The following is a 52,190-nucleotide window of genomic DNA, read 5'->3' as shown; positions in this document are numbered from 1 at the left end:
AGGCCGGGCGGCCAGTCCTTTCAAGCCGCACCACCAAGGCCGGCTAAACCGATGCAGCCTCACCCGGCCCACCCGGGTCACAGCACAACGTAACAACACGAAGTAACTGCACCTACGAACTTAAGGAATTCCGGTGATGGCTAAAGAGGATGTCGCCGCCGTAGCGGCTCCAGAAGAATGGCAGTCGACCGCGTGCATTCTCTGCGAATGCAACTGCGGCATCGTCGTCCAACTGGACGGCCGCAAGCTGGCAAAGATCCGCGGCGACAAGGAACACCCCGCGTCGCAGGGGTACACCTGCAACAAGGCGCTACGACTGGACCACTACCAGAACAATCGCGGTCGGCTGACCTCTCCGATGCGTCGACGCCCCGACGGCAGCTACGAGGAAATCGACTGGGAGACAGCCATCGTCGAGATTGCGGCGGGCTTCAAACGCGTCGCCCAGACCTATGGCGGCGACAAGATCTTCTACTACGGCGGCGGCGGACAGGGCAACCATCTCGGCGGTGCATACAGCAGCGCCTTCCTCAAGGCACTCGGCTCGCACTACCGCTCCAATGCGCTCGCGCAGGAGAAGACCGGTGAAGCCTGGGTCGACGCCCACCTCTACGGCGGGCACACGCGAGGGGAATTCGAGCACGCCGAGGTGTCGGTGTTCATCGGCAAGAACCCGTGGATGTCGCAGAGTTTCCCGCGGGCACGCACGGTGCTCAACGAGATCGCCAAGGACCCGCAGCGCGCGATGATCGTCATCGATCCGGTGATCACCGACACCGCCAAGATGGCCGACATTCACCTGCGCGTGCGGCCGGGCACGGACGCCTGGGCGCTGGCGGCGCTGGCCGCTGTCGTGGTGCAGGAAGATCTCTGCGACAACGCATTTCTTGCTGAACATGTCACGGGTGTGGAATCTGTTGTCGAGGTACTTCGCACCGTCGACGTCGGTGATTATGCGCTGCGGTGCGGCCTCGACGATGAGCTGATCCGGACAGCGGCGCGACGCATCGGCGCGGCGGCAAGCGTGTCGGTGTTCGAGGATCTGGGCGTCCAGCAGGCTCCCAACAGCACGCTGTGCTCCTACCTGAACAAGCTGCTCTGGATCCTGACCGGAAACTTCGCGAAACGCGGCGGGCAGCATCTCCATTCGGCGTTCGGACCACTGTTCCGCCACACTCCCGATGTGGGCCGCACGCCGGTCACCGGTGCCCCCATCGTCGGTGGGCTGATCCCGAGCAACGTCATCCCCTCCGAAATGCTGGGCGATCATCCGGACAGGTTCCGCGCGATGATCGTCGAAAGCAGCAATCCCCGCGCATTCACTGGCGGACTCCAATGCGTGTCGCGAGGCGTTCGGCTCGCTGGAGCTGATGGTGGTGATCGATGTTGCAATGACGGAAACCGCGCGGTTGGCCCACTACGTGCTGCCCGCCGCATCGCAGTACGAGAAGACCGAGGCGACGTTCTTCAACCTCGAATTCCCGCACAACACCTTCCATTTGCGGCATCGCTTGATGGAGCCGCTCGCCGGAACCCTCCCCGAGCCCGAGATCTGGGCGCGACTGGTGCGGGCACTCGGCGTGGTCGATGACGCCGACCTGGAACCGTTGCGGCGCGCCGCAGGCGAGAATCGCGAGTCGTTCACAGCGGCGTTCCTGCAGGCCGTCAGCGCCAGCCCGATGCTCGGCAAAGTGCTCCCCTTTGTCCTGTACGAAACGCTGGGGCCCACTCTGCCCGAGGGCCTTTCCGGAGCAGCCGCATTGTGGGGCCTCGCCCAGAAGGCGGCCATGTCCTATCCCGACGCGGTGCGCCGCGCCGGTTACGCCGACGGCAATGCCTTGTTCGACGCGATCCTGTCCAGCCGTTCGGGTATCACATTCACTGTCCATGAGTACGAGGACGACTTCGCATTGATCACACACGCCGATCACAAGATCGCGCTCGACATGCCGGTGATGCTGGACGAGATTCGCGCACTGGCCGACGCCACACCGCAATTCACGACGCCCGATTTCCCGATTGTGCTGTCTGCGGGTGAACGCCGCGCCTACACGGCCAACGACATCTTCCGTGACCCGGCCTGGCGCAAGCGCGACGCCGACGGTGCACTGCGGGTCAGTCTCGAGGACGCCGAAGCGCTCGGGCTTGTCCACGGCGGGCGGGCTCGCATCACGACCGCGGCAGGCAGCGCGGAGGCGAGCGTCGAGATCAGTGAGGCGATGCTGCCCGGTCACGCGTCACTACCCAATGGCTTCGGCCTCGATTTCACCGATGACGAAGGCCAAGCGCACGTTCCCGGCGTGGCGCCGAACGCGCTGACGTCCAGCGACTGGCGCGACGCGTATGCCGGCACGCCCTGGCACAAGCATGTACCCGCCCGTATCGAAGCGGTACCCACCAGGATCGAAGCGGTGAGCACCGCTTAGTCGGCCAGCAGACGCCCCGTAGCTCGTTCAAGCACCTGCCGCCTGCCCAGGCCGGGATGGTCGGCGGCGATGAAGTGGTTGGCGATCGCGAGGGAGAAAGCGAGCATGGCGCGCGCCTCCACATCGCCGGCATCATCGCTGAAGGTGCCGATCAGTGCGCGCAGGTACTCCATGCGCCGGTTGTCGACCCGGCGCAGGCGTCTGGCCGCCGACTTGTCCCGTCGTGCCCAGTCACGCACCGCGAGGTCAACGGGCAGTAGCTCTTTGGAGAAGGTGAGGAGACCCGCCTTGCGCACCTTCTCCCTGGCGTCTCCGCCTTCGGCCTCCACCCGGTCGAGCACCTCGTCGGTGCTGCGGCGCTCCCACTCTTCGAGCAGCGCGTCGAGAAAGACTCCCCTGCTCTCGAAGTGGTGGTAGAAGCCGCCGCGAGTGACTTCGAGAGCCTTCGCGAGAAGGTCCACCCGCACCGCGTCGGGTCCACCCGTCGCGAGCGCTTCCAAGCCGGCGTCGATCCACGTACCGCGCGGTGTGCGGGTCTGGGCAACCATGGTCCTCCAACCGAATCGACGGGTCTTGACTCCCGAGGTCAACCAAGCATACAGTACTGTATGCTTGGTTCCACGCCCCTCGACAAGAGCGAACACACTAAGTGGCCGTGGCGAATCCACGACCTCACCAAGGAATTTCAGGTTCTCGACGTCTGGGTGTTGCCGACACCCGGCGGCGAAGACGACTTCACACAACTGGTCGACTTATGGTCGACGTTCGATCCGGGACACTCCTCTCCCGTAGTGCGCGCGCTGTTCGCCATTCGGTGGACCCTCGGTCGGGTACTCGGCCTCGACCGACCCGACGCGGGTCTGGGCGCACGCGTCGAGACGCTGCGAGACCGGCTTCCAGACGACCTGCGCCACACCCGAAACGATCGCCCGAGAGACGGGTCTCCATTCAGCCCGCTGTACCTGGCCGACAATGAGTTCGCGATGGAGATCGCCAACCAAACGGTGCACGGGGTTTTGCACGTCGGCTGGGTGCCCGACGGCTGTGGAGGATCTGAAGGATTTCATGGACAGATGGCGGTTCTCGTCCGACCGAACGGCGCATTCGGTGTCGCCTACATGGCGGCAATCGCTCCGTTTCGCCATCTGATCGTCTACCCACTGATGATGCGCGACATCGGTCGAGCATGGCGGGAGCGCCGCAGCGGGTCCGTCCCCTCCCAGCGTGGACTCCAGTGATGCGCGCGGAGGCCGCCGAAACCGGTGTCCGTCAGATCGCGCCACTTCCCGGCGTCCGATCGGCGAGCACGCTAGGTCGCGTCGATTACGAAGATGCGTTCGTCGTCGATGTCGGCGAAACGTCCGCTCTGACGGCCGAGCAGTGGATGCGCATGATCCTGGAAGGCGCGTCGGCGGCGGTGCGGCTGCAGCTGCTGTCGGGCTGGTCAGCACTCGGCCTCCGGGTGAGCCTGTCAGGAACAGACCGCTCGGTGCTCGGCTGGCAAATCCGCACGGCAGACCCGACCTTCGTACTGCTGGGCGCCGAGTCGCGGGTCGGCATGCCCGGGGAACTGTTTTTGAGGCGTGAGGCGGACCGGTTGCTATTCGCCACCTTCGTGCGCCACGACAACGCGGTCGTCCGCGCGCTGTGGGCGCGCGTGGTGCCCACCCATGTACGGATGGTGCAAGAACTACTGGCGCGGGCGGGCAGAGACGTCCGCTCCTGACCGCTACGGCGTCGGCGGCGGTGCAGGCGCAGGTGCGGCAGGAGGCACCGGAGCGGCCGGTGGCAGTATCGGATCACCAGGAGGCGGCGGGGCCGCAGGCATCTGCTGCTGCGGATTCGCCGCGAGTCCCGGCGGCGGCGTGGCATCGGCGTTCAGAGGCCGCTGCGTCAGCAGAAGCAGCGCGTCCTTACCGCTGACCTCTTGCGTTTGGACGGCGTGCCAGAGTTCGCGCAGATAGGAGCCACCATTGCTCTGCTGTGGGCCGACCGGGGTGATGCTGGTGCCGGGCGGCAGGTTTTCCGGGCTCGCGAGATGCGGGACGTCTTCTGCGGGAGTCGCGGGAACGGGTGCGGATGCAACCACAGCGGGAGCAGCGGGGACGGGCATGGCCGGCGCGGAACCCGGGACGGCGGGCGCGTTCAACGCCGGCGGCGGAGGCGGAGGCGGAGCGGCCGGATCGGCATGGGCCACCGTCGCCCCCGAAAGCAGCGCGGCGAGCGCTCCCAGGCCGGCGGCGGCGACCGTCGCCGCCTTCACCTCAATGCCGACGATATCGATTACCACTTAAGCCCCCTTCCGCATGTTGACCCGAACCCGGTCTACTGAGTGCTTCAGATTGATCGTCAAAATTGTTACACCTGAGGCCCAAGTGAACAACCGGTCAAGAACTGGACGGCAACGGGAACACGTTCTACTTCGGAGTATCTGTAACCGCCCGCAGAGGGCCCCATCTGTGGTGTAGCAATGAATTACCGCCACTACGCAACGTCATACAAGGGGTGCATTGATGCCAACGCCGAATCTTCCGCCCGGATTCGACTTCACCGATCCCGACATCTATGCGGAGCGGCTGCCGATCGACGAGCTCGCCCATATGCGGAAGGTGGCGCCGATCTGGTGGCAGGAACAGGAGCGGGGCAACCTCGCCTTCGGCGACAACGGCTACTGGGTGGTGACCAAGCACAAGGACGTCAAGGAGGTGTCGCGGCGCAGCGACGTGTTCTCCAGTAACAAGAAGACCGCGCTGCCGCGCTACCGCGATGAGGCCGATCCGGCATCACTGGAGGCGGGCAAGGTGGTGCTGCTCAACCAGGACGCCCCGCATCACACCCACCTGCGCAAGATCATCTCGCGCGCATTCACCCCGCGGGCGATCGAGTCATTGCGCGAGGAGCTTCGCCTGCGGGCTCGCGACATCGCCAAGCGGGCCGCGGCCGAGGGATCCGGCGATTTCGTCGAGCAGGTGTCCTGCGAGCTTCCGCTGCAGGCGATCGCCGGGCTGATGGGTGTGCCGCAAGAAGACCGCATGAAGCTGTTCGAGTGGTCGAACCAGATGGTCGGCGACCAGGACCCTGAGTACGGCAGGAACGACCCGACGGCCGCATCCGTCGAATTGATCATGTACGGCATGCAGATGGCCGCTGAGCGCGGCAAGACCCCGGGGGACGACCTCGTTACCAAGCTGGTGCAGGCAGATGTCGAGGGCCACAAGCTCACCGACGACGAGTTCGGCTTCTTCGTGATCCTGCTGGCCGTTGCGGGCAACGAGACCACCCGCAACTCGATCACCCAGGGCATGATGGCGTTCACCGAATTCCCCGACCAGTGGGAGCTTTTCAAGCGCGAACGGCCCGCGACGACCGCGGACGAAATCGTTCGCTGGGCAACGCCGGTCACCTCCTTCCAGCGCACCGCGCTCGAGGACACCGAACTCAGCGGCGTCGAGATCAAGAAGGACGACCGGGTGGTGATCTTCTACCGGTCGGCCAACTTCGACGAAGAAGTGTTCGACGATCCCTATAGCTTCAATATCTTGCGAGATCCCAACCCGCACGTGGGTTTTGGCGGCACCGGAGCCCACTACTGCATCGGCGCGAACCTGGCCAGGATGACGATCGATCTGATTTTCAACGCGATCGCCGACGAGATGCCGAACCTCAGGCCGATTTCCGCGCCCGAGAGGCTACGGTCGGGCTGGCTCAACGGCATCAAGCATTGGCAGGTCGACTACACCGGCGCGGGCGTTACCTGACCGGATAGTCGACCAACGAACGCCAATAGTCCTCGGGGATATCGACATTCGACCGCATGGCTATCGCGAGACCGGTCGCCATGGCGATACCGAGCAGACCGAGCCACAGGCCCGCAAGCCCGATGATGACCCACGCGACGGTGGTGACAGTCGGCCACGGCGACACCAACACCAGCAATGGCGCGAAGAAGAATCCGGTACCGATGTACCACGACGAGCCGGCCCGGTCGGAGATCAGCACGAAGTGCAGCCACCGCGGTATCGGCCGGTCGGCGGGTGCTGTGGTCCGCATGGTCGCTCTCCTTTGCTCGACTGTCTGCACCCACCGTGCCGCGGCAAGGTAAGTGCCGCAATTACCTGTCGAGTAATGGCCCCGAGAGCAGAGCTGCGCGACACTGAGCCGGTGACCACAGCCCATGTGCAGTCTCCGCCCTTCGGCACGATGATGCGCGACTGGCGACAACGTCGTCGGCTGAGCCAACTCGACCTGGCGATCGAGGCAGACGTGTCCGCCCGCCACGTGAGCTTCATCGAGACCGGCCGGTCGAGCCCGAGTCGGGCCATGGTGTTGCGGCTCGCCGAGGTACTCGGTGTCCCTCTTCGCGAACAGAACCAGTTGTTGATGGCCGCCGGGCTCGCCCCGGTGTACGGCGAGCGGTCGCTGGCGGATCCCGACATGGCCGCGGTGCGCGACGGCGTCGAGCATGTGCTGAGCGCGTACGACCCGTATCCCTGTGTCGTGGTGGATCGGGGTTGGCAGATCGTGCACGCCAACGGCGGCGCCGGAGTGCTCTTGGAGGGCGTAGCGCCGAGACTTCTCGAGCGGCCGAATGCACTTCGCATTTCGTTGCATCCGGAGGGTCTGGCACCACGGATTCGTAATCTCGCGCAGTGGCGACACCATGTCGTCGAGAGACTGCGTCGAGAGGCGGCGGTGAGCGGGTCGGACGAACTGTCAGCCTTGTTGGCCGAGATCGAGTCGTTTCCAGGCGGATTCGACCCGACACGCGATCTCGGCGGCGTTGCGGTTCCGCTGGAGCTCTATACCCCGAAGGGGCAACTGCTGACGTTCCTGTCAACCGTGACGACCTTCGGGACAGCGCTCGACCTCACCGCCGCCGAGCTGTCCATCGAGGCGTTTCTCCCCGCTGACGAGGCGACCGCCGCCGCGCTCCGGTGAAATACACATGGCGGGCCGTCAACAGCAATAGAGTGACCCGACATGGACAATCGATTCGTCGCGGCAGTCGCCGTTGCGCTCGCCGCCGCCGCCGCAGGTTGCTCAACGCCGCCCGCCGCTCTCGGTGGCACGACCGCGAAGGTGACCATCGACGGCAAGAGCACCGGTGATGCCCACGCCGTGGTGTGCTCGCAGACCGGTTGGATGTGGAACATCAAGACCCCCGGCGAACCGACGACGTTGACTGCGTTCTTGAACACCGACGGCGAGGTCTCGGTGCAATCGGTCGACTTCCGCGATTTCGGCGGCTTCACGGGCACCTTCTGGCAGGGCCGGGTCGGTGAAGCCGAAGTGACCGGCCAGGGCGGGAAATTCACGATCAGCGGCTCGGCCGACGGTTCGTTCACCGACAACCCGAGCAATGCCGTGACGGCGACGTTCCGCATCGAAGCCAGCTGCTGAGCAGTGGCGCACCCCTTCCGTGCGGCGATCGAAGCCCGGGACCTCGACGCCGCCGTCGCGCTCCTTCGCGACGATGTCGTCTTTCGCAGTCCGGTCGTCTTCACGCCCTACCAGGGCCGAGCGGCGCTGCGGCAGATCCTTGCGGCGGTCATGGATGTTTTCCAGGACTTCCGATACGTGCGTGAGATCGGCGCCGACGGTGCACGTGACCATGCGTTGGTTTTCGAAGCCAGACTGGGCGACAAACAGCTCCAGGGTTGCGACTTCATCTCCTTCGATGACGACGGTGCGATCGCGGAGTTCACCGTCATGGTGCGCCCGATGCAGGCCATGCTTGCGCTGGCCGAAGCGATGAAAGAGCGCCTCGCCGCAGGCTGAGCAACTGGTCTGACCACTTGACCTCTGGCCAGTCGCCTGGCACTGTGGGCGGCATGGCCCTTCAACCGGTGAACCGCCGCTCGGTGCCCGAAGACGTCTTCGAGCAGATCGTCGCCGAGGTACTCAGCGGCGAGATGCAGCCCGGCCAATCGCTGCCCAGCGAGCGCAGACTCGCCGAGGTACTCGGTGTATCGCGGCCCGCTGTGCGCGAAGCCCTCAAACGCCTTATCTCTGCAGGTCTGGTCGAGGTGCGCCAGGGCGACGCCACCACGGTGCGCGATTTCCGTCGGCACGCCGGACTCGACCTGCTCCCCCGCCTGCTCATCCGCGCCGGCGAACTCGACGTGTCCGTTGTCCGCAGCATCCTGGAGACCCGCCTGCACAACGGACCCAAGGTTGCCGAACTCGCCGCGCGGCGTCGCGCCCCCGAACTGGCCGCAATCCTCGATGACGCACTGCGCGCCCTGTCCGACGAAAGCGATCCCGTCGAACAGCAACGTTGCGCCCTGACGTTCTGGGACCACATCGTCGACGGCGCCGACTCCATTGCGTTTCGGCTGATGTACAACACGCTGCGCGCGACCTACGAGCCGGCGCTGCCCGCCCTTGCCTCGGTGATGGCCGACGAGGTCGGCCGCCCGCAGGCATACCGTGAACTCGCCGATGCGGTCACCACGGGCGACCCCGAGCGGGCCAGGCAGGCAGCCCACAACCTGCTCGAACCCGCGACCACAGCACTCCTTACCGCCCTCGATGACCTGAAGGACCAGTCGTGACCAACGCCACCGCACGTACCGTACGCAAAAGGATGACACTGGCCGACGCCGCGCGGGAATTCGCTAAACACCCCTCCCCCTGGATGATTGGCACCGTCCTCGTCGCGGCCGTCATCGCGCGGATCATCGTCGGCGACTGGCAGATCACCGACGCGTTCGTACCGCTGGCGATTCTGACGCTCTTTCCGTTCTTCGAATGGATGATCCACGTGTTCGTCCTGCACTGGCGCCCGAAGAGGATCGGCCGCCTCACGATCGACCCATTGCTTTCCAGGGAGCACCGAGCCCACCACGTCGACCCTCGCAGCATCCTCTTGATCTTCATACCGTGGAAATCGCTTGCGACGTGGGTGCTTCCGCTCGTGGTCGGAATCGCGCTGCTGACGTTCCCACGGCTTCCGATGGGCCTGACCTTCCTGGTCTGCATTGCGGTGGCCGGGATCGGATACGAGTGGACCCACTACCTGATCCATACCGATTACAAGCCCAAAACCAGTGTCTATCGGGCGATTTGGCGCAATCATCGCAACCACCACTACAAGAACGAGCACTACTGGTTCACGGTCACCAGTTCCGGCACTGCAGATCGCGTGTTGCAGACGTATCCGGATCCGACTGTGGTCGAGAACTCCCCGACCGCAAAGAACCTGCACGCCGATTTATCGGCCTAGCGCGGCGCTAGGCCTGGACGATCACCGGATCGCCGATCCGAACCATGTTGTAGTACCAATCCGCGTTGTCCGGACTGAGGTTGATGCACCCGTGGCTGACGTTCTCATATCCCTGTGAACCGGTCGACCAGGGTGCGCCATGCACGTACACACCGCCCCAGGTGACGCGAACGGCGTCGTAAACGGTGAGCTTGTAGCCTTCCGGGTCGTCCAGTGGGATTCCGATCGTTCGCGAATCCATGATCACGACCGACTGCTTCTCGAGCGCGGTGAAATTTCCGATCGGCGTCGCGAACCCGTACTTGCCCATCGATGCCGGCATTTCACGCATGACCTCACCGTCCACGCTGACGGTGAAGGTGTGGGCACTGATGTCTGCCACTCCGACCGTGGCGCTGCCGGTCTGGAAGTTTGCTTTAACGCCACCGGCGGACAAAGCGATGGTGCTGTGTGCGGGCCAAAATTCGCTCGGATTCCATTGCAAGACATTGTCGTTGAGCCAGGTGAAGTTGCCCGCCGGCTTTTCCGGTGAGGTGATATCGATGCTGTTCTCCGCAGCGGCACGGTCGGTGATCCGTCCCGCGAACGTCACTGTGATCGGATGCGCCACGCCGACTGTCGCCCCGTTCGGCGAGATGCCCACCACGCCCGTCGGAGCGGTGACACCCGCAGAGACAGTCGCGATGGACCCTGACAGCGCGGCCACCATGACGCCGACCACGGCTACGAAACGAAGTTTCAGCACACTTTTATCCTAGTTCGTCTTGAGGAGTTAGCAGGTTAGCTGCAAGTCCCATGCGCCACCGCGGGTCGTCGCCACTGTTGGTAATAGTCACGACCGATCATCGAATCCGCGGTTGAGAACGTTTCAGACGGCGTCGATTCGCGCCGGGGTCGCCAGCCGGTTCACGGCCAGCAACGCATAGCCGACGGCGAGCACACAGCCGCCCAGCACACAAATATTGAGCAACACCATGGCCACCCCGACACTGCCCGGATCCAGAAAATAGTACGGCGCCCGACGCCCGGCCTGGTTGAGCACCACCACGGCCAGGACCACATATATGGCGGGGTACACCAACCAGGCCAGCGGATGCCACCAGTGCACTCGTCCCCATCCACGCCCGACGAGAAGCCAGTCGCTGAGCGCCAGGACAGGAACGACGACGTGAAGCAGGACATTCGCGGGCGTGTAACCCATGCTGCGGCCCGTCAACAACAGATTCCAGATGACGCCTGCAAGGACGACGTACAGGACGACCGCTCCGCGGAGTCCGACGCGCGCATCGGCGCGGGGCGAGACGAGAGTCCACAGGTAGTACGCCGCGGCCAGCAGGTTCGCCTGATAGGTGAAGGTGATCAGCCGCCACATCACCCCGGATCGCGAGGAGATTTCGACGGCGATCAGCGCGGTCAGCACCGCCGCGACGATGGCGGAGCGCAATGCAAGGCGCAGAACCGCGGAACCGGTGGCCTGCGACGTCACGGAGGCGGTGGAAGGGGGGGCGCTCCCGGTGCCGGCACCGGGGCCTCAGGCGCAGGCGGTGCCGCTTCAGGGGCCGCTGCGGCCGCGTTCGGTGGCGGTAGCGGTGCGCCCGGCGCGGCAGGCATCGGCGCTTGTGGTGGCACCTCGTCGTTATCGCCGATGTTCGACAGCCGGTCTCTGATCCTGGTCAACAGGCCCGGTCGCTGCTCCGGTACCGGGGTCGGCTGCGCGGGCACCAGCCCCGGCGCCGGTGGGATGGCTCCGGGCGGCAGCGCTTCGATCGGGGCGACCGGAGCGGGCAGCACCTCGGCGGCGGGAGGCAGCGCGTCGACGGGAACGACCGGTGGCGCCTCGGGGATGTCGACGGTGGCTTCCGGCTGGGGCATGACCTCGACGGGCGGGGCCGCAGGCGATTCCGCGATCGGGGCCGGGATGGCTGCGGGCCTGGGGGCGGGCGGCAGCGCGGCGCGCACAGCCGCCGACGCCACGTCAGGGGACGCTTTCGCCGCCGGACGTGACTCTGACGACACGACGTTCCGCTGGGGCGCCACCTCCAGGCTGACGGCGACCGACACCGATACGACGAACGTCACCGCACCTGCGACGAGCATGGCCAGCGGAGCGGTTTGAGTCAGGGGCCGACGGCGCTCACGCGGTGTCGGCTCGGGAGCTCGCCCGATCTGCAGGTAATCGCTGTTGTGCGCCGACGCGAGCGCTGCGCCCCTGGCGAGCGCGAGCTCGGACTCGGCCGGGGCGAACACGGGCACCGACAAGATGCTCTCGAGCCGGGGCATGACACCGTGGAGTTCGCTGCCGGAGCCGACCATGACCAACGCCTCGGGCCGCCAGTCGGCTCTGGCGAAGACGGCGCGCAACCAGCGAAGCAGCGACTCTTCGGTATCGATCCCGTTGTTGACGGCCGTCTGCACGGCACCCTCGCCGGAATGCACGATGAGCATGATCACCGTCTCGGGTTCGATCACGCACACCGCGGTGACGTCGTATCCGATGACCTCGGCGATGCCCCACGCCAGGGCCTCCGTCGCCTCGGGAAGTCGAACCGGAACGACATTGTCGAAACCGCGTTCGTTCAAGGATTTCAACAGCAACGCGGCCTCGGTGTCAGCGCCGTCGCTCCATGTCACGCCGATCGAATGCAGTCGCTGGCCGCGGGTGGCCGCGATCGCCTCGGTCCGCAGCACCGCAGCGGCCGCCTGCTCCGAGGTGTGGAACGGCGTCGCATGCCGTCCGGAAACGATCTCGAAGGCCTCGCGGTCAACCGTGGACCCGTCGGCATCTTGCCCCTCGACGAGGACGAGACCGACGGCGGACGGCGTCACCGATAAGCCGAGTACGGCTTCCATACCACCCTTCCGGACGTCCATCTGTTCGGGGTGACCTTACCCGCGCCCTCGTGAGCTGGCTCACCGGGCGCCGTTCCGACAGCTGCCACGACCGAATCGAAATGTGCTGTGTTGCAGAAAGCTACTGCAGGGTCTCCAACGGTGTCTTTGCCGGCGATGCGGGGGAGATTCGATCGGTCGCCGGAAATCGGCGCCGAGTGGAAGGGTGATCCTCATGGGAGCTGTGGAACATACCGCGGGAGATATCGAAGGCGGCCCGGCCGGACGCACAGTGTTCGGCCATCCGATCGGACTGACCAATCTGTTCGGTGTCGAACTCTGGGAGCGCTTCTCGTTCTACGGGATGCTCACGATCCTCGCGTATTACCTCTATTTCTCGCTCACCGACGGCGGCCTGGGAATGGAGAAGACCACCGCAACCGGCATCGTCGGCGCCTACGGCGGTCTGGTCTATCTGTCGACGGTCCTCGGCGGCTGGATCGCCGACCGGGTGCTCGGCATGGAGCGCACCGTCTTCTACGGCGGCGTGGTGGTCATGTGCGGCCACGTCGCGCTCGCCGTCGTGCCGGGCCTTGCCGGTGTCGGCGTGGGTCTGGTGTTGGTGGCACTGGGCTCGGGCGCCTTGAAGGCCAATGCGTCGTCGCTACTCGGCACCCTCTACGAGAAGGACGACCCGCGCGCCGACGGCGGCTTCACCCTGTTCTACCTCGGCATCAACCTGGGCGCGTTCGTCGGACCGCTCATCACCGGCCTGCTGCAGACCCGGCTCGGATTCCACTGGGGCTTCGGCGCCGCAGCCGTCGGGATGGCGCTGGGACTCACGCAATATGTCATTTTCCGGCGCAACCTCGGCGACCACGGCCGCACCGTGCCTAACCCCTTACCCCGCAGCGGTATTGGTTGGGCAGTTGGCGTAGGCATTCTCACCGTTGCGGTGATCGTGGCGGCGTTCGCCACGGGTTTGGTGAAGTTGTCCAATCTGTCTCAGGTGACGACGGGAGTCATTGTCGCGGCGGCGATCGCCTACTTCGTCGTGATGCTGACGAGTGCAAAAGTGGTGCCGATCGAGCGGACCAGGCTGCGGGCGTTCATTCCGCTCTTCATTGCCAATGCTGTGTTCTGGTCGCTGTTCCAGCAGATCTTCACCGTGCTCGCGATCTACTCTGACGAGCGGATGAACTGGTCGATCTTTGGCTGGACCGCCCCGTCGAGCTGGATCGGGTCCATCGAACCGGTGTGGATCATCCTGCTCTCTCCGTTGTTCGCGATCATGTGGACACGCCTCGGTCAACGCGCACCCACCACCCCACGAAAGTTCGCCTATGGCGTCATCGGCATGGGAGTGGCGTTTCTGCTGTTCCTACCGATGTCGGGCTCAACGGGCCGCGCGGTCCCCGCGCTGTGGGTGCTCGCCATCATGGCAGTGTTCGCGATTTCCGAATTGCTGCTGTCCCCGATCGGGCTCTCGGTCACCACAAAGCTTGCCCCCGAAGCGTTCCGGGCGCAGATGATGGCGTTGTACTTCTTCTCCGTCGGCATCGGCACGTCGATGTCGGGTGTGTTGTCGGGTTACTACGACCCGGCACACGAATTCGCCTACTTCGGCATCCTCGGCGTGGTCGCCGTCGTCGCGGGTGTAATCGTATTCGCGTTGTCCCCCTGGATAAGTCGCCTGATGGAGGGCGTGCACTAACGCCGCTATCCCGCCAGCATGTCCGTCAGCGCGGTCGGGTCGATGTTCCCGCCGGACAGGACCATCACTGTGCGCCCAGGAGGTGTCCCGCCCTGACGGTAGGCCGCCAGTGCGACAGCGCCACTGGGTTCACTGACCAGGTGCGCCTTCACCGCGAGTTCACGCACCGCACTGCGGATCTCGCTCTCTGACACGGTGATCACGCCGTCGAGGAACTTCTGAAGATGGGCGAACGTCAACGCCGAGGGCTGTGACCGAAGACCGTCGGCGATCGTGCGGTTCCGGTCCTCGATCGGCCAGTCGACGCGGTGGCCCAGCACGAGTCCCTCCGCGGTGTCGGCGGCCAGCTCGGGTTCCACTCCGAAGACCTGCGCCTGCGGGCACAGCGCCTTGATCGCGGCGCCGATCCCGGAAGCCAGTCCGCCACCGCTGACTGGGACGAGCACGTTCTCGACCGAGGGCAGGTCCTCGGCGATCTCGAGGCCGATCGTGCCCTGCCCGGCGATGATGGCGGGGTGGTCGAACGGCGGGACCAGCACACCGCCCGTTCGTTCCAGTACTTCTGCGGCCACCCGCTCGCGTTCGCCGGCTTTGCACAGCACCACCTCGGCACCGTGGTTACGGGTCGCCTCCACCTTGATGCCCGGCGTCTCCTCCGGCATCACGATGTGCGCGGGAATTCGATACACCGCGGCGGCGTACGCCACTGCCTGGGCGTGGTTGCCGCTGGAGTAGGCCACCACACCTCGGGTGCGGACCGACTCGTCGCGGTTGGCGATGGCGCCGATGGCGTTGAACGCTCCGCGCACCTTGAAGGCACCGATGGGCTGGAGGTTCTCCGGCTTGATCCACAGTGGCCGGTCCCCGTCGGCCCACAGCGCCGGCAGCAACGGCGTGCGCACCGCGAACGCGCGAATTCGCTCCGCCGCCGCCCTGATGTCATCGATAGTCACCATGTCCACGAGCCCAGTCTTCCCGAGTGCCGCCAACGGACACACTCGCGGTCGAGAACCGTTGCTGACCGCAATTGGCCGCAGTCCGGTCGAGCGTGCTCGCTAGGGTGATGCGGTGACCTCGTTCTCGCTGCCGATCACACCGCGTTACGCCGAGATCGATCAACAGGGTGTCGTGTTCAACGGCCACTACCTCACCTGGTTCGACGAAGCCTGCACCGGCTTCCTCGACTATCTCGACGTCACCTATCCAGGTTTGATCGCGAACGGATTCGACATCCAGGTGGTGCACAGCGAGATCGACTTCAAGGGGCCCGTCAGGTGGCGTGACTGCGTGCGCGTCGAGGTCTGTTGCGAGAGAATCGGATCCACCAGCTTTGCGCTGGGCTTCAATGTGTTGTGCAGCCGGGACGGCGACCCCGCCGCCGAAGAGCGATCCGCGGTGCGGGGCCACAACGTCTACGTGGTCGTCTCCACCGAGGACTGGGCCAAACGCCCGATCCCGCCGGCACTGCGCGAAGCGCTCACTTCGGTTGAGCGTCAAGCCCATAACGCATCCGATTGAGTCCTGGCGACGGTACGGTCGAGGGATGGGCCACGGTCACGATCACGAACATCAGCGCGAACTTCCGCCGGGGATGATCGAGCAGCTCGAGCTGGCGTACGCAGGCGTGACATCTTTCGGCCACCGGCCCTTCCTCACCGAGGTCGAACAGTTGGAGTCGTGGCGACCCGACGTGGCGATCGTCGGGGCACCCTTCGATGTCGGGACCACGAACCGGCCGGGTGCCCGCTTCGGCCCCCGCGCGATTCGTGCCACCGCCTACGAGCCGGGCACCTATCACCTGGATCTGGGCCTCGAGATCTTCGACTGGCTCGAAGTCGTCGACTTCGGCGACGCGTACTGCCCGCACGGGCAGACCGAGGTCTCACACAACAACATTCGCGAGCGCGTACACGCCATCGCGTCGCGCGGCATCGTGCCGGTGATCCTGGGTGGCGACCACTCGATCACCTGGCCCGCCGCGACCGCCGTAGCCGACGTTCATGGCTACGGCAACGTGGGCATCGTGCACTTCGACGCACACGCCGACACCGCCGATGAAATCGAAGGCAACCTCGCCAGCCATGGCACGCCGATGCGCCGGCTCATCGAGTCCGGCGCCGTGCCCGGTAGCCATTTCGTTCAGGTGGGCCTCCGCGGCTATTGGCCGCCGCAGGACACATTCGAGTGGATGCAAGAGCAACGCATGACGTGGCACACCATGCAGGAGATCTGGGAGCGGGGCTTCAAGGAAGTCATGCGCGACGCGGTGAATGAGGCCCTGGCCAAGGCCGAGAAGCTCTATGTCTCCGTCGACATCGATGTGCTTGACCCCGCACACGCGCCCGGCACCGGCACACCCGAGCCGGGCGGCATCACCACTGCGGATCTCTTGCGGCTGGTGCGCCAACTCTGCCGCGAGCACGACGTCGTCGGCGTCGACGTGGTCGAGGTCGCGCCCGCCTACGACCACGCGGAGCTGACCGTCAACGCCGCGCACCGCGTGGTTTTCGAAGCGCTCGGCGGCATGGCCGCACGCCGCCGAGATGCCGCACCGGATGCTGCGCCGCCAGGGCCGCCCGCCCGGTAGCGGATGGATCGGGGTGTCGCGCCTCACTTTGTGATCTCGGCCCGACCGGCTGTTGCCGAGCCGAGGCCGGGAGGACAATAGATCTATGTCCGGAACGCTGTTCTTCGATGGCAACTGTGGAATGTGCACGCGATCGCGGAACTTCCTGCTGAAACTCAACCGGACCGGTGGTCTGCTCACGGAGCCTCTGCAGACACCCGGGACCGCCGAACGCCTCGGAATTTCCGACGCGAGCCTGATGGACGCGGTGCGCTGGCTGGATGCAACCGGCAGCGTGTACGCAGGCGCGGAGGCCGCCAACGCCGCGGTGTCGGCGGCGCTCGGCACGCGAGTTCCACTGCTGATCTACCGCATCCCGGGTATTCGTGCACTTGAAGATGCGGTGTACCGCTGGGTGGCCGACCATCGCTACCGCTTTCCCGGCACCACCCCTTACTGCGAGTCCCATCCAGTCTCCTGCTGACCTCGGCATGGACATCGCGGTCCGGCCCGCGGTCACCGATGACCTCGATGCGATCGCCGAGATCTACGCCCATCACGTGCTGACCGGGGTCGCAACCTTCGAGCTGACTCCCCCGGACGCCGATGAGTGGCGCAGGCGGTTCGACACCGTTGCCGAACGTGAATTGCCCTTTCTCACTGCGACCTTGGACGGCCAGGTGGCAGGTTATGGCTATTGCGGACCGTGGAAGACGCGCCCGGCCTATCGCCACACGGCAGAAGATTCGGTCTACCTCGCGCCCAGCGCGCTGGGGCTGGGCATCGGTGGCAGGCTGCTCGACGGACTGCTCTCCGAATGTGCCGGCGCAGGTGTTCGTCAGGTGATTGCGGTCATCGTGGACTCAAATGGCGCGGCTTCCCTTGCGCTGCACAGGAATCGCGGGTTCATCGAAGTCGGCCGCCTCACCGCGGTGGGATACAAGCACGGCCGGTGGCTCGACACCCTCCTTCTGCAGCGCAGCCTCACAGACTGACTTCCGTCCACGCCGGGTCGTCGTTTCGATGGTCGGAGATGTTCCGACACTCGCCGTACAGACGCATGGTGGCATTGCCCGGAACGTCGAGGTTACGTTGCAGCACGGCCGTTACGCCGCCACCGGTGAGTTTCCGGCCGAAGTGCTCGGCCTTCGTGGGGGCATCCGTCCAGCCATCGGCGATCATCGCCGAGGCGACCTCGTTGAGATACCGCACCCAATCTCTCTGCAGCAGAGTAAAACTCATATAAAGAGCCGCTTGATAGGGAGGTCCGCTCTCCGTTTCGCACGGTACGAATGAGTAGCTGCCGGCGGCATCCCGCAACCGCGCCGCAGCGACGATCTTCCTGGCCGAACCGACGACCTGCTCGACCGCCTGCTCATCGGTCAGGGCCACACCGACCTGGTCGGCCGCGCCGGCTTCCTGCCGATCGACCACGACGAGCACCACCCCGAGAACCAACGACAACACGAGGGCGGCCCACAACAATCTTCTCGTCGGTGGCGTCCGGATCCAGTCATCCATCAGGCAAGCTATCCGCGACCGGCGATCCCGCTGATCAGCCGCCCGCACACGGCGTCCATCTCGTGACGCGCCTGTTCACGGTCAGCGGCACGGGACACGAACAGGGCCGCCTCGTCGAGCGCACCGAGCAGCACATGCGCGGTCGGACGTAACGGTTGCTCGGGGACGGCGCCTTCGGCGATCGCATGGGCGAGCATCGTCTCGATCACGCCGAGCCCGTACTTGACTCCCACGGCCCGCCAGCGGTCCCAGCCGAGTACCGCCGGGGCGTCGATCAGGACGATCCGTTGCACATCGGGCGCCGAGCACCCGTCGAGAAACAAGCGTGCCCCGACCCTCATCGCCTCCAGCGGATCAAGCGGCTGGCGCTCCATGATCTGACGGGCGATGTCCTCGACCAGTTGCCGCTCGACCTGCTCGTAGACCTCAGCGAACAGTGCCGCCTTATCGTCGAACTGGTGATATAGCGCGCCGCGCGTGACACCGGCGGCAGCGACGATCGCCTGGGTGGAAACGTCATTGAAACCCTTGTCAGCAAACAGCTTTCGGCCGGCGCCGACCAGCAGCGCGCGCGTGATGGCCGTCCGTTCCGCCTGCGTGCGCCGGGACGCCGCCGACGCCGCGGTCCGCTCGTTGACTTTCATACAGTCTGCACGTAACTTCCATACCAAGTGTTTGTAAGTTAGAGAAGGATAGCGAACATGCCGCAGATCGCACTGGAACAAGCCACCATCTCGTACCGCGTGTTGGGTCCGGAGGACTCGGCGCACCCGCCCGTGGTGTTCGTACACGGAATCCTGGTCGACAGCAGGCTCTGGGACCAGGTGGCCGAGGGTCTGGCCAGTCGCGGGTACCGCTGTTACCTGCCGAACTGGCCGTTGGGCTCGCACACGATTCCGGTGCACGACGGCGCCGAGTTGTCGCCGCGCGCGGTCGCAACGATGATTCGCGATTTCGTCGTCGAACTGGGCCTTTCCGACGTGACGCTCGTCGGCAATGACACCGGCGGCGGCCTGTGCCAATTGGTCATCGATGCGTACCCCGACGTCGTCGGCCGGCTGGTCCTGACCAACTGCGACGCATTCGACAAGTTCCCGCCGTTCCCGTTCAATGTCGTCTTCGCGCTGCTGCGCGGACCGGTATCCATCAAGGTGCTGTTCGAGCAGATGAGACTCAAGGCGCTGCGCCACTCTCCGCTCGGCTTCGGCCTGCTGGTCAACCCGGATGCCCAACTGACGGCCTCATGGCTGGAGCCTGGCCGCACCGACGTCCGGATCCGACGTGACCTTGCCCGACTGCTGCGGGCGGTCGCCGAGACCGATCTGACCGACGTGGCGACGCGGCTGCCCCGGTTCACCAAACCGGTCACCATCGTCTGGGGTCAGCGTGACCGCGCGTTCACCCCGTCGCTCGGCCGCCGACTCGCGGCGCTGTTTCCACACTCGACGCTGATCGAGGTACCAGAGGCGAGGACGTTCGTCTCCCTCGACAATCCCCCCGCCGTCATCGACGCGATCACCACGGTCGGAGCGGGTAGGCTCTCCTAGCTCTTGACCAGGGTGAACTGGCAGATGTCTGTGTAGCCCTCGCGGAAGAGATCGGCGCAGCCGGTGAGGTACTTCATATAGCGGTCGTAGACCTCTTGGGACTGCACCGCAATGGCCTCGTCCTTGCGGGACTCGAGCGCCTCCGCCCAGATGTCCAGCGTCCGGGCGTAGTGCAGGCGCAGCCGTTGGGCGCGCGTGAGCCGGAAGCCGGCCTCGGCCGCGTGACTCTCGAGCTGGGAAGGCTTCGGCAAATCACCGCCGGGGAAGATCTCGTCCATGATGAATTTCGAGAATCGAACGATTCGCATGGTCAGTTTCAGGCCCTTGGCCGTGAACTCCTCGTCTTCGGGCTTGATGATGGTGTGCACCATCATCACGCCGTCAGCGGGTAGCACGGCGTAGGCCTTCTTGAAGAAGTCGTCGTAGCGGTTGCGTCCGAAGTGCTCGAAGGCGCCGATCGACACGATGCGGTCAACCGGTTCGTCGAACTGCTCCCACCCCTGCAGCAGCACCCGTTTGGTGCGCGTGCTGGGCGACGCGGCGAATACCTTCTCGACGTGCGCCTTCTGGTTCTCGCTCAACGTCAGGCCGATGACGTTGACGTCGTACTTCTCCAGCGCGCGGTTGAGCGTTGCGCCCCAGCCACAGCCGATGTCGAGAAGCGTCATCCCGGGCTTCAGATCCAACTTGGAAAGCGACAGATCGATCTTGGCGATCTGAGCCTCTTCAAGCGTCATGTCCTCACGCTCGAAATACGCGCAGCTGTACGTCTGCGTGGGGTCCAGGAAAAGCCGGAAGAACTCGTCGGACAGGTCGTAGTGCGCCTGCACGTTCTCGAAGTGCGGCTTAAGGCCCCGGTGGTCGCTGGTCGTTTCTGGCAAGTTCTAGCCTCTGACGTTTTGGTTCTCGGAATATTTGCGAAGGCTCCGCGTCGGTGCGGGCGCCTCCCCCGTCATCTGCGCAGTTTACGCACATTACATGAGACAACCCCTAACAGCCTCATCAGCGGATCCCGTCTCTCGCGTCGCGGCGTCCGCTGACGCTAGCGAATATTCTTGGTTCCGACATCACCGCTGATATCCAGCCTCGCAGATAACGTAAGTTCGATCCCTTCTATACCCACATCCACGCTTTTCATGCTGCACGTTGCGAACTCCGTGTTCGGTTTCTGCGGGGCCAGCAGGGTATTCGAACCGGCGCACAGCAACGCGATGTCAGCAACTCGTCATAACTCCCAAAACGTCAGCCGAGAACCCGCGCCGCGCCGACGTCGTATTCCGCCACCGATGCGCTGAGAATGGCCGCGCCCTGTTCGCCCCCGACGCCGCTGCCGCGAAACGCCTCGACCGCGGCCGCCGATTCCCAGCGTTCGAGGATGTTGATTCGTCCCGCGTCGATGAGGTCGGCCGACAACGCAAAATCGAGGCAACCATCGGCGTCTCGGGCCTCACGGACCACGTCCACACACCCAAGGAGGTAGTCCTCGCGCTGCGAGGGGTCGACAATGAGATGACCGGCGACGATGACCACGAGAGAACCTCCTCTATGCGTCCGATACTGGCATCGGACCTGTCATGCAGACTTCGGCGGCCCTCAGTTCTGCCGCGGGAGAAGCTCGACCACGAATCGGTCGATGAATTCCGTGGTGCGGGGCGACCCTGCCTGGCGGATGACGAACTTACTCAGCCCGGCTTCGAGGTAGGCGTCGAGTTGTCGGTGGAGGCGTGACCAGCTGTCGGCGATGAATTCCGTCGGCTCCACATCGGGTCTGCGGCGACGGATCGCAACGGCGACGTCGTCGGGCAACGCGCCCTCGCTGACCGCGAGATTGATGCCGAAATGGTCCTCATCGATTGCGCGCCCGGCCCGCTCTGCCTCCCGTTGGATCTGTACGCGACCGTCACGAGCTTCGGCAGGAGTCAGGAAGCTGCCCAGCCACCCGTCACCCAGCCGACCGATTCGCCGGAAGCCCGCGGGGGCCGAGCCGCCGAGCCAGATGTCCAGCGGCTTGAGCGGGCGGGGCGCGACGGCGACGGAGCTCGCGGAGAAGAAGTCGCCTGCGAAGGTGATGTCGTCCTGTTCCAGAACGGATCTCAGCAATCGCAGCGATTCGTCGAATACGGCCGCCCGTTCGCCCTCGGGGACCACGAAGATCTCTCGTTCGGCCGCAATGGCGGACCGCAGGCCGAACACCGGCAAGACCCGCTTCGGTGCAAGGGCCGCCAAGGACGCCAGCTGCTTCGCGACCAGCACCGGGTGCCGGCCAGGGAGCACCGCGACCGACGTCCCGACCTTGAGGTTGTCGGTCCGCGCCAGCGCATGCGCCATGCCGATGAACGGATCAACGGCCTTGCTGTAGACGAGTTCGGAGAACCACAGCGAGTCGACGCCGGTCGCCTCCAGGTGATCGACGATGGCCGGCAACTCGTCCGGCGCCGTTTCCGCGCCCAATCCGACACCGAAGCGAATCTTCACACCGCGCCTCCTGAACTCCGCACGCAATGCTACGGACCGCGTGGTCATCGTCCTTGTTGCCGAGCCCTTGCTACCGTTGCAAAGCGCATGACAGCCAAGGCGTTTACCGAAACAGGAGTAACCATGGACGGATCGGTGACGGTGTCTATGCAGGCGCCCGCGGACAAGATCTGGAACCTCATCGCCGACGTACGCAACACGGGCCGCTTCTCACCGGAGGTGATGGAGGCGGAGTGGCTCGGCGGAGCCACCGGTCCGGCTCTGGGCGCCCGCTTCCGAGGTCACGTCAAGCGCAACGAAATCGGTCCGGTGTACTGGACGACCTGCGAGGTGACCGCGTGCGAGCCGGACCGCGAATTCGGCTTCGCCGTGCTGCTCAACGGTAAGGCCGTGAACAACTGGCACTATCGTCTCACTCCGGTTGACGGCGGAACCGATGTCACTGAATCCTTCCGGCTCGACGACTCGCTCACCATGAAGCTCTTCTCGGTGTTCGGCGGGCAACTGCGTCGCCGACGCAACATCCGCGACATGCGCAAGACGCTGGAGCGCATCAAGACGGTCGTCGAGGGGTCAGACGCCGCCTGACCATTAAAGACCGCGCAAGCGGCGTACCCGATCGCTGACAGCCCGCCTCGAGACGGCGGCTTCGCGGGCCAGAGCCTCGAATGCATGCGGGCAACCCGGGTACACATGCAACTCCGTCGGGACGCCTGCATCGGCGAGCCGCCGGGCGAAAGCGATGTCCTCATTGCGGAACACATCGAGGTCACCGACGTCGATGTAGGTGTCGGGTAAGCCGGTGAGATCGTCGGCGCGTGCCGGTGCGGCGTAGGCGGACACGTCGTCACCACCGGCGTTCTCGCCCAGCAGCGCTCCCCATCCGGTGACGTTGTCGTCGTAGGTCCACGTCAGGAACGGTTGGACCTGTGGATCGGGGTCTGCAGGCCGGTCGTCGAGCATCGGATAGATCAGCACCTGCTGGGCCACCGCCGGACCACCGCGATCTCGCGCGATCAGGCTGACCCCCGCCGCGAGGCCGCCGCCTGCGCTGTCGCCCATCACCGCGACGCGGGCCGGATCGACTCCAAGGTCCCGCGCGTGCTCGGCAAGCCAGACCAGCGCGCCGTAACAGTCCTCGACGGGAGTCGGATCCGGATGCTCGGGCGCCACGCGGTAGTCGACCATCAGCATCGGCACGCCCGACGCGGCCACATACTCCCGCACCGCGAGGTCGTACAAGGCGCCGACGTGCTCGAGGCCGAAGATCATGCCGCCGCCGTGCAGGTAGAGCGCGGCGCTGCCAGGTCCGTCGACTCCGGACGGGTGATACCAGGTGAGGTCCAGCGCCGCGCCGTCCGTGGCGGTCATGGAGTGCTGTGCGGTGTCGACACCGGCGGTGGGGGCCCGCCGGGAGGCGACAAGATCGAACATCCGGTGACCGCTGACGCGGCGCGCTTCGACGTCGCCGACGGGTGCAGGTTCCGACTCGCCGACGGCCGCCAACAAGGGCGCCATCTCGGCGAGCACCTGCTGGTCGATACCGAGTGTCATGGCTGCGACAGTAACGTGGATGTACGTGACGACGACGGAAACCGGGACAGCTTCGGATCGAAAAATCGCACCGTTCGCCACAACGGTGGTGTTGCCGATCGCAGGCATTGTGGCTGTGTTGCATTGTGCTGCAGGTGCTTTCGGTGGCGGCTACTGGTTCGACGAGGTGTACATGCTGGCCATCGGCCGCAATCACCTCGACTGGGGGTCCGCCGATCAGCCACCGGTGACCCCGCTGCTGGCCGCCCTGATGGACGCCGTCGCACCCGGTTCGATGCTCGCGTTGCGCATTCCCGCCGCACTGGCGACCGCCGGGGCGGTCGTTGTCGCCGGCCTCATTGCCCGCGAGATCGGATGTGACCGCCGCGCACAGGGTTTCACCGCAGCCGCGCAGGCGACAGCGCTGTGGACCACGCTCGCCGGCCATTGGCTGACCCCCTACACGCTCGAACCGGTCCAGTGGCTGCTGCTGATCTGGCTACTGGTCCGCTGGCTGCGGCTGCGACAGGACCGGCTGCTACTGGCGTTCGGTGCCGTCGCCGGGGTCGCCGCGCTGACCAAATTCCAGGTGCTGCTGTTGTGCGCCGTGTTGCTGGTCGCGGTGGCGGCCGTCGGTTCGCGCGACATTTTGCGACGGCCGCTGCTGTGGGTGGGCGTAGCGATCGCCGTGCTCCTCGCCGCGCCGATCATGGTGTGGCAGTACGCCAACGGATGGCCGCAGCTGCACATGGCGTCGGTCGTGGTGGGTGAGGCCGAGGCGTTGTATGGCGGACGGCCGGGTATCGCCGCCCAGCTCATTGCCTACGCCGGCGCGGCCGGGGTGATGCTTGTGCTCTACGGGTTGTGGCGGGTCTTCCGCGATCCCACGTTGCGCGATTACCGGTTCCTCGGCGTGACGTTCGTCGTGCTCTATGTGTTCTTCGTGGCCACCGCGGGCAGGCCGTATTACCTGGCCGGGTTGTATGCGCCGCTGGCCGCGGTGGGCGCCCTCGCATTGCAGCGCCGACGTGAGAAGGGCGTGACCCGCACGCGCTGGCTGTTCTGGCCGACCATCGCGATGAGCGTGGTGCTGGCCCTTGGCATGTTGGTGCTGTCGGTGGTGCTCGTGCGAGACGACGTCGGCCAGAGAATCGCCAAGCGCACCGCGGACGCCTACCACGCACTGCCCGACACGCAACGGCAGCGGACCGTGGTGATCGGTCAGTCGTACATCGTCGCGGCCTACATCGACGGGTATTCCAACGAATATTCGTTGCCCAAGGCGTTCAGCGCCAATCGGAGCTACGGCTACTTCCCACCGCCACCGGCCGACGCCGATACCGCCCTCTACGTGGGCGGCGACGCCGATGACATCCGGCCGTACTTCACCGCCGTCCGTCGGGTCGGCGATATCGGCGAGGACATGGGCGTGTATTTGCTGACGGGACAACGAGAGTCGTGGAACGAGATCTGGGCGCGGACGCGCACTTTGAAGGTGTCCTGAAATCCCCTCCCCGGCGCGGCCACCTTTGGTAGAACAGGTTCTAGTTCTGTAACGCGAGCCGAGGGAGTCTCAAAATGGGTCAATGGTCACGCGAGGAACTCGAGGAGGCCTGGCGCCGCTATCAGGAATCCGTCGTCAACGTCGGCAAAACGTGGGACTGGTCCAGCTACGCCGACCATTTCACCGAGGATGCGCGCTACGTCGAACACGCCCTTGGCAACATGGAAGGCCGCGAGAACATCCGCGAGTGGATCGTCTCGACGATGAACACCTTCCCCGGCAGCGAGATGCCGACCTACCCGGTCGAGTGGTACTCGATCGACACCGACAAGGGCTGGGTCATCTTCAAGAACATCAACACCATGCGGGATCCCGGCGACGGCAGCGTCCACGGAGCCGGCGTCATCACCGTGCTGGAGTACGCCGGTGATGACAAATGGAGTTACGAGGAAGACGCCTACAACCCGATGAACTTCATGCTGATGATCCAGCAGTACATCCAGCGCAGCCATGAACTCGGCACCATCTCCGACGACGCCCGCGCCTTCGCCAAGAACATGAACTGGGAGCTGGTCTGATGGGGTCCTCCACGAGCAAATGGTCACGCGACGAGATCGAAGAGACGTTTGAGCGCCACCAGCAGCTGGTGGTCGAGATCGGCAAGTCGTGGGAATGGGCGCGGTACGGCGAGCTGTTCACCGAGGACGCGACCTATGTCGAACACCTCTACGGCAAGATGGCGGGCCGCGACAAAATCAGCGAGTGGATCGCGTCGACGATGGACACGTTCCCGGGCAGCGAGATGCCGTTCTACCCGGTCACCTGGTCTTCGATCGACGTGGAGAAGGGTTGGGTCTTCAGCGAGATCATGAACCGGATGAAGGATCCAGGGGACGGCACCATCTTCGAGGCGCCGTGCATCACGATCTTGCGGTACGGCGGCAATGGGATGTGGAGCAACGAGGAAGACGCCTACAACCCGACGAATTTTCTGCCGATGGTCCAGGGCTACATCCAGCGCAGCCACGAGCTGGGAACGATCTCCGACGACGCGCGGACTTTCGCCAAGAACATGAACTGGGCACTGAACTAACGGATCACGAAGTCCTCGGGATCGGGTTCGCGGGTCCAGTCCCAGTAGTCGACGAGGCGCCACGGGCTCAGCGTGTGAATTTCGCCGAAGCTGTTCTTGAAGAACGAGTGCTTGATCGTCGGCTGTGACCACACCATTTTGCGCATCTCGTCCTGGCTGCGCTCATGCCAGTCCGTTGTCTTCTCGACCGTCGGCTCCATCGTGGCGTGTCCACCCGCGATCAGCAGCTCCAGACACTGCGTGATGTAACGCATCTGGCACTCGGAATGGAAGATCAGGCTGCCGCCGCTTGCCAGCCAGGTGCCGGGGCCATTCATGCAGAAGAAGTTCGGATAGTCGGGAATCGTGATGCCCAGATATGCCGACGGCCGCTCTCCCCACTTCTCGGAAAGGATTTCGCCGTTGCGGCCGCGAATGGTCATGGGCCACAATATCTTCGTGTGCTCGAAACCGGTGGCGTACACGATGACGTCGGCCGGATAACGGGTGCCATCGTCCGTCACGACCGCGTCCGCTTCGATGTGGTCGATACCGGTGCGCACCAGTTCGACATTGTCTCGGGTCAGCGTTTTCAGCCAGCTGCCGTTGTCCTGCAGCGTGCGCTTGCCGGTGGCCGGATAGTCGGGCACCACCTTGGCGGCCAGGTCCGGATCGTCGCCGACCTGACTGGTAATCCACTCGGTGAACATGATCCGCGTGATCTCGTTGATCTCGCTGACGGCCGTCTGTTGGTCCGGATAGTCGGGGTCGACGCGGGCCGCGTCCAGCCCCTTGTCGCAGCCCGGCCAGAAGATCAGGAAGCGGTACCAGCGACCGTAGAACGGAAGATGGCGGAGCGCCCATTGCACGCCGGGCCCCACCGTCTCGTGATAGTTCGGATTCGGGAACATCCACTGCGCGGTGCGCTGAAATACGGTTAGACGGTTGACATCCGGAGCGATCGTCGGGGCGATCTGAAATCCACTGGCGCCCGCACCGATCATCGCGATGTTCTTGCCGCGCAGATCCACCGAGTGGTCCCACTGGCTGGAATGGAACGCAGGCCCGGCGAAGTCCTGCTGCCCGTCGATGTGAGGCAGGTGGGGCCGGTCGAGTTGCCCGACGGCGCTGATCACCGCGCGCGCCGTGAGTTCCGTCGTCTCGCCGTTGCGGTCGCGTACGCGAACCGTCCACGTTGCATCGGCGTCGCTCCACGACGCCTCGGTCACCTCTGTCTGGAAGCGGACGTGCGGCGTGATGTCGTATTTCTCCATCACGCCCTGAAAATAGGCTTGCAGTTCAGGCTGTTCGGCGAAGAAGTGCGTCCAGTGATCGGTCGGCTCGAAGCTGTAGCAATAGAAGTGATTACCCACGTCCACCCGCGCACCTGGGTAGGTGTTCTGGTACCACGTGCCGCCGACGCCCCCGTTCTTCTCCACGATGGTGAACGGAATGCCGGCCTCCTTGAGCCGGATCCCGGCCAGCAGGCCGGATTCACCGCATCCGATCACGACGACTCCGAAATCCCCGCGGGTGGACTCTGCTGCCGCATCGGACGCCCTGGCATCGCGTCCGTCGAGTTCCATCTCCTCGAGCACCATCGGGACGTATTCGGCCGGTACCGGTTCGCACACCAGCCACTGCATCATCTCGTGCAGCAACTCGGCGCTGACGGGCTCGGGTTCCGGGCATCCACGATCTCGGTAGTCCGCGATGACCTCGAGCGCGATCTTGCGGACCGCGGCCTTGTCCTCTTCGGACATGTAGCCCTGCACTTCATTGAGAAACAGGCCCGCAGGCTTCAACTCGCCGCGGATGAGCTCGGGGTCGCCGGACATGTGCACCAGCGACAACATCAGGGTCGGGATGCTGACGTCGAGCAACACCTCGGCTATCTCGTCGTCCGTCGCCGTAAATGGTTGTCCGGCATGTGGGTTACGCACCCAAGAGTGCTATCACGCCAAAACGGCAATTGGAACATGTTTCAGAAATACGTGACGACGGCCCGACCTGAACCTACTCTCGACGAGTGGGCATTGCGACGCGCGTGAACGGTACCGCTCCCCCGGACGTACCGCTGTCCGACATCGACCTCGGCGACTGGAAGTTCTGGGTCCTCGACGACGATATGCGCGACGGGGCGTTCACCACGCTGCGTCGCGAGGCGCCCGTCTCCTTCCATCTGCCGCTGGAGACACCCGGCGTCGAGGCCGGACCCGGTCATTGGGCGGTGACCCGCTTCGACGACGTCCACTTCGCCAGCCGCCATCCCCACATCTTCAGCTCCAGCCCCGGCATCACCATCAACGACGCCAACCCCGACGTGTCCGAATTCTTCGGCTCGATGATCGCCATGGACGACCCGAAGCACCTGCGCCTACGCAACATCGTCAGCAGGGCATTCACCCCGCGCGTTGTTGCCAACACCGAAACATCGGTGCGGGAGCGGGCGCGCCGCCTCGTGGAGAAGATGATCGCCGAGCATCCCGATGGCACAGGCGAGGTCGTGACCGAGCTTGCCGGCCCGCTGCCTCTGCAGGTGATCTGCGACATGATGGGCCTGCCGGAGGACGATCACGAGCAGATCTTCCACTGGACAAACGTGATTCTCGGTTTCGGGGACAAGGACATCGCCCAGGACTACGAGGAATTCGTCAAGGTCGCGATGGACATCGGCGCGTATGCCACCGGACATGCCGAGGACCGCCGGGCCAACCCGCAGGAAGACCTGACGACCGCGCTGGTGCAGGCCGAGGTCGATGGCGAGCGGCTGACATCTGCCGAGATCGCGTCGTTCTTCATCCTGCTCGTGGTCGCGGGCAACGAGACCACCCGGAACGCGATCAGCCACGGCGTCCTGGCGCTGACCCGGTATCCGGACGAGCGCGCGAAATGGTGGGCCGACTACGAAGCGCTTGCACCGACCGCCGTCGAGGAGATCGTCCGGTGGGCGTCTCCGGTCATCTACATGCGGCGCACCCTGACCGAAGACTGCGAGTTGAGCGGCACCAAGATGTCGGCCGGCGACAAGGTCTCCCTGTGGTACTGCTCGGCCAACCGCGATGAGGAGAAGTTCGCCGATCCGTGGATGTTCGACGTCCACCGCGCTCCCAATCCCCACGCCGGCTTCGGCGGCGGCGGTGCGCACTTCTGCCTGGGCGCGAACCTCGCGCGCCGCGAGATCAGCGTCGTCTTCGAGGAACTGCACCGCCAGATACCCGATATCGCTGCAACGGAGGAGCCTCGGCGACTGTTGTCGCCGTTCATCCACGGGATCAAGCGGCTGCCGGTGTCCTGGACACCACCGAGCTGAGGTCCTCGCCGGCTTCGCACGGTTTGTATGCCAGGCGTCCGGGCACCCATCAAACATGCAATCGCAACAATGAGCGAATTTCACCCAAGGACGGGATCGCGGCGATCCTTCGCTATGCCCTCCCCTGATTGGCGCCTGCCCTGATCAGCGGGCTCCGACCAAGTTGGCGAGCGCCGCGATCGGGGTGTCGTCGAGGTGTTGGCACAAATCGCACGCGTCCTCGAAAACCTGGTGGGCCCCAGCCTCTTCGAGTTCACACTTCGACACCCCTCCACTCAGCACGGCGACGGTGACGACGCCTGCTCGCTTGCATGCCTCCACGTCCCACACCGCATCGCCGACGAACACGGCGTGCGTGGCATCGACACCCGCGCGGTCCAGTGCGACGTTGACGATGTCGGGTTTGGGCTTGGCGGTGTCCACGTCTTCCGATGAGGTCGTCGCCGAAACGAGATGGTCGCACTCCAGGACGCCACGCAGAATCTCGAGTTCGTCGTCGGGTGCCGACGTCGCCAAAACGACCTGAACACCGAGCTTTTCGACTGCTTCGAGAAGCTCGCGCGCACCGGGCAACGGCCGCAGCAGCGAGGCGGTCTCCTTGTAGTACTGCGAATGCAGATCCTTCGCCCGCGCCTGGGCGGCGTCATCGACGCCCTCGGCGAGCGTTGCCACCAGGGTGGTGCCGTCCATGCCTATGCAACGGTGGATGCGCCACGCGTCGACCGGCATTCCGATATCGGCGAACGCCCGGCACCAGGCCTGTACGTGCTGGTAGTTCGAGTCGACGAGCGTGCCGTCGATGTCGAACAGCACTGCCGCGGCGGCGGCGTTTTTGCGGTGTCTCACGAACGCTGACGCTCGTGCGGCGAGGGCGCCTGCTCCGGCGCCGCGGTGGCGTCGGCGCGCACATCGTGCTCCTTGCCCGGGGCAGGCTCGCCGGTGATCCCCTTCGGATCCAGCTTGTCGACCCGCTCGCGATGCGCGTCCAGTTCCTCGCGGGTGTTGTCGACTGCCTCGCGATGCGTGCGCGCGGCGTTCTGCAGGCGGGCGGCCTCGGCAGCCTTCGCCTCGGCCTCTGCGGCTGCAGCATTGGCCTTGGCTTCGGTTTCGTGGGCGACGGCTTCGCGCTTCTCGAGATGTTCTGTCCGTTGGCCGATTTCGCCACGCAATCGCTCGGCTTCGGCGCGACGGCGCGAGTTGCGCACGGTCCATGCGACGAACGCGATGACGACGATTGCCGCGACAACGACAACGATCCAGATCATGGCATTGCGGTCCATGTCGGCTCCTCCGATTCATCCCGGGTCACGACGATTGACGAACCCGCTAATTGTGCGGATGCCCGTCTGCCCTTACGTCTAAACCGGGGCCGGGCCGTGGGGCCGAACGACGGCGAGCGCTATTCGACGATCAATGTGCCCTTCATCGAAGGGTGATACACGCAGTAGAAAGCGTATTCGCCCGGCTCTGTCGGCGCGGTGAGCGTGCCCTGCTCGCCGCCGTCAACGTGCACGTCGAATGTCCCTTCGGTCTGCGACGTCACCGAGTGCTCGGCGGAGTCTTCGTTTTTCAGCGTGATCGTCGCCCCCGGCGCGACGGTGATGGGGTCACCGAAACTCATGTTCGCCATGATGATTGTCGGGCCGGTGGCCTCCGCAGGGGCGGCAGAGGTTTCGCCCGTGGCGTCGGGGCTGGCGGTCGCGGTTGCGGTACCGGTGTCACCTTCTGAGGTGGTGTAGCTGGATTCGCTGCCACACGCCGCGATCGCGGCGGCCATGCAAACGGTCGCGCACAACAGCAAGAAATTCTTCATCGCCCCTCCGCAAGGTTGCGCTTCGAGAACACGATTATCGACCCGGTTGCAGTTCGAACAGGCCGTTTTCTCGGCAACGGTGCCGACTAGATCGTCGCGGTGAAAGGCCCGACCGGCGTGCACACCGGCTGTGGCGGATTCCCCGTGTTGGCGCATCCCTTACCGGTGGAGACGTACGTGGCGCCGGGCTGGTAGGGGGCATAGAAGACCTGCGCGGCCAGCATCCCGTTGTTCGACTCGCATTTGGGAGCGTCGGGGCTGCCCTGCCTTTGCAGGCAGGCCACCGACAGGAACGCGTTGGATCGCTCGCACGCGCCCGGTGAGATCGTGGCGGTGACCATCTGGGTGCCCGACACATCGACGACCTGGGGCGCCGACAGGTTGTAGGTGCATGTGGGCGGCGGTTCAGCCATGGCTACCGCGGCGGTTCCGGCGATGGGCAGCGTCGCTGCGGCGATGAGGAACATCAGCGACCGGACCATCCCTGGATCGTAGATCACCGCAGGTGATCCTCATCGATGATGAACAGAACCAGTGTCATGGCCAGGAACCCCGCGGGCAGCCAGATCGCCCGCACTCCCCAGGCCACGCTGGCGAATGAGCCCAGGAGGGCACCAAGTCCGAACACGCAGATCAGTGCGCCGTACACCCCGAACGCCCGTCGTGACTCCCGGTGTTTCTCGACGAATGCGTCGTACCCGGACTCCATCAACCGCATCAAGTTGCCCGTGGTTGCAACCGGCATGTAAGCCAGATCGCCGACGTTGCGGAACAGTCCGATCTGCATCGCGGCGAGAAAAGAGATCGGCACCGTGACATAGCCGTGCGGCACGCCGGCCGGGACGAATCCGATGATGCCCAACGCGACGGACTGCACCCCAATCGTCCAACGCAGCGCGTGCGGAAGGAAACGCTCGACACGACCGGACTTGATATGCGATGCGATCGCCATGCCCGTGACGAACGCCAGCAGCGGCCAGACGTGGTTGAGCGCCGCTGCCCACTTGCCCTCCGACGTGTCGATCGCACCGAAGATCACATTGGCGGTCTGCACGTTGGCGAACACGCCACCGCGGACGATGTAGGTGTGCGCGTCGAGGAATCCGTTGGCCAGCGTGAGCAGCAGGGCGAACCACAGAGTCCGCGTTCGCTCGATGTCCTGCGGGCCGGTCGGCGGGCCACCCATCCCGACAACTTAGCCCGGCTCTGCTTCGGCGCCTACCCCGCGCCAAGCGCGTCGAGCATGCCGGTAGCCGCGCGCGGCCAGGTGAACTGTTCCGCGCGGCGTCGTGCATCGTTGCGGCGCAAACGTTCTGGACGGCTGATGATGGAGGCCACCGCGTCCGCAATGGCGTCTGGATCGTTGTCCGCTGCGACGCCACTTTCGATGGTCAGGATCTCCGCGAGCGCAGAGGTACGCGAGACCACTGCGGGGGTGCCGCATGCGAGAGCTTCCAGAGCGGCCAGACCGAACGTCTCGTGCGGGCCGGGGGCCAGGGCGACGTCGGCGGTCGCGAGGATGGTGGCGACGGTGTCGCGACACCCGATGTAGCCGGTGAAGTCGACGGGCAGGCGCGCGGCCTGACGTTCGAGCCTTGCGCGCATCGGACCTTCGCCGACCACGACCAGTCGGGCATCCACGCCCGAGTCCCGCAGGGAGACAACGGTATCGACACTTCGGTGCGCATGCTTTTCCACCGACAGCCGTCCGCAGTGCACCAGCAGGGTCTGTTCAGGGCTCGCCCACCGTTGCCGAACCGAACTGGACCGCCTGCTGGGATGGAACTGGTCGAGGTCGACGCCGAGCGGCACCGTGACCACATTCGTGGCATGGATCCTGTCGAACTCTTCCCGGGCGAACGCCGTCGTGCACACCACGGTGTCGTAGCTCTCGGCGGTGCGGCGGTTGGCGGCGTCGGCGATCGAACGGGCTGCGCCGGCCGGAAGTATCTGCCCGACAAGGCGATCGAGGCGTTCATGGGAGATCATCGCGGTGACGACCTCGCGGCGACGGCCCCACTCGCCCAGCGACCGAAGTGTGAGCCGGTCAGACACCTCGAGGGCATCCGGCGCCAGCTGGGTCAGCAGTTCGGTGACAGGTCCTGGCAGCACAGCGCGATAGCCCCCGGTGAACGGGATGAGCCGCGCCGGCAGAGCGATCCGAACGACTCCCGATGGCAACGCATGCCATTCGGAAACCGCACCAGGTACCACCAAGAAGACTTCGTGACCCCTGGCGCAGTATTCCGCGCCCAGACGATCGACTGCCGTGCGCAGGCCCCCCGAACGCGGGCCGTAGAAGTTCGCGACCTGCACCACCCGCATGAGCTGAATTTGGCGTGGGCGCATGTGCGGTCAACAACGCGACACCAACGGGGAGCTGAATTGCGCGCGAATTCGGTCCTCGCGAGGACCGTCAGACGAGGTGCGCGGCGAACCAGTCCTGTACCCGGCGCCAGGCATCATCGGCGGCGGCCGCGTTGTACCGGTCGCCGGTGTCATTGAAGAACGCGTGGTTGGCATCCGGTTCGGTGACCAGTTCGAACACCAGGCCGGCCTTTTCCAGTGCGGCCCGCGCAACCGGCTCGGTGGCGTTGACGCGCTGGTCCTGAGAGGCGTAGATACCCAGCACTGCAACATCTTTGGAGCCTGCGAAGTCGGGATTGTCAGGCGTCGGACCGTAGAAGGGTACGGCGGCGGCCAGCCGGGACTCACCGGAGGCCAGCAATCGCCAGACGAAGCCGCCACCCATGCAGAAGCCGACCGCGGCGACCTTCTTGCCAGGTACGCGGCGCTGCAACTCCTCGATTCCCGATTTCAGATCCGCCAGGGCCTCCTCGGGCGGCAGCTTGCCCAATGCCGCCGTCGCCTCGGCGGGATCGCCGAACGTGCCCGTGCCGCCCTGCGCCGAAAGCAGATCGATCGCCAGCGCGGAGTAGCCGATACCGGCGAACCGTCCGGTCACCGAGCGGATGTAGTCGTTGAGGCCCTTGTTCTCGTGGATGACGAGGACTCCGCCGCGCGGATCGGCGGCCGGCGCCCACGCGGCCCGCAGTTCGCCGCGGGGTCCGGCCCACGTGACGGGTGTGGACGGGACAGTGTTCTCCGAGCCCGGCGGCGGCGCGCTCACCGTCGCGGGCTCGCTCGACGTGACGGGCGCGTTCGAGACCGGCTGCTTGTTCTCACCGCACGCCGCGATCAATGCGGTGGCGGCCGCGGTGCCGACGCCGAGCAATGCCAGCCGGCGCAGCGCTTCGCGTCTGGACAGCAACCCGTCAACGTGATCGGTGGCGATTTCTTCGGCGATATACCGCTGTAGAGGGGTCACATTCAGCGAGTATGCCCTCATGGGCTGGACTCCGGATAGAGATGCGCTGCGCGGTCGGGTGGCCGTAGTGGCCGGAGCGACGCGAGGTGCCGGGCGCGGCATCGCCGCAGCGCTCGGCGAGGCCGGAGCGACAGTCATTTGCACCGGCCGCAGCAGCGTGTCCGGCAACGAGCAGTCCGACTACGACCGCCCGGAAACGATCGAGGAGACCGCTGAACTCGTCACCCAACTCGGCGGCACCGGTATTGCCATGCAGGTCGACCACCTCGACATCGCCGCAGTGCGCCGTCTTGCCGACCGAATCGCCGACGAAAACGCCACGATCGACATCCTCGTCAACGACATCTGGGGTGCCGAGGTCCTCAAGGGCGGCCCGCCCCTGTGGAACCGGCCGATCTGGGAGCACGATCTCACCGACGGTCTGCGGATCCTGCGGTTAGGCATCGACACCCACCTGATCACGTCGCACTGCCTGCTGCCGCTGCTGGTCGGCAAGCCGGGCGGACTTCTCGTCGAAGTGACCGACGGTACAAAGAGTTTCAACGACGAGAATTACCGGTTGTCGGTGTTCTACGACCTGGCCAAGACAGCGGTGAACCGGCTCGCCTACAGCCACGGCCACGAACTGCAGGAGTTCGGTGCCACCGCGGTCGCCGTGACGCCAGGCTGGCTGCGGTCGGAGATGATGCTCGACAACTGGGGCGTCACCGAGGAGGACTGGCATGCCGCGCTGGACCCGCTGCGGTCCGACGGCCCCATCGCTCCCCCGGGCTTCGCCGCCTCGGAGACCCCGCGATACGTGGGTCGCGGTGTGGCCGCGATCGCCGCGGACACCCGCCGCGCACGGTTCAACCAGCAATCGGTCACGTCCGCCGAGCTCGCGCGCGAGTACGGCTTCACCGACCTCGACGGCCGCCAGCCTGACGGCTGGGCACCCGGATAGACGCAGCTCACACCGCCTAGTAGACAAAAATCGAAATCTGTTCACCAATTTCGTTGACACTCGCGGGTCGGGCCTGTTCTATGACCTGGTGACGTACGACACCATCATCACGAACGGCCGTTGGTTCGACGGGTCCGGCGCACCGTCAGCCGTGCGCAACATTGGCATCCGCAATGGTCACGTCGTTGCCATCACCACCGCCGACCTCGATCCCACGGACTGCCCTCGAGTCATCGACGCGACGGGCCAGTGGGTACTGCCCGGCATGCTCGACATCCACACCCACTACGACGTCGAGGTACTGGTCGGTCCGGCGCTGACCGAATCGCTCCGCCACGGCGTGACGACGGTGATGCTCGGATCCTGCTCGCTGTCCACCGTCCATGTCGGTGGTGCGGACGCGGGCGACATCTTCGGGCGCGTCGAGGCCATCCCCCGTGAACATGTGATCGGCGCGGTCGACGAGCACAAGACCTGGCGGAACTGCGAGGAGTACATCGCAGCGCTGGAGGCTCGACCGCTGGGACCCAACATCGCTGCGTTCATCGGGCACTCGGATATGCGGGCCGCGACCATGGGACTGGACCGTGCGACCCAGAAACGGCAGCGGCCGACCAGAAGTGAACAGGCCCAGATGGAGAAGTGGCTCGACGAGGCGCTCCGCGCAGGGTTCGTCGGAATGTCCTCTCAACAACTGCTTTTCGACAAGCTCGACGGCGACGTGTGCCGATCCCGCACGCTTCCCTCGACCTATGCCAAGCCGCGGGAATTGCGTCGCCTCAAGTCCAAGCTGCGCCGCGCGGGCCGGGTTCTGCAGTCCGGGCCCGACATCGAGAACCCACTGAGTCTCGGGTCGCAGCTTGCCCAGTCGCTCGGCATCTTCCGCAACCCACTGAAGACCAGCCTGCTTTCGGCCGCCGACGTCAAGAGCAACCCGTATGCGATCAAGCTGCTGGGGCCGCTGGCGCGATTGGTCAACCGCCTCGGCGGCAACTTCCGCTGGCAACACCTGCCGGTGCCGTTCGAGGTGTACGCAGACGGCATCGATCTCGTGGTCTTCGAAGAGTTCGGGGCGGGCGCGGCGGCGCTACATCTGCGCGACGAGGTCGAACGCAACGAGTTGCTGCGCGACGAGACGTATCGCCGGCAGTTCCGCAAGCAGTACGAGAGCAAGTTCGGGATGCGGGTGTGGCAGCGCGACTTCTTCGACGCCGAGATCGTCGCCTGCCCCGACGAGAGGGTGGTCGGCAAGTCGTTCGGCCAGGTGGGGCTTGATCGGGGCGGCCTGCATCCCGTCGACGCATTCCTCGACCTGGTGCTCGAGCACGGCACGGCGCTGCGCTGGCGCACCACGATCTCCAACCACCGGCCCGAAGTGCTCAAGAAGCTGGCCCGAGACCCCGGCATTCAGATGGGCTTCTCCGACGCCGGCGCCCACCTTCGTAACATGGCCTTCTACAACATGAACCTGCGACTGCTGCGCCATGTCCAGGAGGCACAGAAGGCCGGACGACCCTTCATGACCGCCGAGCAGGCCGTCCACCGCCTCACCGGTGAACTCGCCGACTGGTATCGCATCGACGCCGGCCATTTGCGCATCGGCGACCGCGCCGACATCGTCGTCATCGATCCCGAACGCCTGGACGAATCACTGGAGACCTATGCCGAGGCGCCGGTCGAGCAGTACGGCGGCCTGTCGCGGATGGTCAACCGCAACGACGAAACGGTGCGGGCGGTGTTCGTCGGCGGACGCGCGGTGTTCGTCGACGGTGAGTCGACCGACCTCGTCGGCGCCCAACGCACCGGCAGGTTCCTGCGGGCCGCGCACAAAGCGCCCGCCAACGCGATTCAAGAATCGGAGTTATCAAGTGTCAGTTGAGGATACGGTCCTGAGCATGTGGAAGGCCCTGTCGGATCGCGACTGGGAACTTCTGAAGACCTTCCTTTCGGAGGACTGCATCTACCTCGATGTGCCGGTGGGTCCCGCGGCAGCGGCCCGTGGGCCCGAAGATATCGTCAAGCGTCTGAAGATCGGCATCGCGCCGCTGGCCTCCTACGAGAACTTCACCGGATTGATGGTCGATAACGGCGTCGATGTGATGTACGAGCATCACGAGGAATGGCATTGGGCCACAGGCGAGTCCGCGGTCCTGAATTTCGTCTCGGTGCATAAGGTCCAGAACGGCAAGATCACCTTGTGGAAGGACTACTGGGACATGGGTGCGCTCGCCAACAGTGCACCGCCCACCTGGATGGAAGATTTCGCGAGCGCCGACATGTCGTGGGTCTTCGACGCCACGGGCTTGGTCTAGTCGAGCGCATAGATGCGCCGGGCGTTGCCCCGGGCAATAAGGTCGACGACGCGCATCGCGTCGGACTCGCTCCACTCGTCTGTATTGACGAACCCCTCCAACACCTCTCGGATTCCGTTGCGCCACAGTTGTGCTCCGAGGTAGTGCAGCTCTGCGGGGCCGAAGCCGTCGGAGGAGTACACGATCTTACGGAATGGCGCCATCTCCAGAAGGCGACCGATGAACGCCGCCGACCGGGCGCCGAGATGGTTGATGGCCAGGCCACCATCGAGATAGACGTTGTTGAATGCCTGCGCGAGATAGCCCGCCTCGCGCTCGTACGGATAACAGTGCAGCAGCATGATCGGCACGTCTTCAGAGTTGCGCAGGAAGTCCAAGAGGTACAGCGGGTTGGCGGTGCGCAGGTCGCAGTCCCGGTCGCCGAACCCGACGTGGAATTGCAGCGGTTTACCCAGTCGCAACCCCTGATAGAGGCCGAACCGCAGGAGAACACGGTCGGTGAGGCGGGACTCTCCACCGTCGCGCCACATCTTGGCGGCCTGCGATACTTCGGCGGCGCAGGGTTCGGACAAGTCACCGACGAACCCACCTCGGTACGCCAGAATCGACTTGGTCGCGACCGCGGTCGCCGCCCGCTCGTGCAGGATTGCAGTGAATGCCGAAGCGTAGTCCCCGGATGCGCGGACTGCCTGTTCGGCCACCGACTCGAGTCGGACGATCTCGTGCACCCGGCCCACTCTCAAAGCTTTCAGGTCATCCAGATCGGCTACGCCGGTGGCGAATCCGGTGTCCACCAGCCAGTCGCACACCTGCGCCGACGAAAGGAACAGCCGGGCGATATCGGTCTCGGTGTGTTCACCGCGCGCCCGCAAGTACGCATCTGCATCTGCGTGAGGCGGCAATCCCAGCAGTGGTGCGCAATGCGCGCGAACCGCGAATCCGAGTTGGGTGTCGAACGCCGAATCGAATTCGGCCAGTGGCTCGACGTTGGCCTCGTTGAGGCTGTTCTCGAACCGGCGCCGGTCGACCGGTCGCAGCTGGCAGCCGTGCACGTGGTGGTCGATCAGGGGCACGGTGTCGATGTGCTGAGACAGTGCCGACAACGTCATACACTCCAGGCCAGACGGAATTTCTCGGCTAGCTCGTCCGGTGGCAGATCGCCGTAGTTCTGCTGCTCGTAGCGCCGGACCGCAACGACGGCGTCAACGGCCTCGTCACCGAGAATGCCCCTCAGCGAGGAGGATTGATCGAGCGCGTCGAGCGCGTCGGCCTGGTCGCTCGGCAGCTCTGCGATTCCGGCCTCCTCGCGCTGAGCATCAGTCAACGAGGCGGGGTCGACGGTGACCTCGGTCGGCAGCTTCAGTTCGCGTTCGATGCCGTCGAGCGCCAAGCCGAGCATCGCAGCAGTCGCCAGGTATGGATTCGCCGACGGGTCGATGACCTTGACCTCGACGTTGGCGCCCTGCGGATTGCTTGGCCCGCCCATCAGGAACCGGACCGCCGCCTCCCGGTTTTCAGTACCCCAGCAGACGTATGCACCGGCCCAGTGGCCGGGCTGCATCCGCATTCCGGAGAGCACCGAGCCACACAGGATGCCCTGCGCTTCGGGCAGACCCGCCAGCAAACCGGCCACTGCCGACTCCCCCTCCGGTGTCATGCCCGCCGCGCCGGAGCCGCCCGAGAACAGCGGCACTTCACCGCGTGTCATCGAGAAGTGTTGGTGTGAACCCGATCCGACGCTGCCTGCGAACGGCACCGGCGAGAGGCTGACACGCAGCCCGTGCCGCCGCGCGACCCGGCCGATGATGATGCGCATCAGCACCAGTTCGTCGGCCGCTGCCACCGGTGACTGCGGGGACAACGAGATCTCGAACTGATTCCTGCCGTACTCGGGGTGGAACTGTTCGATCGTCACCCCCGAGTTCGTCGCGGCGGTGATGACATCCCGGACGAAACTTTCGAACTCCAGCACTCCGGCAAGTCCGTACTGCGCCCACATATGCGAGGGAAGCTCGCTGCCATCGGGTCCGACGAGCACGAACTCCATTTCATGCCCGACCACCGCGTCGATACCGGCATCCGACAGTCGTGCCTGCACCCGGCTCAGAGTGCCGCGGCCACAGTAGGGATCCGGCGAGCCGTCCTGATTGAAGAAAGCGCCGGGCGCCCAGCACAATCCGTCACCGAGAATGCGCAGGGCGCCAAGATCGATCCGGATTCGCTGGTCTCCCACCACGCCGATGGCATCACCGAACACGATGCCGGTCTGATCGATTGCGAAGACGTGGAAGACAGGGCTGGCCCCGAGGCCCGGCTCGGCGAACGTGCTCATCCGGCGCAATGGAATGGTCTTCGCGTGCGTGAGACCCGCCGGATTCACGACGGTGCCGATCAAGGTGGCGACACCGTCGGCTTCGAGTTGGGCGATGGCGGCTGCAGCGAGAGGTTTGGCGGCCCGCGACGTCATAGCGCCATTGTGCTCGGCGCCCCGGGAGTTACAGGGTGATCTTGCAGCTTTGACCGATATCGAGCGTCCGCAGCATCCGGCCCATGCCCAGCCACATCGCGCACGACAGCGCGAGGTCGGTCAGCAGCTCGTCGTCGAACTGCTCGCTGGCGCGCGCCCAGAAGTCCTCGTCGTCGCGCAGCGCGGTGTGGTCGCCGGCGAAGCGCTCGGCGAACTCTGCGGCGACACGCTCCTGCGCGCTGTAGCCGGGCCACGTCCGCCACTGCGCGGCGTGGTCATACAGGTCCTCGTCCACGCCGGCGGCGATGCCCTCGGAGTCGCGGGTGTTCTGGCACACCACGCATTCGTTGTCGAGCGCGATCACCATCCGCGCCAACTCGCGGACCCGCATCGGCAGGCGGTTCTTGTTGTAGACCGCGTGGGTGAATCCGGCCATTGCGACACCGATATCAGGGGATTTCGCCACCCAGGCCGCGGCGTCGTCGTCGGCGAAAGGTCCAATTCGGCTCATGACGGCATCGTACGCCGAATGACCCTTTAATTGGAACACGTTCTAGTTTTCTGGGGTGGCGGTCGGCGTGCGTCGGCCGATCCTCAGTCGGCACCCCGCACGACAGCCCCGACTGTCAGCAACAGAATCTTCAAGTCAAGCGCGAGTGACCAGTTCTCGATGTAGTAGTTGTCCCATTCGACCCGGTCCGCGATCGACGTTTGGCCGCGCAGGCCGTGCACTTGTGCCCAGCCCGTGATGCCGGCCTTCACGCGGTGACGTTCGCCGTAGCGGTGGATCTGGATTTCGAAGAACTCAACGAATTGCGGCCTTTCCGGACGCGGACCGACCAGGCTCATCTCGCCTTTGAGCACGTTGATCAGTTGGGGTAACTCATCCAGCGATGTTGACCGCATTATCTTGCCGATGCGCGTCCGCCTGTCGTCGCCTTCGACGCCGCCAGGGGCCGACCTCGACTTCAATTCGAACTCGGCGTCCGACGTTTCGGTCGCCCGCATGGTGCGGAACTTGAGGCACTGGAAGACCCGGCCGTCTCGTCCGATCCTGTCCTGACGGAAGAAAATGGGTCCCGGTGAGCTGAGGCGAACCAACACGACCAGAGATATGAGCAACGGGGAGATTACGAGCAGTCCCAGGGCCGCCGCGACGCGGTCGATGACGTGTTTGGCGTTGAACTGCCAGCCGTGCGGGTCGGCGCTCGGTAGGGACATCAGCGGCAGACCGCCGAGATGATCGACCGTCGCCCGCTCGGCGACTGCGTCGAACATGCGGGGCACTACCCACACCCGCGCCTTGTGCCGGTGCGCCACCCGAACAACCCGGGTCAGCGAGTCGTCGCGTACCTGCGAGAAGGCAATGAGCACCGCCCTTGCCCCGGTCCGCTCTATCGCTGCGCCGACAGACTCCGGGGGGCCGATGATCGGAATATCTGGGTTCGCAGCCGATCTCGCGTCTGAAGCTTCGTTGTCGAGCATGCCGATCGGTTTCAGGCCGTACTCGGGACGGGCCTGTAAGCGTTCGACGATCCGGTTCGCGACTTCGCCGCTTCCGATGATGAGGGTGGGAGCCATGAAGTGGCGATTCAGCCTCAACCGCTTCTGAATCCGCGAATGGAGAAAGCGCGATATCGGCATCAGGATGGCGGCACACAGCCACGTCTTCGAAACGACGGATCCGGAAAGGTGGGGCCCTTGGGCGAGGGTCGTGATACCCAGCACGAGAATGGCGGCAAGCGCGACGTTGGTCTCGATCGGCCCGACCTCGTCGATGAAGTTTCGGTTCAGTTTGTGTCGATACAGCGATTGCACGGCGAACAGCACGACCACAAAGGGCACAAACAGGGCGACGATCCATGACGACGGGGGAAGTTGTTCCGACACCGACCACCACAAACCGATGGCGACCGCCGCCGACGCAGAAAAGATATCGATGGACACGGCGATGACCGTGCCGATCCAGCCGACACGAATTAAACCGGCACGTGCGTTGTTCTTCTCGCGGGCACCGAGGTACTGCCGATCGCCACCTTCGTCGGCCACCGCCAGGACTGTCGCCGATTTCGTCATATCGGTCGGTGGAAAATCTTTGCGCTCGCAAGGTCGGCCATGTCCTGCAGAACGAGTATTTGACCCCCCGACCAATTGAGCGGGCGAGTATCCCAAGCGAAGAGCGAACCGACCGCATCGTCGTCGTCGCTGAAAATCGGAACGCCTGCGTACGCCCCAACCTCACCGCTGAGCACGAGCGGATGGTTGGCCAGCAATGGATGCACGGTCGCATCCTCGACGATGAACGGGATACCGCTGATAACCGTGAACTTGCCGATTGACGCGGCCGCCGTGCGCACCCTTGCGAATTCGATGTCAGCCACGTTGCACCCGATGAGCAACTCCCTGCTGTCGTCGAGCAGCGACACCGCCGCGAACGGGGTTGCGAGCGCCTCTGCCGTCAACACCGCGACACCATCGAGCGCGCCGCTCTGAGGCGTGTCCAGCAGTCCCGTGCCGTGCAGAGCAGCCAGCCGTGCGGGGTCACTCAATGAAAGCCGGATGATGGGTTCCAGCGCGTCGGGGTCGGTCGAAAGTTGTCGAATCAACAAATCGGCACCAGCGTCGTCCACCCCTACGCCGACGACAGTCGCTATCAGTCCTTCTTTGAGTTTTCGCTTTTCAGCATCAGAAATCCCCGTCGCAGCGTGCCCCCCGTCTGACGGCATTGCGTCATCCACGGGCCTCAGCCTAAGTCGCCGGGACTCTCCCGGGGGCGAAGAGTGAAATCTCCCCGCCACATCTTCCGGCCGATGTCGTGGATTCGACGCCGCGCCGGTGTGTTTTCGCGCTTTGATCCCAATACTTCGCGCACGTGGCAAGCTGAACCAGTGCTTTGTCTAGCCGTTGGTTCTGATCCTGGTTCGGACGGGTGCCAACGGCGGCTACGACGAAGAAGGGGGACGTGATGAGCGAATTTTCCACTCGCACAACGAAGTCGGGTGTTGTCGTGGTCCAGCCTACCGGGCGGCTGAACATGGTCGCCGCCCCGGCGCTACGAAAACAGCTCAACGACATCGTCGATGGTGGGGTGAGTCGAATCGTCGTCGATCTCAGCGCCACGGAGTTCATCGATTCATCGGGTTTGGGCGCGCTGATCGCGGCCCTGAAAATTGCTCGCAACGCGGGTGGCGACTTGCGCATCGCGGCTCCCACACAACAGGTTTGCACCGTGCTGGAGTTGAGCAACCTCGACCGGGTCCTACGTAGCCATGCTTCCGCGGACAGCGCCTTCGATGACTGAGTACGCGATGGAGGCCCTGACCGGTCCGGACACGCTGGCGGAGATCCAGCGAACGCTCGATCTGGCATGGGCGTCAGACGACGTGCCCGAGTACACCAGGATGTGCATCGAACTCGCGGTCAGCGAGATCGGTACGAACATCATCGCGTACTCGGGTGACGGGCAACCGGTGCGATTGCGCATGGTGGTCGACGTGCGGCCGGAAAACGTAGCCGTCATGTTCACCGACGATGGCCATGCTGCGCCCGTCGACCTGGCTCGGATATCCATGCCCGACGAGACCTCGGAGAGCGGCCGCGGATTGGCCCTCGCGCATCGCGTTCTCGACGAGCTGACCTACCGGCGCGATCAGCAGGGCAATCACTGGACGCTGACACGGCGCCGATCCGAATGAGCCCGCGTGGCAGCGGGTGATGGGCACCGCTGAGGCAGCTGACCCGGTCACCTCGACCCCTCGATTATCGCGAGCCGGCATTGCGACAGGCACACCGCGTTTCCACATAGCCAGGTGGCAGATTCCCGACGCCGTATTCATCATCGCGATGCTGCTCGCTTTGGCCGTTGCGACGGCGCTCTCCCTCAAACTCCAACCGTCGGGCCTGATGACGCCGCCATGGTGGCCGGCCTCGGGCATAGCTCTGGGCCTGGGCATCTGTTTTCGGCGACGTTATACCTGGATGCTTGCGCTGGCCGTTTCCGCCGTCACGTTCCCGATCTTGCTGTGGGCGGGACGGCCGGCGCCCCTCGCTGCCGCGTTGGTCGTGGCCGTCGCCGTCGAGATGGTGGTCGGCACAGTGCTCCTGCGCGGCCGCGAGGATCGCCGTCCGCGTTTGTTCACTCCGGGCGATCTGGCCAGGTTTCTGGCGATCGCTCTGGTCTCGACGACTCTCTACGGCCTGCTGGCCTCTGCCGCCTTCTATCTGTCCGGGAATCCGGCCGCGGCAGTGGAAACGCTCCAGACCGGTGTGCTCAAGCACGTTGCTGGAATGGCGCTTCTCACTCCGTTGCTCATGGCGCCGACCCACCGGAAACAGCAGGCAGGCTATGCCGAGACGGTAGGCCACGCCATCTGGACATTGGGAACCGCCACCGGTGTGTTCATTTTCAACCACACGCTGCTGCCGTTGGCGTTTCTGACTTTTCCGTCCTTGGTGGCCGCGACGCTTCGATTATCGACCCGGCAGCTGTCCCTCGTCCTCGTCGGAGTTGCGAGTATCGCATCGCACGGCAGCGTCATCGGTTTGGGCCCATTCGCATTCGATCAGATCGGTGGGGCGGCGGGTGTCGCCTTACTACAGGCCTATCAGTTGTCGATCGTGGCGGTCTTACTCACGCTGTCCCTTCTTGTGGGGTCCGAGCGGGAGATGTCATCGCGACTCCACGAGAGCGAGGAGTTGTTCCGCGAGGGCTTCAACGCGTCGGTCGCCGGCAAGCTGATGGTCATCCGCACAGCCACCCTGTGGATTGTCGAGCGCGCCAACCCTACGGCCCGGGATCTGCTGCCGGGGCTGCGAGAGGGAGTCAGGCGCCTCGGCGCCCTGATGGGTGAGGAAGCCGTCACCAGGCTTTCAGAAGCCGCCGATTCCCTCTCTGAAAACGCGCGTCTCATGTTGAAGCTGGCCGATGGCCGCAGCTTCGACGTGAGTATCGCAGTCATCAAGGAGCAGCCCGAAGAAACCCTGTTCACCCTGCACTTCCACGACGTCACCGAACCGGAGCGGCTACGCGAACTCGAGCAGGAGGAAAGGAATCGGGTCGTCGAGGTCCAGCGTGCACTGCTTCCCGGCGATCTCCCGGAGACCCCGGGCTGGACATTCGGCACGTCCATCACCCCGGCCAGACTGGTCGGCGGCGACTTCTACGACGTGCGCGTGCGCGAACCCTCCATCGTGCTCAGTCTTGGCGACGTCATGGGCAAGGGCATGGACGCGGGAATGCTCGCCGCCGCGACCCGCACCGCGCTACGGTCCCACGACCCCGATATGACCCCGGCGGCGGTCGTGACCAGTGCCGCGGACATCCTCGCAGGCGATCTGCGGCGCATTGACGCCTTCGTCACGCTCGCCTACGTTCAGGTCGACATCGACTCTGGCGACTTCCGATTCGCCGACGCGGGCCACGGCCTGCACTTTGTCGTCAGGACCAGATCTGGCCGGGTCGAACGGCTTTCGTCCGACGACATGCCCGTGGGATTGGGCAACCAGTGGCGGGAACTCTCGGATCGCCTCGCCCCGGGGGACATGATCCTGCTCGTCAGCGACGGGGTGCTCGACCTGTGGGGCGGTTCGCTGGACGGACTCGAGGACGCAATCGCGCAGTGCGCCAACGGCAACGGAACGAACCCCCAGGCGGTCGTCGACTACCTCTGTGCGAATGCGGGCGAGCTACTCGATGGCGACGACGTCACCGCGGTAGCCTTACGCCGTGCCGGGCACGCCGCGCACGAAACGCCCGAGACATCGAAGTCGCTCCGATGATTCCTGATACCCGGTCGGATGCCGGTGCCGCCATCTCCCGTTGGCGGCGCATCTACTCGCGTCTGACTGTGCAGGGTTGGTTGACGATCGTGTTGTGCGTGATGGGCGTGATCGTCATCGCCGGTTCTGCAGCCATCGCCGTGCTGCAATTCCGCACCGACACTGCTACCCGCCAGTTGGTGGACACCACTTCGCCTGCACGTTCCACCGCTTTCCAGTTGCAATCGGCACTGCGCGACCAGGAGACCGGCGTGCGCGGCTACGTCATCACCGGAGACCTGCGGTTCCTCGAGCCGTACTTCACCGGCCAACACGCCGAGCAGGCCGCCGCCGCTCGGCTGCGCGAACTCTTGAGTGACAACGACCACCTGCTGGCCGATCTCGACGCAATCGAAACAGCCGCTGTGCAATGGCGCACCAGTTACGCCCAACCCCTGATCACACGCGTGGCGCCCGGACAACCCCGTCCGCTCACCAACGCCGAGGCTGATCAGGGCAAGGCGCAATTCGATCGTCTGCGCGCACTGTTCGACACCCAAAATGCAGACCTCGATTCGGCAAGAACCGACGCCCGTGCTCAACTGCAGCGGGACCAGACGTCGCTGAACCAGGTGCTGACCGCCGTGTTGGTGGCGCTCGTGGGCACCGGGCTGGCGCTGGCTTTCTTGGTGCGCGGCGCAGTCACCCGACCAGTGGCCGCCGTCGCGGCGGCATGCCGACGTATCGCCAAGGGTGATTTCGCCGCGACGATCCCGGTCGAGGGACCCAGCGATATCCGGGGGATCGCACAGGATGCCGACGATATGCGGCGGCGCATCGTCGACGAGCTCGAGACATCGCAGGCAGCGCGAGCCGAGCTCTTCAAGAGCGAGGAGTTGTTCCGCAAGAGCTTCAATTCCTCGGTCGCCGGCAAGTTGCTGGTTGTCCGTACGCCTACCCAATGGATTGTCGAGCGCGCCAACCCTTCAGCACAGGACCTGCTGCCCGGGCTGGCCGAGGGAAGCGCGGACCTTGACCTGTTGATGGGTTCCGATGGCATGGCCGAGCTTTCGGCCGCCGCCGATTCGTTCGTTGATGACGACAATGCGCGGCTGACACTGCAGCTGGCCGACGGCCGCAGTCTCGAAGTGAGTATCGCTGTCATCGGCGAGAAGCCCGAGGGAACCCAGTTCGTCCTGCACTTCCACGACGTCACCGAATCGGAGCGGCTACGTCAGCTCGAGCAGGCGGAGATGGACCGGGCCGTCGAGGTTCAGCGGGCGCTGGTGCCCGGCACCTTGCCCGCGACCCCAGGTTGGACCTTCGGCACGTTCACCAGCCCTGCCCGACAGGTCGGCGGGGACTTCTATGACGTGCGCGTGCATCAACCTTCCATCGTGCTGAGCCTCGGCGACGTCATGGGCAAGGGAATGGACGCGGGAATGCTCGCTGCGGCAACCCGAACGGCGCTGCGCGCCAACGATCCCGCGGCGACTCCGTCAGTGGTAGTCAACGGTGCTGCGGGCATCCTCGAGGGCGATCTGCGCCGGATCAGCGCATTCGTCACACTCGCCTATGTGCGGGTCGACATGGACTCTGGCAATTTCCGATTCGCAGATGCGGGCCACGGCTTGCACTTTGTCATCCGCCCCCGTTCCGGCCGGATTGAACGCCTGTCGTCCGACGACATGCCCGTGGGATTGGGCAACCACTGGCAAGAACACTCCGACCGCTTGGCCCCCGGGGACATGATCCTGCTCGTCAGCGACGGGGTGCTCGACCTGTGGGGCGGTTCGCTGGACGGACTCGAGGACGCAATCGCGCAGTGCGCCAACGGCAACGGAACGAACCCCCAGGCGGTCGTCGACTACCTGTGTGCAGATGCGGGCGCATTGCTCGATGGCGACGACGTCACCGCGGTAGCCCTGCGCCGTAACGGGATGAGCCAGGCGCACACAAACTAGTCGCGCGTCAGCCTGCGTCGGCCAGTTCGCTTCGGTCTTCCGTCCAGTTCCGCTGCACCAGCATCCGATGCACGATGCGCTCGAGCGCAGCCTCCACCTGATCGCGATCTGGTCGCCCCTCGAACGAGGACGACATGGCCAATTTGTCGACGATGCGACCGACGATGAGCGCGGATATCGCGTCGACCTGCTTCATTCCGGCCTGCGTCAGCCACAGCCTGCCCGCTGTCCCCAGCACGAGTCCGTCGTGGATCAGTGCCTCGAAGGCGGGCGCGATGACCTCGTGGGGCACCCGCAGGCGTTCGGCGATGTCGGTGAGGGTGGCCGTGCCGAAGACCTGGTTCTGTCGGTAGACCTGCAGCAGCGCCCACATCTGGGTGACGTCGAGGTTGCACCCGGGAAGTTGGGCGAGACTGCGCAGCCGGATCTCGGGTGAGTCGCGGAAGAGCCGCCCGATGGCCACTTCGAGGATCTGTTCGGGCGACTCGGTGCTCGGCATACCGAAGCCCTCACCGAGGTCGGTCGCCGATGCGGTCTCGATTTCGCGCAGTCGCACCTCCTTGAGGAAGAGCGAGACCACAAAGCCGACGATTGCGACGGGCACCCCGCACAGGAACACGGTGCCCAGTGAGTCCGCATAGGCGTCGACGATCGGTGCAGCCATCTCCGGTGAAAGCGCGTGCAGTGCCTGCGGGGAATCCGCTGCCCTGGCGGGGGCCCCGCTTGCGACCAGCGCCGCCGGGATGCGGCCGGCGAGGAAGTTGGCGAACAGCGAGCCGAAGATCGCTGCACCGAAAGAACTTCCGATGGTCCGGAAGAATGTGACGCCGGAGGTTGCCACGCCGAGGTCGGCGAAGCTGGAGGTGTTCTGGACGACCAGAATCAAGACCTGCATGCACAAGCCGATGCCCGCGCCAAGGATGAACAGAGACACCGACTGTTGCCAGATCGGCGTTGCCGCGCCCATCTGTGACAACAGTGCGAAGCCCACCGCCATGGTGGCGGTGCCGACGACGGGGAACACCTTGTAGCGGCCGGTGCGGCCGACGATGCTTCCGCTACCGATGGAGGTGATGAGCATTCCCGCCACCATCGGCAAGGTGCGCATGCCCGATTCGGTCGCGGACACACCGTTGACGAACTGCATGAACGTGGGCAGGAACGTCAGCGCACCCAGCATCGCGAAGCCGACGATGAACCCGAGAATGCAGCACACCGTGAAGACCGGGTTCGAGAACAGCCGGATCGGCAGAATCGGCTCCGCCACACGGGATTCCACCCACACGAACATCGCAAGCGCCAGGACGGAACCTACGAACAGGCCGATGATCACCGGCGACGACCACGCGTACGTGCTCCCGCCCCAGCTGGTAGCCAACGTCAGCCCCGAAGCGGCCACACCGATGAACAGGATGCCCGCGTAGTCGATCACCGGCTTCGCGGCCTTGGCCAACGACGGGATGGCCAGCGTTCCGACCACGATCACCAGGAGCGCGATCGGGACGTTGATCCAGAACGCCCATCGCCAGGTGAGGTGATCGGTGAAGAACCCGCCGAGTAGCGGACCGATGACCGTGGTGACTCCGAAAACGGCACCGAGCGCGCCCTGATAGCGGCCTCGTTCGCGCAAGGGGATGACTTCGCCGATGACAGCCATCGCCGTCACCATCATCGCACCGCCCCCGATGCCCTGAAATGTCCGCGACGCCACCAGCATCGTCATCGAGCCCGCCAGCCCACACAGGACAGACCCCGCGAGGAAGAACAGGACCGCGACCTGGAAGACGGCCTTGCGGCCAAACAGATCCCCGAGCTTCCCGACGATTGCGGTGACGATCGTGGAGGCCAGCAGGTAACTCGTCACGACCCACGACTGGTGGCCCGCTCCCCCGAGGTCAGCGACGACGGTCGGCAGGGCGGTGGCGACGATGGTCTGATCCAGCGCGGCCATCAACATGCCGAGCAGCACCGCACCGAAGATGATGTTGCGGCGCTGCGGGCTGATCAGCGCGCTGGGAGATTCACAATCCGCGACAGCCGCGTCCGTTCGCGTGTTCGCCATACCTGCCTTCCTTTGGTGGCGTGCCCATCAGACCTATCGTTAGATAGGCTATGAAAGTTACGCCACCGAGGAAGACCCGATGAACGAACGTGTGTGAAATTCGGTTAGGCGCTGGTTGGCGGCCTTGACACGCACTGAGCCGAATACAACTCGACGCCGAGCTTGTTCATCAGCTCGAGCTGGGTCTCGAGGTAGTCGATGTGCTCCTCCTCGTTGGCGAGGATGCCCTCCAAAAGGTTCGCCGAGGTGGCGTCCTCCTTCTCGCGGCACATGATGATCCCCGGCCTCAGCCGGCCGACCACCTCGTATTCGATCGCCAGGTCCGCCTCGAATTGCTCGCGCAGCGTCTGGCCAATCCGCAGGGAGAATAGCCGCTGATAGTTCGGCAGGCCGTCGAGCAGCAGAATTCGGTCGGTAATCGACTCCGCATGCTGCATTTCTTCGAACGACTCTTTGCGCGTGTATTCAGCCAGTTCGGTGAATCCCCAATTGGCCTGCATCTTGGAATGCAGGAAATACTGGTTAATGGCCGTGAGTTCGCTCGTCAGCTGCTCGTTGAGCAATTTCAGAACGTCGGGATCCCCTTGCATCATCGCTCCTAAGCAACTTGAGGGCTGTCAGTTGTCGCCGTCGGTAGTGCAGTACCCAACATAGTGCAGAAAATGCCTGCCGGCCCACCTTTTTTGTTGCGCGGAGCGGCGTTTCGGGCCGATCGCGATCGATTGGGGTAACCGCGGGGCGCAGATCAGGAACCTAGTCTGGACTGCCTAGGCTAAGTAAGGTTAGACTGCGCTAACGCTTGCAAGCCTCGCCTAAAGGACAGGGAATAGGGAATGAGTGATTTCGATTTGCACTCACTTATTCTCGCCTGTGATTACCGCGTCGACGACGTCGACCGCATGTGGAAATGGCTTAAAGGGCATTCCGATGGACTTGCTTCCATCGGGGCCCACCACGTAGTCCTTTATACGTCGATTTGGGAACCGCACCGCGTATTGGTGACAATCGGTATTCGGCATGTTCGTTCGATGCGCGACGTGCTGCGGTCCTCCGCAATTTTTGAGTGGTTCAATATTTCGGGCGCCGATGACATTCCACCGATATTCGGTGGCGAGGTAGTCGAGAAGATCGACCTGTATCCGCCCTCGGCCGACGAGCATGTCGGGCGCGTCGTCGTCGGCGTCATGTCCTCGGTCGAGGACGTATCTGCACTGATGGTCAAGTTGCACGACGGAATCGAGCGCTTCAAGCGCGGCGGGGTTCGCAAGATCTGGGTCTATCGTGCACTCGACGACGGGCAGGAAGTGATGATCCTGCAGGAAATCGAGGACGAGGACGCTGCCCGGCATTGGATCGAACACCCGGATGCCGCCGCGGAGTGGATGTCGAATGCTGGCCTCGGCCCTTACCCCACCCATTTCGTGGGCAGGTTCGCCCACCTCATGAGCATCGACGAGCCGAGCTGAGCCGCCGATGTTCGTCTGTCTGTGCATGGGAGTGACGAGTCACGACGTCGACAAGGTCGTGGCCAACGGCGCCTGCACCTCGAAACAGATCACCGAAGCCTGCGGCGCAGGCGGTGACTGCGGGCGGTGCCGACGTACTCTGCGCGCCATCATCGACACCCATCACGACGCCGCCGGCTGTCCCTCAAAGAACAACTGTACGAAGAAATCCGTGACGACCGACCGGCTAGACGGTATGGGGGCGACTTGAGGCCGAAGGCCTCGGGCTGCAATTGGACGTGGGTTGCCGGTGACGAGTGAACACTCGCACCGGTAGAGCCACAGTTGCAGATCAGGAGGCCTCCGGTGAGTTT

Annotated in this window: 56 protein-coding genes and 1 pseudogene; 29 read left to right on the top strand and 28 right to left on the bottom strand. The window is 64.8% G+C overall.

Features of this window, described 5'->3' with window-relative positions; all coding sequences use genetic code 11:
* Positions 1 to 136 precede the first annotated feature (136 nt).
* Positions 137 to 2,426, top strand: a pseudogene (locus tag CSQ99_RS24135) (molybdopterin-dependent oxidoreductase).
* Here the strand turns inward: CSQ99_RS24135 and CSQ99_RS24130 are convergent.
* A complete protein-coding gene (locus CSQ99_RS24130; protein ID WP_099041525.1) occupies positions 2,423 to 2,974 on the bottom strand; it encodes a TetR/AcrR family transcriptional regulator in 552 nt (183 codons plus the stop codon). The pseudogene CSQ99_RS24135 and the gene CSQ99_RS24130 sit on opposite strands and share 4 nt — an antisense overlap.
* Positions 2,975 to 3,034: 60 nt before the next feature.
* Between CSQ99_RS24130 and CSQ99_RS24125 the strand changes: the two genes are divergently transcribed.
* Together CSQ99_RS24125 and CSQ99_RS24120 are read left to right on the top strand one after the other, a co-directional pair.
* On the top strand, positions 3,035 to 3,664 hold the full coding sequence (locus CSQ99_RS24125; RefSeq protein WP_099041524.1) for a DUF2867 domain-containing protein: 630 nt from the start codon (positions 3,035 to 3,037) through the stop codon (positions 3,662 to 3,664).
* Positions 3,664 to 4,152 carry a hypothetical protein gene (locus tag CSQ99_RS24120; RefSeq protein WP_245909059.1) on the top strand — a complete coding sequence of 163 codons (489 nt, stop codon included), beginning with the start codon at positions 3,664 to 3,666 and terminating at the stop codon, positions 4,150 to 4,152. Before CSQ99_RS24125 ends, CSQ99_RS24120 begins: the two co-directional genes overlap by 1 nt.
* Positions 4,153 to 4,155: 3 nt before the next feature.
* Here CSQ99_RS24120 and CSQ99_RS24115 read toward each other — a convergent pair whose 3' ends face one another.
* Entirely contained in the window at positions 4,156 to 4,716 is a 561-nt protein-coding gene (locus tag CSQ99_RS24115; RefSeq protein ID WP_099041522.1) for a hypothetical protein, read from the bottom strand.
* A 223-nt stretch (positions 4,717 to 4,939) separates the two neighbouring features.
* Between CSQ99_RS24115 and CSQ99_RS24110 the strand changes: the two genes are divergently transcribed.
* Positions 4,940 to 6,184: a cytochrome P450 gene (locus CSQ99_RS24110; protein WP_099041521.1), complete on the top strand. Its 1,245-nt coding sequence runs from the start codon at positions 4,940 to 4,942 to the stop codon at positions 6,182 to 6,184.
* Here CSQ99_RS24110 and CSQ99_RS24105 read toward each other — a convergent pair.
* On the bottom strand, positions 6,177 to 6,476 hold the full coding sequence (locus CSQ99_RS24105) for a hypothetical protein (protein WP_099041520.1): 300 nt from the start codon (positions 6,474 to 6,476) through the stop codon (positions 6,177 to 6,179). The two genes, CSQ99_RS24110 and CSQ99_RS24105, sit on opposite strands and share 8 nt — an antisense overlap.
* A gap of 150 nt (positions 6,477 to 6,626) precedes the next feature.
* On the opposite strand from CSQ99_RS24105, the gene CSQ99_RS24100 reads away from it, so the two are divergent.
* From CSQ99_RS24100 to CSQ99_RS24080, 5 genes are read left to right on the top strand one after another with little or no spacing between them, the layout of a single operon-like run.
* Positions 6,627 to 7,364, top strand: a complete 738-nt coding sequence (locus tag CSQ99_RS24100; protein ID WP_099041536.1) for a helix-turn-helix domain-containing protein — start codon at positions 6,627 to 6,629, stop codon at positions 7,362 to 7,364.
* 42 nt (positions 7,365 to 7,406) lie between these two features.
* Complete coding sequence (locus CSQ99_RS24095; RefSeq protein ID WP_099041519.1) at positions 7,407 to 7,826, top strand: lipoprotein LpqH; 420 nt, start codon at positions 7,407 to 7,409, stop codon at positions 7,824 to 7,826.
* Positions 7,827 to 7,829: 3 nt separating this feature from the next.
* The gene (locus CSQ99_RS24090; protein ID WP_099041518.1) at positions 7,830 to 8,204 is read left to right on the top strand and encodes a nuclear transport factor 2 family protein; all 375 of its coding nucleotides are present in this window, start codon (positions 7,830 to 7,832) and stop codon (positions 8,202 to 8,204) included.
* A gap of 53 nt (positions 8,205 to 8,257) precedes the next feature.
* Complete coding sequence (locus CSQ99_RS24085; RefSeq protein ID WP_176561195.1) at positions 8,258 to 8,980, top strand: FadR/GntR family transcriptional regulator; 723 nt, start codon at positions 8,258 to 8,260, stop codon at positions 8,978 to 8,980.
* A 32-nt stretch (positions 8,981 to 9,012) separates the two neighbouring features.
* Entirely contained in the window at positions 9,013 to 9,651 is a 639-nt protein-coding gene (locus tag CSQ99_RS24080) for a sterol desaturase family protein (protein WP_425437864.1), read from the top strand.
* Positions 9,652 to 9,658: 7 nt separating this feature from the next.
* On the opposite strand, the gene CSQ99_RS24075 is transcribed toward CSQ99_RS24080, so the two are convergent.
* The 3 genes from CSQ99_RS24075 to CSQ99_RS24065 form a co-directional block, all read right to left on the bottom strand.
* Positions 9,659 to 10,396, bottom strand: a complete 738-nt coding sequence (locus CSQ99_RS24075; RefSeq protein ID WP_099041515.1) for a L,D-transpeptidase — start codon at positions 10,394 to 10,396, stop codon at positions 9,659 to 9,661.
* A gap of 123 nt (positions 10,397 to 10,519) precedes the next feature.
* On the bottom strand, positions 10,520 to 11,137 hold the full coding sequence (locus CSQ99_RS24070; RefSeq protein ID WP_099041514.1) for a Pr6Pr family membrane protein: 618 nt from the start codon (positions 11,135 to 11,137) through the stop codon (positions 10,520 to 10,522).
* Positions 11,134 to 12,522 (bottom strand): DUF7159 family protein, encoded by a 1,389-nt coding sequence (locus CSQ99_RS24065; RefSeq protein WP_245909058.1) that lies wholly within the window; start codon positions 12,520 to 12,522, stop codon positions 11,134 to 11,136. Before CSQ99_RS24065 ends, CSQ99_RS24070 begins: the two co-directional genes overlap by 4 nt.
* A 193-nt stretch (positions 12,523 to 12,715) precedes the next feature.
* Here CSQ99_RS24065 and CSQ99_RS24060 point away from each other — a divergent pair, with 193 nt between their 5' ends.
* Positions 12,716 to 14,194, top strand: coding sequence for a peptide MFS transporter (locus CSQ99_RS24060; protein WP_099041535.1), 1,479 nt, complete (start codon positions 12,716 to 12,718; stop codon positions 14,192 to 14,194).
* A 5-nt stretch (positions 14,195 to 14,199) separates the two neighbouring features.
* On the opposite strand, the gene CSQ99_RS24055 is transcribed toward CSQ99_RS24060, so the two are convergent.
* The gene (locus CSQ99_RS24055; protein WP_099041534.1) at positions 14,200 to 15,150 is read right to left on the bottom strand and encodes a threonine ammonia-lyase; all 951 of its coding nucleotides are present in this window, start codon (positions 15,148 to 15,150) and stop codon (positions 14,200 to 14,202) included.
* Between the two features lie 112 nt (positions 15,151 to 15,262).
* On the opposite strand from CSQ99_RS24055, the gene CSQ99_RS24050 reads away from it, so the two are divergent.
* From CSQ99_RS24050 to CSQ99_RS24035, 4 genes are all read left to right on the top strand, one after another.
* Positions 15,263 to 15,712 carry an acyl-CoA thioesterase gene (locus tag CSQ99_RS24050; protein WP_099041512.1) on the top strand — a complete coding sequence of 150 codons (450 nt, stop codon included), beginning with the start codon at positions 15,263 to 15,265 and terminating at the stop codon, positions 15,710 to 15,712.
* Positions 15,713 to 15,785: 73 nt separating this feature from the next.
* Positions 15,786 to 16,781: an agmatinase gene (gene speB, locus CSQ99_RS24045; protein WP_099041533.1), complete on the top strand. Its 996-nt coding sequence runs from the start codon at positions 15,786 to 15,788 to the stop codon at positions 16,779 to 16,781.
* A gap of 85 nt (positions 16,782 to 16,866) precedes the next feature.
* Positions 16,867 to 17,244 (top strand): thiol-disulfide oxidoreductase DCC family protein, encoded by a 378-nt coding sequence (locus CSQ99_RS24040; protein WP_099041511.1) that lies wholly within the window; start codon positions 16,867 to 16,869, stop codon positions 17,242 to 17,244.
* Positions 17,245 to 17,251: 7 nt separating this feature from the next.
* Entirely contained in the window at positions 17,252 to 17,755 is a 504-nt protein-coding gene (locus CSQ99_RS24035) for a GNAT family N-acetyltransferase (RefSeq protein ID WP_099041510.1), read from the top strand.
* On the opposite strand, the gene CSQ99_RS24030 is transcribed toward CSQ99_RS24035, so the two are convergent.
* Together CSQ99_RS24030 and CSQ99_RS24025 are read right to left on the bottom strand one after the other, a co-directional pair.
* Positions 17,745 to 18,281 carry a hypothetical protein gene (locus CSQ99_RS24030; protein ID WP_099041509.1) on the bottom strand — a complete coding sequence of 179 codons (537 nt, stop codon included), beginning with the start codon at positions 18,279 to 18,281 and terminating at the stop codon, positions 17,745 to 17,747. The genes CSQ99_RS24035 and CSQ99_RS24030 overlap by 11 nt on opposite strands.
* A gap of 8 nt (positions 18,282 to 18,289) precedes the next feature.
* Positions 18,290 to 18,925 (bottom strand): TetR/AcrR family transcriptional regulator, encoded by a 636-nt coding sequence (locus CSQ99_RS24025; protein WP_099041508.1) that lies wholly within the window; start codon positions 18,923 to 18,925, stop codon positions 18,290 to 18,292.
* Between the two features lie 57 nt (positions 18,926 to 18,982).
* Here CSQ99_RS24025 and CSQ99_RS24020 point away from each other — a divergent pair, with 57 nt between their 5' ends.
* Positions 18,983 to 19,828: an alpha/beta fold hydrolase gene (locus tag CSQ99_RS24020; protein ID WP_099041507.1), complete on the top strand. Its 846-nt coding sequence runs from the start codon at positions 18,983 to 18,985 to the stop codon at positions 19,826 to 19,828.
* On the opposite strand, the gene CSQ99_RS24015 is transcribed toward CSQ99_RS24020, so the two are convergent.
* The 3 genes from CSQ99_RS24015 to CSQ99_RS24005 form a co-directional block, all read right to left on the bottom strand.
* Positions 19,825 to 20,709 carry a cyclopropane mycolic acid synthase family methyltransferase gene (locus CSQ99_RS24015; RefSeq protein WP_099041506.1) on the bottom strand — a complete coding sequence of 295 codons (885 nt, stop codon included), beginning with the start codon at positions 20,707 to 20,709 and terminating at the stop codon, positions 19,825 to 19,827. The two genes, CSQ99_RS24020 and CSQ99_RS24015, sit on opposite strands and share 4 nt — an antisense overlap.
* A 361-nt stretch (positions 20,710 to 21,070) precedes the next feature.
* Positions 21,071 to 21,358, bottom strand: a complete 288-nt coding sequence (locus tag CSQ99_RS24010; protein ID WP_099041505.1) for a putative quinol monooxygenase — start codon at positions 21,356 to 21,358, stop codon at positions 21,071 to 21,073.
* Between the two features lie 63 nt (positions 21,359 to 21,421).
* Positions 21,422 to 22,303 (bottom strand): TIGR03854 family LLM class F420-dependent oxidoreductase, encoded by an 882-nt coding sequence (locus tag CSQ99_RS24005; RefSeq protein ID WP_099041504.1) that lies wholly within the window; start codon positions 22,301 to 22,303, stop codon positions 21,422 to 21,424.
* Positions 22,304 to 22,426: 123 nt separating this feature from the next.
* On the opposite strand from CSQ99_RS24005, the gene CSQ99_RS24000 reads away from it, so the two are divergent.
* Positions 22,427 to 22,891 carry an SRPBCC family protein gene (locus tag CSQ99_RS24000; protein ID WP_099041503.1) on the top strand — a complete coding sequence of 155 codons (465 nt, stop codon included), beginning with the start codon at positions 22,427 to 22,429 and terminating at the stop codon, positions 22,889 to 22,891.
* Positions 22,892 to 22,894: 3 nt separating this feature from the next.
* Here the strand turns inward: CSQ99_RS24000 and CSQ99_RS23995 are convergent, their stop codons facing one another.
* Positions 22,895 to 23,857, bottom strand: a complete 963-nt coding sequence (locus CSQ99_RS23995) for an alpha/beta hydrolase (protein WP_099041502.1) — start codon at positions 23,855 to 23,857, stop codon at positions 22,895 to 22,897.
* Positions 23,858 to 23,882: 25 nt separating this feature from the next.
* On the opposite strand from CSQ99_RS23995, the gene CSQ99_RS23990 reads away from it, so the two are divergent.
* The 3 genes from CSQ99_RS23990 to CSQ99_RS23980 all read left to right on the top strand — a co-directional run bounded on the left by CSQ99_RS23990 (position 23,883) and on the right by CSQ99_RS23980 (position 26,433).
* Complete coding sequence (locus tag CSQ99_RS23990) at positions 23,883 to 25,340, top strand: ArnT family glycosyltransferase (RefSeq protein ID WP_099041532.1); 1,458 nt, start codon at positions 23,883 to 23,885, stop codon at positions 25,338 to 25,340.
* A gap of 74 nt (positions 25,341 to 25,414) precedes the next feature.
* A complete protein-coding gene (locus tag CSQ99_RS23985) occupies positions 25,415 to 25,918 on the top strand; it encodes a Cif family virulence factor (protein WP_099041501.1) in 504 nt (167 codons plus the stop codon).
* The gene (locus CSQ99_RS23980) at positions 25,918 to 26,433 is read left to right on the top strand and encodes a nuclear transport factor 2-like protein (protein WP_099041500.1); all 516 of its coding nucleotides are present in this window, start codon (positions 25,918 to 25,920) and stop codon (positions 26,431 to 26,433) included. Before CSQ99_RS23985 ends, CSQ99_RS23980 begins: the two co-directional genes overlap by 1 nt.
* Here CSQ99_RS23980 and CSQ99_RS23975 read toward each other — a convergent pair.
* Entirely contained in the window at positions 26,430 to 28,355 is a 1,926-nt protein-coding gene (locus CSQ99_RS23975) for a flavin-containing monooxygenase (RefSeq protein WP_099041499.1), read from the bottom strand. The two genes, CSQ99_RS23980 and CSQ99_RS23975, sit on opposite strands and share 4 nt — an antisense overlap.
* An 86-nt stretch (positions 28,356 to 28,441) precedes the next feature.
* Here CSQ99_RS23975 and CSQ99_RS23970 point away from each other — a divergent pair, with 86 nt between their 5' ends.
* Positions 28,442 to 29,725 carry a cytochrome P450 gene (locus tag CSQ99_RS23970; protein ID WP_099041498.1) on the top strand — a complete coding sequence of 428 codons (1,284 nt, stop codon included), beginning with the start codon at positions 28,442 to 28,444 and terminating at the stop codon, positions 29,723 to 29,725.
* Positions 29,726 to 29,869: 144 nt separating this feature from the next.
* Here the strand turns inward: CSQ99_RS23970 and CSQ99_RS23965 are convergent, their stop codons facing one another.
* The 7 genes from CSQ99_RS23965 to CSQ99_RS23935 all read right to left on the bottom strand — a co-directional run bounded on the left by CSQ99_RS23965 (position 29,870) and on the right by CSQ99_RS23935 (position 34,866).
* Positions 29,870 to 30,571 carry an HAD family hydrolase gene (locus CSQ99_RS23965; RefSeq protein ID WP_099041497.1) on the bottom strand — a complete coding sequence of 234 codons (702 nt, stop codon included), beginning with the start codon at positions 30,569 to 30,571 and terminating at the stop codon, positions 29,870 to 29,872.
* Positions 30,568 to 31,005 (bottom strand): hypothetical protein, encoded by a 438-nt coding sequence (locus tag CSQ99_RS23960; protein ID WP_099041496.1) that lies wholly within the window; start codon positions 31,003 to 31,005, stop codon positions 30,568 to 30,570. The genes CSQ99_RS23965 and CSQ99_RS23960 overlap by 4 nt, the downstream gene beginning before the upstream one ends.
* 119 nt (positions 31,006 to 31,124) lie before the next feature.
* A complete protein-coding gene (locus tag CSQ99_RS23955; RefSeq protein WP_099041495.1) occupies positions 31,125 to 31,538 on the bottom strand; it encodes a cupredoxin domain-containing protein in 414 nt (137 codons plus the stop codon).
* Between the two features lie 86 nt (positions 31,539 to 31,624).
* Positions 31,625 to 32,020: a hypothetical protein gene (locus CSQ99_RS23950; protein ID WP_099041531.1), complete on the bottom strand. Its 396-nt coding sequence runs from the start codon at positions 32,018 to 32,020 to the stop codon at positions 31,625 to 31,627.
* Between the two features lie 14 nt (positions 32,021 to 32,034).
* Positions 32,035 to 32,724, bottom strand: coding sequence for a YoaK family protein (locus tag CSQ99_RS23945; RefSeq protein WP_099041494.1), 690 nt, complete (start codon positions 32,722 to 32,724; stop codon positions 32,035 to 32,037).
* 32 nt (positions 32,725 to 32,756) lie between these two features.
* Positions 32,757 to 33,863 carry a glycosyltransferase gene (locus CSQ99_RS23940; RefSeq protein WP_099041493.1) on the bottom strand — a complete coding sequence of 369 codons (1,107 nt, stop codon included), beginning with the start codon at positions 33,861 to 33,863 and terminating at the stop codon, positions 32,757 to 32,759.
* Positions 33,864 to 33,954: 91 nt separating this feature from the next.
* Entirely contained in the window at positions 33,955 to 34,866 is a 912-nt protein-coding gene (locus tag CSQ99_RS23935) for a dienelactone hydrolase family protein (RefSeq protein ID WP_099041529.1), read from the bottom strand.
* 19 nt (positions 34,867 to 34,885) lie between these two features.
* Here CSQ99_RS23935 and CSQ99_RS23930 point away from each other — a divergent pair, with 19 nt between their 5' ends.
* The 3 genes from CSQ99_RS23930 (at position 34,886) to CSQ99_RS23920 (ending at position 38,121) form a co-directional block, all read left to right on the top strand.
* Complete coding sequence (locus tag CSQ99_RS23930; RefSeq protein WP_099041492.1) at positions 34,886 to 35,809, top strand: SDR family oxidoreductase; 924 nt, start codon at positions 34,886 to 34,888, stop codon at positions 35,807 to 35,809.
* 88 nt (positions 35,810 to 35,897) lie between these two features.
* Entirely contained in the window at positions 35,898 to 37,688 is a 1,791-nt protein-coding gene (locus tag CSQ99_RS23925; protein WP_176561194.1) for an N-acyl-D-amino-acid deacylase family protein, read from the top strand.
* Positions 37,689 to 37,704: 16 nt separating this feature from the next.
* The gene (locus CSQ99_RS23920; protein WP_176561193.1) at positions 37,705 to 38,121 is read left to right on the top strand and encodes a nuclear transport factor 2 family protein; all 417 of its coding nucleotides are present in this window, start codon (positions 37,705 to 37,707) and stop codon (positions 38,119 to 38,121) included.
* Here CSQ99_RS23920 and CSQ99_RS23915 read toward each other — a convergent pair.
* The 5 genes from CSQ99_RS23915 to CSQ99_RS23895 all read right to left on the bottom strand — a co-directional run bounded on the left by CSQ99_RS23915 (position 38,118) and on the right by CSQ99_RS23895 (position 43,326).
* Entirely contained in the window at positions 38,118 to 39,230 is a 1,113-nt protein-coding gene (locus tag CSQ99_RS23915) for an amidohydrolase family protein (RefSeq protein WP_099041490.1), read from the bottom strand. The genes CSQ99_RS23920 and CSQ99_RS23915 overlap by 4 nt on opposite strands.
* On the bottom strand, positions 39,227 to 40,588 hold the full coding sequence (locus CSQ99_RS23910; protein ID WP_099041489.1) for a type I glutamate--ammonia ligase: 1,362 nt from the start codon (positions 40,586 to 40,588) through the stop codon (positions 39,227 to 39,229). The genes CSQ99_RS23915 and CSQ99_RS23910 overlap by 4 nt, the downstream gene beginning before the upstream one ends.
* A 28-nt stretch (positions 40,589 to 40,616) precedes the next feature.
* Positions 40,617 to 41,099 (bottom strand): carboxymuconolactone decarboxylase family protein, encoded by a 483-nt coding sequence (locus CSQ99_RS23905; protein ID WP_099041488.1) that lies wholly within the window; start codon positions 41,097 to 41,099, stop codon positions 40,617 to 40,619.
* Positions 41,100 to 41,182: 83 nt separating this feature from the next.
* Entirely contained in the window at positions 41,183 to 42,664 is a 1,482-nt protein-coding gene (locus tag CSQ99_RS23900; RefSeq protein WP_099041487.1) for a sugar transferase, read from the bottom strand.
* Entirely contained in the window at positions 42,661 to 43,326 is a 666-nt protein-coding gene (locus CSQ99_RS23895) for a GAF domain-containing protein (protein WP_245909057.1), read from the bottom strand. Before CSQ99_RS23895 ends, CSQ99_RS23900 begins: the two co-directional genes overlap by 4 nt.
* A 227-nt stretch (positions 43,327 to 43,553) precedes the next feature.
* Between CSQ99_RS23895 and CSQ99_RS23890 the strand changes: the two genes are divergently transcribed.
* The 4 genes from CSQ99_RS23890 to CSQ99_RS23875 are packed head-to-tail and all read left to right on the top strand — an operon-like array spanning position 43,554 to position 48,309.
* The gene (locus CSQ99_RS23890; RefSeq protein ID WP_099041486.1) at positions 43,554 to 43,889 is read left to right on the top strand and encodes an STAS domain-containing protein; all 336 of its coding nucleotides are present in this window, start codon (positions 43,554 to 43,556) and stop codon (positions 43,887 to 43,889) included.
* Positions 43,882 to 44,283 (top strand): ATP-binding protein, encoded by a 402-nt coding sequence (locus tag CSQ99_RS23885; RefSeq protein WP_099041485.1) that lies wholly within the window; start codon positions 43,882 to 43,884, stop codon positions 44,281 to 44,283. The genes CSQ99_RS23890 and CSQ99_RS23885 overlap by 8 nt, the downstream gene beginning before the upstream one ends.
* A gap of 19 nt (positions 44,284 to 44,302) precedes the next feature.
* Positions 44,303 to 46,366 carry a SpoIIE family protein phosphatase gene (locus CSQ99_RS23880; RefSeq protein ID WP_245909056.1) on the top strand — a complete coding sequence of 688 codons (2,064 nt, stop codon included), beginning with the start codon at positions 44,303 to 44,305 and terminating at the stop codon, positions 46,364 to 46,366.
* Complete coding sequence (locus CSQ99_RS23875; protein WP_099041484.1) at positions 46,363 to 48,309, top strand: CHASE3 domain-containing protein; 1,947 nt, start codon at positions 46,363 to 46,365, stop codon at positions 48,307 to 48,309. Before CSQ99_RS23880 ends, CSQ99_RS23875 begins: the two co-directional genes overlap by 4 nt.
* A 7-nt stretch (positions 48,310 to 48,316) precedes the next feature.
* On the opposite strand, the gene CSQ99_RS23870 is transcribed toward CSQ99_RS23875, so the two are convergent.
* Both CSQ99_RS23870 and bfr read right to left on the bottom strand, forming a co-directional pair.
* A complete protein-coding gene (locus CSQ99_RS23870) occupies positions 48,317 to 50,371 on the bottom strand; it encodes an MDR family MFS transporter (RefSeq protein WP_099041483.1) in 2,055 nt (684 codons plus the stop codon).
* A gap of 104 nt (positions 50,372 to 50,475) precedes the next feature.
* The gene (gene bfr, locus CSQ99_RS23865; protein ID WP_099041526.1) at positions 50,476 to 50,961 is read right to left on the bottom strand and encodes a bacterioferritin; all 486 of its coding nucleotides are present in this window, start codon (positions 50,959 to 50,961) and stop codon (positions 50,476 to 50,478) included.
* A 243-nt stretch (positions 50,962 to 51,204) separates the two neighbouring features.
* On the opposite strand from bfr, the gene CSQ99_RS23860 reads away from it, so the two are divergent.
* Positions 51,205 to 51,837, top strand: coding sequence for a fatty-acid--CoA ligase (locus CSQ99_RS23860; RefSeq protein WP_099041482.1), 633 nt, complete (start codon positions 51,205 to 51,207; stop codon positions 51,835 to 51,837).
* 7 nt (positions 51,838 to 51,844) lie between these two features.
* Complete coding sequence (locus CSQ99_RS23855) at positions 51,845 to 52,087, top strand: (2Fe-2S)-binding protein (protein ID WP_099041481.1); 243 nt, start codon at positions 51,845 to 51,847, stop codon at positions 52,085 to 52,087.
* Positions 52,088 to 52,190 lie beyond the last annotated feature (103 nt).

It is taken from the genome of Mycobacterium neglectum, from assembly GCF_002591975.1.
GTDB classification, from domain to species: domain Bacteria; phylum Actinomycetota; class Actinomycetes; order Mycobacteriales; family Mycobacteriaceae; genus Mycobacterium; species Mycobacterium neglectum.
The sequence above is the reverse complement of the archived record's forward strand: the minus strand, read 5'-3'. Positions and strand labels throughout refer to the sequence as shown.

What these genes read in the sequence shown, in the direction of transcription:
- CSQ99_RS23960 (WP_099041496.1), bottom strand. Translation starts at nt 31,005, where the DNA reads ATGGACCGCAATGCCATGATCTGGATCGTTGTCGTTGTCGCGGCAATC.
- CSQ99_RS23875 (WP_099041484.1), top strand. Translation starts at nt 46,363, where the DNA reads ATGATTCCTGATACCCGGTCGGATGCCGGTGCCGCCATCTCCCGTTGG.
- CSQ99_RS23855 (WP_099041481.1), top strand. Translation starts at nt 51,845, where the DNA reads ATGTTCGTCTGTCTGTGCATGGGAGTGACGAGTCACGACGTCGACAAG.
- CSQ99_RS23920 (WP_176561193.1), top strand. Translation starts at nt 37,705, where the DNA reads ATGTGGAAGGCCCTGTCGGATCGCGACTGGGAACTTCTGAAGACCTTC.
- CSQ99_RS23910 (WP_099041489.1), bottom strand. Translation starts at nt 40,588, where the DNA reads ATGACGTCGCGGGCCGCCAAACCTCTCGCTGCAGCCGCCATCGCCCAA.
- CSQ99_RS24000 (WP_099041503.1), top strand. Translation starts at nt 22,427, where the DNA reads ATGGACGGATCGGTGACGGTGTCTATGCAGGCGCCCGCGGACAAGATC.
- CSQ99_RS24100 (WP_099041536.1), top strand. Translation starts at nt 6,627, where the DNA reads ATGATGCGCGACTGGCGACAACGTCGTCGGCTGAGCCAACTCGACCTG.
- CSQ99_RS23885 (WP_099041485.1), top strand. Translation starts at nt 43,882, where the DNA reads ATGACTGAGTACGCGATGGAGGCCCTGACCGGTCCGGACACGCTGGCG.
- CSQ99_RS23980 (WP_099041500.1), top strand. Translation starts at nt 25,918, where the DNA reads ATGGGGTCCTCCACGAGCAAATGGTCACGCGACGAGATCGAAGAGACG.
- CSQ99_RS23995 (WP_099041502.1), bottom strand. Translation starts at nt 23,857, where the DNA reads ATGACACTCGGTATCGACCAGCAGGTGCTCGCCGAGATGGCGCCCTTG.
- CSQ99_RS23950 (WP_099041531.1), bottom strand. Translation starts at nt 32,020, where the DNA reads ATGGTCCGGTCGCTGATGTTCCTCATCGCCGCAGCGACGCTGCCCATC.
- CSQ99_RS23870 (WP_099041483.1), bottom strand. Translation starts at nt 50,371, where the DNA reads ATGGCGAACACGCGAACGGACGCGGCTGTCGCGGATTGTGAATCTCCC.
- speB (WP_099041533.1), top strand. Translation starts at nt 15,786, where the DNA reads ATGATCGAGCAGCTCGAGCTGGCGTACGCAGGCGTGACATCTTTCGGC.
- CSQ99_RS24040 (WP_099041511.1), top strand. Translation starts at nt 16,867, where the DNA reads ATGTCCGGAACGCTGTTCTTCGATGGCAACTGTGGAATGTGCACGCGA.
- CSQ99_RS24035 (WP_099041510.1), top strand. Translation starts at nt 17,252, where the DNA reads ATGGACATCGCGGTCCGGCCCGCGGTCACCGATGACCTCGATGCGATC.
- CSQ99_RS24025 (WP_099041508.1), bottom strand. Translation starts at nt 18,925, where the DNA reads ATGAAAGTCAACGAGCGGACCGCGGCGTCGGCGGCGTCCCGGCGCACG.
- CSQ99_RS24130 (WP_099041525.1), bottom strand. Translation starts at nt 2,974, where the DNA reads ATGGTTGCCCAGACCCGCACACCGCGCGGTACGTGGATCGACGCCGGC.
- CSQ99_RS23860 (WP_099041482.1), top strand. Translation starts at nt 51,205, where the DNA reads ATGAGTGATTTCGATTTGCACTCACTTATTCTCGCCTGTGATTACCGC.
- CSQ99_RS24110 (WP_099041521.1), top strand. Translation starts at nt 4,940, where the DNA reads ATGCCAACGCCGAATCTTCCGCCCGGATTCGACTTCACCGATCCCGAC.
- CSQ99_RS23900 (WP_099041487.1), bottom strand. Translation starts at nt 42,664, where the DNA reads ATGACGAAATCGGCGACAGTCCTGGCGGTGGCCGACGAAGGTGGCGAT.
- CSQ99_RS23955 (WP_099041495.1), bottom strand. Translation starts at nt 31,538, where the DNA reads ATGAAGAATTTCTTGCTGTTGTGCGCGACCGTTTGCATGGCCGCCGCG.
- CSQ99_RS23890 (WP_099041486.1), top strand. Translation starts at nt 43,554, where the DNA reads ATGAGCGAATTTTCCACTCGCACAACGAAGTCGGGTGTTGTCGTGGTC.
- CSQ99_RS24125 (WP_099041524.1), top strand. Translation starts at nt 3,035, where the DNA reads ATGCTTGGTTCCACGCCCCTCGACAAGAGCGAACACACTAAGTGGCCG.
- CSQ99_RS24055 (WP_099041534.1), bottom strand. Translation starts at nt 15,150, where the DNA reads ATGGTGACTATCGATGACATCAGGGCGGCGGCGGAGCGAATTCGCGCG.
- CSQ99_RS24105 (WP_099041520.1), bottom strand. Translation starts at nt 6,476, where the DNA reads ATGCGGACCACAGCACCCGCCGACCGGCCGATACCGCGGTGGCTGCAC.
- CSQ99_RS24030 (WP_099041509.1), bottom strand. Translation starts at nt 18,281, where the DNA reads ATGGATGACTGGATCCGGACGCCACCGACGAGAAGATTGTTGTGGGCC.
- CSQ99_RS23905 (WP_099041488.1), bottom strand. Translation starts at nt 41,099, where the DNA reads ATGAGCCGAATTGGACCTTTCGCCGACGACGACGCCGCGGCCTGGGTG.
- CSQ99_RS24120 (WP_245909059.1), top strand. Translation starts at nt 3,664, where the DNA reads ATGCGCGCGGAGGCCGCCGAAACCGGTGTCCGTCAGATCGCGCCACTT.
- CSQ99_RS24080 (WP_425437864.1), top strand. Translation starts at nt 9,013, where the DNA reads ATGACACTGGCCGACGCCGCGCGGGAATTCGCTAAACACCCCTCCCCC.
- CSQ99_RS24085 (WP_176561195.1), top strand. Translation starts at nt 8,258, where the DNA reads ATGGCCCTTCAACCGGTGAACCGCCGCTCGGTGCCCGAAGACGTCTTC.
- CSQ99_RS24060 (WP_099041535.1), top strand. Translation starts at nt 12,716, where the DNA reads ATGGGAGCTGTGGAACATACCGCGGGAGATATCGAAGGCGGCCCGGCC.
- bfr (WP_099041526.1), bottom strand. Translation starts at nt 50,961, where the DNA reads ATGCAAGGGGATCCCGACGTTCTGAAATTGCTCAACGAGCAGCTGACG.
- CSQ99_RS24095 (WP_099041519.1), top strand. Translation starts at nt 7,407, where the DNA reads ATGGACAATCGATTCGTCGCGGCAGTCGCCGTTGCGCTCGCCGCCGCC.
- CSQ99_RS23930 (WP_099041492.1), top strand. Translation starts at nt 34,886, where the DNA reads ATGGGCTGGACTCCGGATAGAGATGCGCTGCGCGGTCGGGTGGCCGTA.
- CSQ99_RS23915 (WP_099041490.1), bottom strand. Translation starts at nt 39,230, where the DNA reads ATGACGTTGTCGGCACTGTCTCAGCACATCGACACCGTGCCCCTGATC.
- CSQ99_RS23985 (WP_099041501.1), top strand. Translation starts at nt 25,415, where the DNA reads ATGGGTCAATGGTCACGCGAGGAACTCGAGGAGGCCTGGCGCCGCTAT.
- CSQ99_RS23945 (WP_099041494.1), bottom strand. Translation starts at nt 32,724, where the DNA reads ATGGGTGGCCCGCCGACCGGCCCGCAGGACATCGAGCGAACGCGGACT.
- CSQ99_RS23940 (WP_099041493.1), bottom strand. Translation starts at nt 33,863, where the DNA reads ATGCGGGTGGTGCAGGTCGCGAACTTCTACGGCCCGCGTTCGGGGGGC.
- CSQ99_RS24065 (WP_245909058.1), bottom strand. Translation starts at nt 12,522, where the DNA reads ATGGACGTCCGGAAGGGTGGTATGGAAGCCGTACTCGGCTTATCGGTG.
- CSQ99_RS23880 (WP_245909056.1), top strand. Translation starts at nt 44,303, where the DNA reads ATGGGCACCGCTGAGGCAGCTGACCCGGTCACCTCGACCCCTCGATTA.
- CSQ99_RS24020 (WP_099041507.1), top strand. Translation starts at nt 18,983, where the DNA reads ATGCCGCAGATCGCACTGGAACAAGCCACCATCTCGTACCGCGTGTTG.